The sequence below is a fragment of the Pantoea sp. YR525 genome (assembly GCF_900116775.1).
Lineage (GTDB): Bacteria > Pseudomonadota > Gammaproteobacteria > Enterobacterales > Enterobacteriaceae > Pantoea > Pantoea symbiotica.
On the sequence record NZ_FPBU01000005.1, the window covers coordinates 288,358 to 346,028 of the forward strand.

Sequence of the window (57,671 nt, forward strand, 5' to 3'; positions counted from 1 at the left end):
CCGCTGGTAATTTATACTGGCGGTCGGACAGGTAATATTGCGAGATAAAGCGATGATCAAACAAAGGACATTAAAACGTATTGTTCAGGCGACTGGTGTCGGTTTACATACCGGCAAGAAAGTCACACTGACGTTACGCCCTGCGTCGGCTAACACCGGGGTCATCTATCGTCGCACTGACTTGAATCCACCGGTAGATTTCCCGGCTGATGCAAAATATGTGCGCGACACCATGCTGAGTACTTGCCTGGTGAATGATGAAGGCGTGCGTATTTCAACAGTCGAACATCTGAACGCCGCATTGGCGGGCTTGGGCATTGACAACATTATTGTTGAAGTTGATGCACCGGAAATCCCGATTATGGATGGCAGTGCCGCGCCTTTTGTCTATCTGCTGATGGACGCAGGCATCGAAGAGCTGAACAGCGCGAAGAAATTCGTACGCGTTAAGCAAACGGTGCGTGTGGAAGATGGCGATAAGTGGGCCGAGATCAAACCGTATAACGGTTTTTCACTCGACTTCACCATCGACTTCAAACATCCAGCGATCGACTCAAGCTCGCAGCGTTACCAGCTCAACTTCTCGGCTGAGAATTTTGTTCGCCAAATCAGCCGTGCGCGCACTTTTGGCTTTATGCGTGAAATCGAATATCTGCAGTCTAAAGGCCTGTGCCTGGGCGGTAGTTTAGATTGTGCGATTGGCCTCGATGATTTCCGCGTATTAAACGAAGACGGTCTGCGCTTTGAAGACGAATTTGTTCGTCATAAAATGCTCGATGCGATCGGCGACCTGTTCATGTGCGGCCACAATGTTATCGGCGCGTTTACCGCCTTTAAATCGGGTCATGCGTTGAACAACAAGTTGCTGCAAGCAGTTCTGGCTAAGCAGGAAGCCTGGGAATGGGCGACCTTCGAAGATGAAGCTGAACTGCCGCTGGCATTCAAAGCACCAAATTTAGTTCTGGCGTAAGTCAGACATAAAACGGCAGGTTTCGCTGACACCCTCTCCGGTCAGTTGAACCTGCCGTTTTTTATTGCCTCGCTTTTAATCCTGCCAAGCCGATCTCAATTCGCTGTAGTGACTGGCGAAACCCTGTACAAAAAAACGTGAATTCCGCCGAAGCCCCTTTAATCACTGGTGTCGAAGCCCCACATAAGTGCTATCATCTGGCGCTCATATAAGCTGGGTAACGCTAATTTTGGCGACCGCTTTATCACTTTATTCAATGCATTGTGGACGGATTGTGATCGGGATTTTCTCACGCTGGCGACAATTAGGCAGACGCTATTTCTGGCCACATCTCCTGTTGGGGATGGTGGCGGCCAGTCTAGGTTTGCCTGCCTGCGCGCAAAGTGCTGAGCCCAAAGCAAATGATTCGCCGATCAGCAGCTTGTTTGTCGGCAATGTTGTCCACTTTGATCATCTTATTCGTCTGCAGGAAAGCGCGCGTCGACCGAATTTTAACGTCGATTACTGGCACCAGCATGCGATTCGCACGGTTATTCGCCACCTTTCGTTTAGCATGACGCCGCCCGCTCAGGCGGAGGCCGATCAAGCTATGCCGCTGGCAGCACAGAAGCTGGCGTTGATTGGTTCGCTTCAGGCGCTCCTGACTTCTCCCGCGCAATCGCTGACTGTTTTAGAGCCGCAACAAAACCTGCGTCACAACGAACCGCAAATCCTTTCCTCTGCTGATTGGCAGGCTGCTATTCATGGCATCCGCGCCGGGCCTTTCATTGCTTAACTGCTAACGTTTTTTCCACATCCTGTATCAGATTTTGCAGCCCGTGAGATCACGGCTGAATTGAGAAAAATTTATCATGTTAATCAAATTGTTAACTAAAGTGTTCGGCAGCAGCAATGATCGTACTCTGCGCCGTATGCGTAAAATCGTCGACGTCATCAATAAGATGGAGCCGGATTTCGTTAAGCTCTCTGACGATGAATTGAAAGCTAAAACTGACCTGTTCCGTGAGCGCCTGAAAAAAGGCGAAAGCCTTGAGAGCCTGATTCCTGAAGCCTTTGCCACCGTACGTGAAGCAAGTAAGCGCGTCTTCGGTATGCGTCACTTTGATGTGCAGTTGATTGGCGGCATGGTGCTCAACGAGCGCTGCATCGCAGAGATGCGTACCGGTGAAGGTAAAACCCTGACCGCGACCTTACCCGCTTATCTGAATGCGCTGAGTGGCAAAGGCGTGCACGTTGTTACCGTCAACGACTATCTGGCGCAGCGTGACGCCGAAAATAACCGTGCGCTGTTTGAATTCCTTGGCCTGACCATCGGTATCAACCTGCCAAACATGCCAGCCGTGGCGAAGCGTGCAGCTTATGCCGCTGACATCACCTACGGCACCAATAACGAATACGGCTTCGACTACCTGCGCGACAACATGGCGTTCAGCCCGGAAGAGCGCGTGCAGCGTAAGTTGCATTACGCATTGGTGGATGAAGTCGACTCAATCCTGATCGATGAAGCACGTACGCCACTGATCATCTCTGGTCCGGCGGAAGACAGTTCTGAGCTGTATACCAAAGTTAATAAGATCATCCCGCATCTGGTGCGTCAGGAAAAAGAAGACTCTGAAACCTTCCAGGGCGAAGGTGATTTCTGGGTCGATGAAAAAGCGCGCCAGGCACACATGAGCGAGCGCGGTCTGGTAAAAGTCGAAGAGCTGCTGGTAAGCCAAAACATCATGGTAGAAGGCGAGTCACTCTACTCACCGACCAATATCATGTTGATGCACCACGTTACTGCGGCGCTGCGTGCTCATGCACTCTTCACTCGCGATGTTGATTACATCGTTAAAGATGGCGAAGTGATCATCGTTGATGAGCACACCGGTCGTACCATGCAAGGTCGCCGCTGGTCAGATGGTCTGCATCAGGCGGTTGAAGCGAAAGAAGGCGTGGAAATCCAGAACGAAAACCAGACGCTGGCTTCCATCACTTTCCAGAACTACTTCCGTATCTACGAGAAACTGGCCGGTATGACCGGTACCGCGGATACTGAGGCATTCGAATTCAGCTCCATCTACAAGCTCGACACAATCGTGGTGCCAACTAACCGTCCGATGGTGCGTAAAGATATGGCCGATCTGGTCTACATGACCGAGAAAGAGAAGATCGACGCCATCATTGAAGACATCCGTACCTGTACCGCCAAAGGGCAGCCGGTGTTAGTGGGTACCATTTCGATTGAGAAATCGGAAGTCGTGTCCAACGAACTGACGCGCGCGGGCATCAAGCACAGCGTACTGAACGCCAAATTCCACGCCAGCGAAGCGGATATCGTTGCTCAGGCGGGTCAACCTGCAGCGGTTACCATCGCAACCAACATGGCCGGTCGTGGTACCGATATCGTGCTGGGCGGTAGCTGGCAGGCTGAGCTTGCCGCGATGGACGAGCCAACCGAAGAACAGATTCGGGCGATGAAAGAGGCGTGGAAACTGCGTCACGATGCGGTGCTGGCTGCGGGCGGTCTGCACATCATTGGTACTGAACGTCACGAATCTCGCCGTATCGATAACCAGCTGCGTGGTCGTGCGGGTCGTCAGGGTGATGCTGGTTCTTCACGCTTCTACCTGTCGATGGAAGATGCATTGATGCGTATCTTTGCTTCAGATCGCGTATCGAACATGATGCGTAAACTGGGCATGAAGCCAGGCGAAGCAATTGAACATCCATGGGTGACCAAAGCGATTGCCAACGCTCAGCGTAAAGTGGAAAGCCGCAACTTCGATATTCGTAAACAGCTGCTGGAATACGATGACGTTGCTAACGATCAGCGTCGCGCCATCTACAGCCAGCGTAACGAACTGCTGGATGTGTCTGATGTGTCTGATACCATCAACAGCATTCGAGAAGACGTCTACAAAACCACCATTGATACCTACATTCCGCCGCAGTCACTGGAAGAGATGTGGGATGTTGCCGGTCTGGAAGAGCGTCTGCGTAACGACTTTGATCTGAATCTGCCTATTGCTGAGTGGTTGGATAAAGAGCCTGATCTTCATGAAGAGACGCTGCGCGAACGCATCATGACTCACGCTGCGGAAAACTATGCTGCCAAAGAAGAAGTGGTCGGCGAAGAGATGATGCGCAACTTCGAGAAAGGCGTGATGCTGCAAACGCTGGATTCGTTGTGGAAAGAGCATCTGGCGGCGATGGATTATCTGCGTCAGGGTATTCATCTGCGTGGTTATGCGCAGAAAGATCCGAAGCAGGAATATAAGCGTGAATCCTTCTCTATGTTTGCGGCGATGCTGGAATCACTGAAATACGAAGTGATCAGCACCCTGAGCAAAGTTCAGGTGCGTATGCCAGAAGAAGTGGAAGCGATGGAGCAGCAGCGCCGTGAAGAAGCAGAGCGTTTAGCGCAGCAGCAACAGCTGAGCCACGTTGATGATGCCACCGCAGCAGCCGAAGCGTTAGCCGCACAAGGCGGAGAGCGTAAAGTGGGGCGTAACGATCTTTGCCCATGTGGTTCCGGCAAAAAATACAAACAGTGCCACGGTCGTCTGGCCTGATAAAAAAGGAGCCTTCGGGCTCCTTTTTTTCGCTTACGATTTAGCGTGTTATCGCCATTAGTTTCTCTTCATTTAGGCGTACGCCATGATACGGTAGCGTCACTAGCAGACCATCCGGCAAGCCAGCTCGCTTCAACAGCGCTCGGCTTTGGAACAGTAGCTGATGGTAATTGTTGTCGCTAATGCTCGGATAGCTCTCATTCCATACCGTGGCAATAATCTGACGCTTTGAGGTAATTCGCAGCAGCAGGCAGGAGAAAAATCGTTTTTGCGCTTCATTCAACGAAATAACTTTGTGTTCAGGCCACCATGTTAAGGTGTTCTGAGCGCTGTCTAACGTCAGGATGTCATGAAATACCAGATGGCGTAGGGCATGTAATTGTTCCGGCGTATTTTGCGCCAGAAACGTTGTTTCTTTGAATTCCATAGGTAATCGGGTTTGGCAGAAGAAAGTGGCTGCGAGTATTCCCAACATTCCCAGTTGCGATCATTACGACATGTCTTAATCACTGGCTTTTGTGCGGCGCGGGACGTCACTTTCCTCTCAACGGTTAACATCACTCCATGTCTGATTTACACTCAGCGCTCATTTATTAAAAGCGGAATCCAGCTTATGAAACACCTGCAGGTTGCGGTGGGCATCATTCGCAATACAGAACGTCAAATCTTCCTTGCCCAGCGTGCGGCAAGCTCCTATATGGCGAATAAATGGGAGTTTCCTGGCGGAAAAATTGAACAAGATGAATCTGCCGAGCAGGCGCTCAAGCGTGAGTTGATGGAAGAAACCGGTATTGAAGTCACATCGGCAAGCGCAATTGGTCAGGCCGATCACAGTTATGAAGATCTGCGCGTTACGCTGCATTTCTTTCTGGTTGAAGGCTGGAACGGCGAGCCTTATGGCCGCGAAGGTCAGCCACAGCGTTGGGTCGAACAGCAGGATTTAGTCGCGGAGGAATTTCCGCCTGCGAACCATGAACTGATTAGCAGATTAGTGGCTGGCGAAATTTAAGTGAAGGGGCGGAAAGCCCCTTACTTTTTACTGCTGTTCTTCGCTCCAGTCATCGCTGTCCGTCTGGTCACCGCTGCTGGGAATGCGTTTCTCTTCTGCTGCCCATTCACCTAAATCAATCAGCTGGCAACGTTTACTGCAGAATGGCCGCCACGGGCTCAACTCATCCCAAATCACATCGCGACGACAGTTGGGGCAAGGTACGGTAATAATCTCTTCCGGCATAACTTCCTCTAACAACAAGCTAATTCAAAATTTAGTCGCGCTGGTACTTCTCCGCGTTCGCTGTCTAACGGCAGGAAACGAATCGCATAACGGCTTTTGTGGCCCGAGACTTGCGGATAGAGCGCGTCTTCCAGCGTCAATTGCAGGCGCAGCAAATCAGATCCTTCGGCGTTATCCTGATAAAAGCCGTTGAGGCTGGTTTGATGACGAAAGACGCCAGACTGACGCACTAAATCGAGGATCATGGTCAAACTATTACGCAGCGGATTCAGTGATTCCAGCCAGCCATTGACCTGAACATCTCGCACCGCTTGTTCCTGATGCAGCCAGATATGCAGGCTTGGAAGATCGAAACTGCAGCAGCCGCCGGGAATGCTCAGACGCTGACGCACCAGAGCAACCAGTCGATCTTCTCGTAACTGTTGGCCCATGCGCGGTGCCGCCATCAGTTCGCTTGAGTATTGCTTCAACTGCTGACGCAAATTATTCACGCGCAGTTCGTCAATGCCCGGCACATCCAGCCATGCGCGTAACTTTTGCTGTTGGCGCTCCAGTTCTTTTAGCAATTCAGTGCGCATATCGCCGCGCTCAAAAATATCCAGCAAATCACTGAGGATGCGGAACACGCCAAGTGCTGATACCGAACCGCTAACCGGCACCGTTTCATGCAACTGATCAATCAGATATTCGACGCGCAGCCAGGTACGCATCTTCTCATTCAAAGGGTGTTCAAACAGAACCACTGTGCTCATGATGTTAATCCTTTCCGGCTGCTGCCATGCGCAGATAGCGCTGGTGAAGCTCAGCAACGCGCGGTAGCACCTGCTCTGGTGTACCGCTGTTATCAATGATGTCATCCGCACAGGCTATGCGCTGTTCGCGACTGGCCTGTGCGGCAAGAATATTTTTCGCCTGACTCAGCGAAATGCCATCCCGCTGTTGTGTGCGTTGCAACTGCGTGGCGGTATCCACATCCACAACCAACACGCGATCGGCCTGATGCTGTAAGCCGTTTTCGACCAACAGCGGCACCACCCAAAGCACATAAGGTGAAGTAGCCAGTAACTTTAATTGTTGCGTGCGGGCATTAATGAGTGGATGAAGCAATTGATTGAGCCAGTTTTTCTCTTGCGGCTGCTGGAAAATAATTTCACGAAGCCGTGCACGATAGAGCGTGCCTTCTGCCGTCAGAATGGTGTCTCCATGACGTTGAGCAATCGCCTTTAAGGCCGGCGTTCCTGGCTCAACAACTTCTCTGGCAATGACGTCAGCGTCAATAATATCAACGCCTAGCGCTGCGAAAGCATTGGCAATAGTGGTTTTACCACTGCCAATGCCGCCGGTGAGCGCAACGGTATAAGGCATAGCGTTCTCGCAAAATTTATATCGTGAGTGGCGATTAACCACAGCAAGATGAGAGCATGATCACAATCAATTTTCTCAGCTAAATTTAAGGGATTGTAGCCTAAATAAAGTGAAATTCGCAGTCTTGTCGCGGAACGAATGGCGCGTATGATAACGACACTGGAGCCGTGAGCGCTACCCGAACCGCGGTTCGTCGTCACTAACCAGGATAATCAGCTATGCGCATTGAAGAAGATCTAAAACTGGGCTTTAAAGATGTTTTGATCCGCCCAAAACGTTCCACATTGAAAAGCCGTTCCGAGGTTGAACTGGAACGCACCTTCACCTTTAAACACTCAGGCTTGAACTGGAGTGGCATACCGATTATTGCCGCCAACATGGATACCGTCGGTACTTTCACGATGGCTGAAGCCCTGGCGAGTTTTAACGTATTGACTGCAGTGCATAAACACTACAGCGTGCATGAGTGGCAGGCATTTGTGCAGCGCGTGCCAGCGGCGGTGCTGAGTCATGTGATGGTCTCATCCGGTACCTCAGAATCAGATTTCACCAAGTTATCCGCCATTCTGGCGCTATCACCACAACTTAACTTTATCTGCATCGACGTTGCTAACGGCTACTCTGAGCACTTCGTTCAGTTCCTGCTGCGCGTGCGTGAAAGCTTCCCAGGTAAAACCATCTGCGCAGGCAACGTGGTCACCGGTGAAATGGTGGAAGAGCTGATTTTGTCTGGCGCAGACATTGTCAAAGTGGGCATTGGTCCCGGCTCCGTTTGCACCACACGCGTGAAGACCGGCGTTGGCTATCCTCAGCTTTCGGCCGTTATCGAGTGCGCGGATGCGGCACACGGCTTAGGCGGACAGATCGTCAGCGACGGCGGCTGCTCGGTTCCGGGTGACATTGCCAAAGCTTTTGGTGGTGGCGCAGACTTCACCATGCTCGGCGGCATGCTTGCGGCCCACGACGAGTGCGAAGGAACCGTCGTTGAAGAGCAGGGCGAGAAATTTATGCTGTTCTACGGCATGAGCTCCGAATCGGCAATGAAACGCCACGTTGGCGGTGTTGCGCAATACCGTGCGGCGGAAGGCAAAACCGTACGCTTGCCTGTGCGCGGCCCGGTTGAGGAGACGGTTAAAGATATCCTCGGTGGCTTGCGCTCAGCCTGTACCTACGTCGGTGCCGAACGATTGAAAGAGCTGACGAAACGCACCACCTTTATCCGCGTCGCTGAACAAGAGAACCGCGTGTTCACGCGCTGATCTCAGACAACGGGCGCGCACCGTGCGTGCCCGTTAGCGAATCGCATCGCCAAGACCAAATACCGGCAGATACATCGCAATCACTAAGGTGCCAACAATCCCGCCTATTACCACCATCATCATTGGTTCAAGCGATGCCGCCAGAGCATCAGCGCGCGCTAATGTTTGCGCTTCATGCCATTCCGCCAGACGCGCCAGCATCACATCCAGCGCACCCGCTTCTTCGCCAACCCGGATTAGCTGGGCACAAAGGGGAGTGAACACCAGATGTTGTTGCAGCGCCTGATGCAGCGGCGCACCCGCAGCAATGTGCTGCTGCAACTGAATGATGGCATCGCGCCACAACCGGGAAACCAGCGTCACCTCAACCGCCTGCAGACTTTGCAGCAAGGTTAAACCGGATTGCTGCGTAAGTTGCAGGATGGCGTATATCTGGCTGAGCTGCCCGCCGCGCCACAGCGGTGATAACAGCGGCATGTGCAGTAGCCATTGATGTACGCGTTTTTGCCACGCTACCGAACGACGATAAGTCTGCTGCACAATCCCGATAAATACGGCGCATATCAGCGACAGCGGCAGTGCGGCTTTCTGCAATAGTTCCGATAGCGACATCACTGCGGCAGTAAAAGCGGGCAGCGGCGCATCAAAGCTGGCATAGACGGAGACAAACTCGGGTAAAACAAACAGCAGCATGCCAGCACTGACTGCGAGCGCTACCAGCAATATAAACAGTGGATAACGCAGCGCCTTGACCACTTTCTGCCGTAAGTATTGCTGTTTACTTTGCTGCTGCGCTAATTGGCGACAGCACTCATCGAGCTGTCCAGTTAACTCACCCACTTGCATCAACGCGGGAAATAATGGGGGAAAGATCTGCGGCCACTCCTGCAAGGCTTGCGAGAAGGGTTCACCGGCGATAACGCGGCGCTGCAATCCCTTGAGTAATACCCGCCAACCGGCATGGGGATGGCCTTCTGCCAACAGAATCAAACTTTCCGCCAGCGGCAGACCGGCCTTCAGCAGCGTCGCCAGTTGCCGCACCAGGTCGATTTTCTGCTGCCACTTCCAGTCGCGCGAACGCCAGCATTTTCCACGCTGCCAGCTCACCGGCAGCATGCCGCGATCGGAGAGTTGATTGAGCAACGCATCCTGGCTGGCGTTAAGTGATTCGCCCTCCTGCAGCACGCCCATGGTATCGAGCGCCTGCCAGCGGAAATGATAGAGATTAGCCATCGCCCAATCCCACCACGCGCTGCATTTCTTCAAAGGACGTATCGCCTCGACTTACCGCTTCCAGCCCCGCAGCCAGCAAGGTTTTCATTCCCTGTTCATTAGCCAGCGTGAGCAGATGTTCCAGCGGCATATCAGCCGATATAGCATTTTGCAATTTGCTGGTTACCGGCAAGACTTCAAACAGCGCCAGCCGCCCGTAATAGCCGGAGAAGCAGTGATCGCAGCCGGGCGCTCGCCAGGTTTGCAGCGTGCCCGGCCAGAGTTCGGCCGGCAGATGGGCGATAGCTTGTCCCGGTTGACGACAATGTACGCACAAGCGTCTGACCAGACGCTGCGCCACCACCAACTGCAAAGCGGGACCCAGCAGATAGCCGGGAATATCCATCTGGCGCAGACGTGTCAACGTTTCGGCGGTTGAGTTGGTATGCAGTGTGGAAAGCACCAGATGGCCGGTCTGCGCGGCTTTGACGGTAATGCTGGCCGTCTCGGCGTCACGGATTTCCCCCACCATAATCACATCGGGATCCTGACGCAGCAGGGCGCGCAGTACACGGTTGAAATCGAGTCCGCTGCGCGGCTGGATCTGCGTTTGATTAATGCCATCCAGCGGGATCTCAACCGGATCTTCCACGCTGCATACATTCTTTTCCGGCACGTTCAGCGCGCTTAATCCGCTATAGAGCGTGAAGGTTTTACCGCTGCCGGTCGGGCCGGTGACCAGAATCAAACCCTGCGGTTTCGCCAGCGCACTTTTCAGCAAACGCAGCTGGGCGGCGGGCATGCCGAGTTTATCGAGCGTGATGGCGCTATTTTCACTTTGCAGCAGTCGCACCACGACTTTTTCACCCTGACTTACCGGCAGCGTTGAAAGACGAAACGCCGCCAATTTGTCATCTATTTCTAGCGTAAATTGTCCGTCCTGCGGTAGACGCCGTTCGGCGATGTCCAATCCACCGAGGATTTTAAGGCGTGCCAAAATCGCAGCGGGTTGTGCTTCAGAGGGCTGAGGCAGTTTGTGCAACACGCCATCGATGCGCAGGCGCACCCGCAATCCCTGGCGCTGTGGTTCGAAATGCACATCTGAGGCACGGCGCTGAATGGCCTGACGCAAAATCTGATCGACCGCGTTAATCGCTGACTCCGCGCTGGCATGTTCTCGCGGTGCTGCGGCGGCATCCGGTTCGTGCAGTAACTGCTCAAGGCGTGCTGCAGGCCAGCACTCGACATCCACCTTGCACTGGCTGGCGAACTGTAACGCCTCCAGCAGCAGTGGATCGGGCGTGTCGGCTACTGCAACGCGCAGCAGCGTAGCGTCGTGATGCAGAATCACCGCCTGATAACGTGCGCACAACGCATTCAGCGCACTATTAGGATTGTCCATCAGTTGGCATCCTTATCAGCAAAGCGGAACTGCTCAAGGCAGCTATCGCGTAGGCTGCTGTTATCGCTGGTGCAACTGCGTTGCCAGCTCAACGTGCCATCGGTTGCGCTCCAAATTGGCAGCATTTCAACCGTCAATCCGCTGAGACTTTCCTGGCCGGTCAGGTTGATGGTTCCGTTAATCACGCTGAGCGTTGCCACATAGCGCGAACCTTTGGCCACCGGAATACCGCGTTGTCCTGCCTGACACTGCGCCGGTCCGCCACGTTCAATGGCGCAGAGTTCTACGGCTGTTTTGTACGAAACCATGGTTTGCAGCATGTCGGTGAGTGCTGCGCGTTGCAGGTAGTTTTGGTAGGCCGGTAAACCGATGGCGCTGAGAATGGCGACGATGCCAATCACAATCATCAATTCGATTAGGGTAAAACCGCGTTGTCTGTCCAAAGTGAGGCTCCTTGTTGTGGAGCCGCTACGGTAGAAAAGGGCGAGGGAAAGCGGAAGTCAGGCCTGCGCGAGGTTGGAAAGCATCACGCAGAGAATCGTCAGGATTACAGCGGAGAGAGCAGAGTTTTGGAAGCTATCTCGCATATCTGCCGCGCTAACAGGCGGCAGACTTAGAGCATTAGAGTTCGCGGAAACGCATCGACAGATCCAGCGCATGCACATGTTTGGTCAGCGCGCCGACAGAAACATAATCAACGCCGGTCTGCGCAATTTGCGGCAGCGTGGTTTCGGTTACGTTGCCAGAGACTTCCAGCAGCGCGCGCTTATTCGTTAGCGCAACCGCTTCATGCATCATCTCAAGGCTGAAGTTGTCGAGCATGATGATGTCCGCTCCAGCATCGATGGCATCCTGCAGTTCCGTCAGCGATTCGACTTCAACTTCTACCGGCACATCAGGCGACAGCCACAGCGCTTTTTCTACGGCGTTACGCACCGAGCCGCTGGCGATAATGTGGTTCTCTTTGATAAGAAAAGCATCCGACAGGCCTAAACGATGGTTGTTACCGCCACCGCACAGCACTGCATATTTCAGCGCGGTACGCAGGCCTGGCAAGGTCTTGCGCGTATCAAGCAGCTGAGTTTCGCTGCCCGCCAGCAGGGCGACATAACGGCTGACCTCGGTGGCCACGCCGGACAGCGTTTGCACGAAATTGAGCGCGGTGCGCTCTGCGGTTAACAGCAGGCGCGCCGGACCGGTAAGCTCGAACAGCAGCTGATCGGCAACCATTGTTTGTCCATCTTCAACATGCCAGGTAAGAGTGACTTTATTGCCAAGCTGGATAAAGACTTCTTCCACCCAGCGTTTACCACAAAAAACACCTGTTTCACGGGTGATGACTTTTGCCACCGCCTGTTTTTCTGCCGGCAGCAGCAACGCGGTGATATCGCGATCCGCGTCCACTTCGCCGCCTAAATCCTCCTGAAGCGCCCGGGCAACGGCTTCCGGGATATCCTGTTCAATACGTTTAATCAGTTCCTGACGGCGATGATCGGGATCGTAACGACGCGTTGCCATGGTTTTGCCACTCCACAAGACGAGATTTTGTGCGCTCACCTTAGCCTGATTTATCGGTCATTGCCAGTTGCTCGCGGTGAAATGTTTAGTATCCTGAACTCACCTGCATCGGCGCATTAAGTCGCAAGTCTGCTGGGTGAAACATGTTATTCTCAGCCTGATTTTGCTTAGGATTTAACAGCATGAAACTGGAAGAGGGCTGGATTACCAGCGCGCGTAAAGTACCTTCACCACACTTCAATCAGCGTCCAAATGATGAAGTGCCTTCGCTGTTGGTGATTCATAACATCAGCTTACCGCCCGGTGAGTTTGGCGGGCCGTGGATCGATCGCTTGTTTACCGGCACGTTGCCTGCCGATGCGCATCCCTATTTTGCTGATATCGCCCATTTACGCGTGGCGGCGCACTGTTTAATCCGCCGCGACGGCGAGCTGGTGCAATACGTCTCTTTCGATCAGCGCGCCTGGCATGCCGGCGTGTCGCAGTTTGAAGGGCGTGAAAGCTGCAACGATTTTTCCATGGGCATTGAACTGGAAGGCACCGACACGCTGCCCTATACCGATGCGCAGTACGCGACTTTGCAACAGGTGACTCACCTGCTGTTGCAGCACTATCCGTTGACGCCTGCGCGCATCACCGGCCATAGCGATATCGCACCAGAGCGGAAAACCGATCCCGGTTCCTCTTTTGACTGGTTGCGCTATAAAGAATCCATCAGGCAGGAGAATCCCTGAGACAGCAGGAGCGGGTATGACGTTGTTTAGCTTGTTATTAGTTTTAGGTTGGGAACGCCTTTTTAAGTTGGGTGAGCATTGGCAACTGGACCATCGGCTTGAGCCGCTGTTTCGTGGCCGCCAGCGTTTTTCCCTGCTGCGCACGCTGATGATGACAGTGATAGCGATGCTGATCGTCTGGCTGGTGGTGTGGAGCCTGAAAGGCATTCTGTTTGGCGTGGCGCAACTGTTGTTCTGGATTGTGGTGGGATTGCTGTGTATCGGCGCGGGTTCGGTGCGACTGCACTATCACAGTTATCTCAAAGCCGCGAGTCATGACGATGAAGCGGCGCATCAGGCGATGGCGGCCGAACTGACGCTGATTCACGGTGTGCCGGTCGAGTGCAGCGAGCGCGAGTTCCTGCGTGAACTGCAAAACGCGCTGATTTGGATTAACTTCCGTTTCTATCTTGCTCCGCTGTTCTGGTTTGTGGTCGGCGGACCTTACGGCCCGGTGCTGCTGGTGGGTTATGCGTTTCTGCGCGCCTGGCAGAGTTGGCTGGCCAAACATCATTCGCCGCTGGAGCGCTCGCAGTCTGGCGTTGATCGTCTGCTGCATGTGCTGGACTGGATCCCGGTGCGTTTGGCCGGCGTGGCTTACGCGCTGCTCGGCCACGGCGAACGTGCGCTGCCAGCCTGGTTTGCCGCGTTGGGCGATCTGCATCGCCCGCAATATCAGGTGCTGACCAGCCTGGCGCAGTTCTCGCTGGCACGCGATCCGCACATGGATAAAGTCGAAACGCCACGGGTTGCGGTGGCGTTGGCGAAACGTATTTCTCTGGTGCTGGTGGTGGTGGTCGCGCTGTTGACTATCTACGGCACGCTGGTGTGATCGGCGGGCGGCACGCCGAAATCCGGTGTGCTGTCTTCGCGCCAGTCAAAGTATTTCAAACGCGTATGGCGATTCGGATCCCATAGCGGATCGCCCTCAATTTCGGTGTAATTGCGCGCGTGATACACCAGCACCGCTCTTCCCGCTTCATCCACCGTAAAGCTGTTGTGTCCTGGTCCGTATTGCTGATTATCCCAGCTGGTGGCAAATACCGGCCGCGCGGACTTATGCCAGGCGCTGATGTTGAGCGGATCGGCTAACACATCAATGCTTAATATTCCCAGGCAATAATTTTCATCAGTCGCGCTAGCGGAATAGGTGACAAACAGCTTGTCGCCATGCTGAATTACCGCCGGTCCTTCGTTGACGCTAAATCCCGCGCACTCCCATTCATATTCCGGTCGGCTCAACATCAGCGGGGCGCTTTTCAACGTCCACGGATTGAGTAACTCAGCGAGATACAGGTTGGAGTTTCCGGGAATCGCCGGATCTTTTTGCGCCCACAGATACCAGTGTTTGCCTTGATGCTGGAAATACGTCGCATCGAGAGAGAAGGAGTCGATGGGCGTATGTACGCGGCGGCAGGGCTGCCAGTTACCGCTTAGCGGGTCGGCATCATTACATACCAGCGCATACATGCGGTGCTGGAACAGGCCATCTTTAATTGCACGCGTCGGTGCGGCGGCGAAATAGATCACCCATTGCCCGTTGATGTGATGCAACTCCGGCGCCCAAATCAGCGCGCTGAACGGGCCGGTATCCGGCTTGTGCCACACCGTTACCGCTTCTGCCTCAATCAGGCCAGCCAGCGTCGAGGCATAGCGAATCTCCAGTCGGTCATATTCCGGCACCGAGGCGATAAAGTAGTAGCCATCGGCATGGCGCAGAATAAAGGGATCGGCGCGTTGAGTAATAAAAGGATTGGGCCAGCTCATTTGATCTCTCCAGGTTGCGCAGTCGCAGAGGACGCGATAGGGGATTCGTGGTGTGAATGGGCACGGCGCAGCGCCAGATCGGCCTGAATCGTACGCATTAAGTTGCGATCCACTTTCATTAAACGCACTACGCCGGCGGTGATCAGATATCCAACGCCCGGAATCACCGTGAACAGCAGCATGATGCCGTTTATGGCGTTAGGTGCCTGCTGTTTTGCGCCAGCATCGTAACCGTAAATTGACAGCAGGAAACCGACCATCGCCCCGGCAACCGCCAGCCCCACTTTGAGGAAGAACAGGTTGCCGGAGAAGCTCATACCGGTGATGCGTTTGCCGGTTTTCCATTCGCCGTAATCATCCACGTCGGCCATTAGCGACCAATGCAGCGGCGACGGAATTTGATGCAGGATATTCAGCAGGAAGTAGGCGATCACCACCGCGACGGTGGCGTGTGGATCAATCCAGTAGAAGCCGCAGGAGAACAGTGCCAGCGCGATGTTGGTCCAGAAGAACACCTTGAGCTTGCACCAGCGATCGGTGAGGATTTTCGCCAGCGTGCTGCCAAACATCATGCCGATCACGCCAAGGCTGATAAACAGCGTGGCAAAGTGCGTTGATTGCCCCATCACCCAGGTGACGTAATACATGGTGGCGGCCATGCGGATAAAACCGGGGCAGACGTTGCAGAAGGTCAGCAGCAGAATGCGCACCCACTGATCGTTTTTCCATACGTCGCGCAGGTCTTGTTTCAAATCATCGTTGCTTGGCGTGGCAGGGCGAATGCGCTCACGCACCGTGGCAAAGCAGAACAGGAACATCACCAGACCAATCAGCGCCAGCACGCTCATCGCCAGTTGATAGCCGCGCGCTTTGTTGTCGCCGCCAAACCATTCGGCCATCGGCAGCAGCGAAAGTGAGAGGATCAGCGTGGCAATCCCCACCATTACAAAGCGATAAGACTGACAGGAAACGCGCTCACCCGGATCGTTGGTAATCACGCCGCCCAGAGAGCAGTAAGGAATGTTGATGGCGGTGTAAGTGAGTGACATCAGGAAGTAGGTGACAAATGCCCAGATGACCTTGTTGTCGTAGCTCCACTCCGGCGTGGTAAACATCAACACGCTGAACAGCACGTAAGGCACGGAAACCCACAGCAGCCACGGGCGAAAACGGCCCCAGCGGCTTTGCGTGCGGTCGGCAATCGCGCCCATGATCGGATCGGTAACCGCGTCGAGTACGCGCACTGACAGCAACAGCGTGCCGACCAGCGCCGGGGCTAAACCGAATACATCAGTGTAGAAATAATTGAGGAACAACATGATGGCACCGCCAATCATGTTGCATCCGGCATCGCCCATGCCATATCCCAGTTTCTCCCTGAACGAGAGGGCTGCTCCTTTCATTGATCGTCTCCAGCGATATGATGAGCAGGAATTATCTGTGCTAAATCAGTAATCTGCTGGGGAGCAAATGGTCGGGTAGATGGACAAAACGCGCGGGCGGGGAAAAGTGTGAGCCAGATCAGAAGTGCTGCCCGGCAACGGCGTACCGGGCAGAGAACAACATTACGCTTTCTGTAGTTTGTTCTTGATGGTGTAACCGATAGCCAGAATCACCAGCCAAACCGGAATCAGCCAGACCGAAATCGCCATACCCGGCGTCATCAGCATGATCACCAGCACACCGGCGAGGAACACCAGGCAGATCCAGTTACCCAGCGGATAGAGCACCGCTTTGAAGCGCGTGGTCACACCTTGCTGGTCTTTCTTCTTACGGAATTTCAGGTGCGCGAGGCTGATCATCGCCCAGTTGATCACCAGCGCAGAGACCACCAGCGCCATCAGCAGGCCAAAGGCTTCGCCTGGCATCAGGTAGTTGATCAGTACGCACAGCAGGGTCGCTACGGCTGAGACCAGAATGGTCGCGACCGGCACGCCACGGCTATCAACTTTCAGCAGCGCTTTCGGCGCGTTGCCCTGTTGCGCGAGGCCGAACAGCATGCGGCTGTTGCAATAAACGCAGCTGTTGTAGACCGACAGCGCCGCCGTCAGGATCACCACGTTCAGCGCGTTGGCCACAAAGGCATCGCCCAGCTCATGGAAGATCAGCACGAACGGGCTGGTATCCGCCGTTACGCGCGTCCACGGCAGCAGCGACAGCAGCACCGCCAGTGAACCGATATAGAAAATCAGGATACGCCACAGCACCTGATTGGTGGCTTTTGGAATGCTCTCTTGTGGATTGTCGGCTTCTGCGGCAGTGATACCCACCAGCTCTAAACCACCAAACGAGAACATAATGATCGCCATCATCATCACCAGCCCGGTCATGCCATGTGGCAGGAAGCCGCCCTGATCCCACAGGTTGCTGACGCTTGCTTGTGGGCCACCGTTGCCGCTAAACAGCAACCAGCCACCGAACAGGATCATACCGATGACCGCGACCACTTTGATAATCGCGAACCAGAACTCCATCTCACCAAACACTTTCACGTTGGTCAGGTTGATGGCGTTGATCAGCACAAAGAAGATGGCAGCCGTGGCCCAGGTTGGGAAATCTGGCCACCAGAACTGCACGTATTTGCCTACGGCGGTCAGCTCAGCCATCGCCACCAGCACATACAGCACCCAGTAGTTCCAGCCCGAGGCGAAACCGGCGAAGTTGCCCCAGTATTTGTAGGCGAAGTGGCTGAAGCTGCCGGCAACCGGCTCTTCAACCACCATTTCGCCCAGTTGGCGCATAATCAGAAAGGCAATAAAACCGGCGATCGCGTAACCGAGAATCACGGCAGGACCGGCCGATTTAATCACTGATGCGCTGCCCAGAAACAGGCCAGTACCTACGGCTCCGCCCAGCGCAATCAGCTGAATATGGCGATTCTTTAAGCCGCGATGCAGCGTGTCGCCATGCTGTTGTTCCATACAAACCTCGTGATGTTGTTATTGTGCACCTGCAGTGCGCGCACTGTAAGGCTGTTTACCCTAATGTATTCTTTTCTTTACGGTATCTGGCGTGCTGTGTGCATGCATGAGCTACCACGGCGTTCAGAATAGTGATAAGCGCGTCAGTTTGCACCTGCTTTTGCTTTTTGTGCTGAGAGATGACTGAAAAAGCAGCAGCATCCTCTGCGCGCCCGTCGCATTATTTCTGCCATGAAAAAACCGTGAACACGAATAGCTTTCGCTTATGGTTATGCCGCGTTGACTCCGCTAACTCAGTGTAAGGTTTGGTAAAAACACAATTATTTAACATTTGCTACAGGCCAACATTTTCCTACCTTATTCCGGTAAGTTAGTGCAGCGCCATTGCTATCGCCCCCGGAAGTGTGAAGCCCGCCATATAGACACAAGGTGAATACTTTGTTACTTTACCGGCACCATTTTTCAATTGGTATTACCAATTTACTCCGGACGTTTGGCTGATAAGAAGGGAAGATGGCCTACAGTAAAATTCGCCAACCCAAGCTCTCCGATGCGATTGAGCAGCAGCTGGAATCCCTCATTATGGAAGGGACGCTCCAGCCGGGTGAAAAACTGCTCCCTGAGCGTGAACTGGCGAAACAGTTTGATGTCTCACGTCCATCCCTGCGCGAAGCGATTCAGAGCCTGGAAGCTAAAGGCCTGCTGCTACGTCGTCAGGGTGGTGGCACCTTCGTCCAAAAAAATCTCTGGCAAAGCCTGAGCGACCCGCTGGTCGGTCTGCTTGCCGAACATCCAGAATCTCAGTTTGACCTGCTGGAAACCCGCCACGCGCTGGAAGGCGTTGCTGCCTATTACGCGGCACTGCGGGGAACCGATGAAGATCTGCAGCGCATCCGCGACTGCCATGTTCATATTCAGCAGGCACAGGACAGCGGCGATCTCGACGCCGAAGCCGATGCAGTGATGAAGTATCAGATCGCTGTCACAGAAGCAGCCCATAATGTGGTGCTGCTGCATCTGCTGCGTTCCATGGGCCCTATGCTGGAACAAAACGTCCGTCAGAATTTTGAATTGCTCTACGCTCGTCGGGAAATGCTGGCGAAAGTGAGCGGTCACCGCGCCAGTATCTACGAGGCGATTGTGGCGCGTGAGCCAGAACAAGCACGCGAGGCATCTCATCGTCACCTGGCGTTCATTGAGGAAATCTTGCTGGATAGAAGTCGGGAGCAGAGTCGTCGTGAACGCTCCCTGCGTCGTTTACAGCAACGTAAGGAATAACGCACGGCAACGAACGTGCGGAAAACACGACGGGCCTGTCTTCTTGTGCTGTGAACCAGAAGCAAAGCACAAGCAGACAGGCTCCTGATAATTTCAACGTATTAGACACAGATAAGGAATACACCCCATGTCAGAACGTTTACAGAATGACGTGGATCCGATCGAAACTCGTGATTGGCTACAAGCGATCGAATCGGTCATCCGTGAAGAAGGTGTTGAGCGCGCGCAGTATCTGATTGATCAGGTAATGAGTGCAGCACGCAAAGGTGGCGTGAAAGTTGCCGCAGGTTCCTCTGCAATCAGCAACTACATTAACTCTATTGCAGTTGAAGATGAGCCGGACTATCCGGGCAACACCTCTCTTGAACGTCGTATCCGTTCCGCAATTCGTTGGAACGCCATCATGTCGGTGCTGCGTGCGTCGAAGAAAGATCTGGAGCTGGGCGGCCATATGTCCTCCTTCCAATCTTCCGCGACCATTTATGAAGTGTGCTTTAACCACTTCTTCCGCGCTCGTAGCGACAAAGACGGCGGCGATCTGGTTTTCTTCCAGGGTCACATTTCTCCAGGTATCTACGCGCGCGCCTTCCTTGAAGGTCGTCTGAGCGAAGATCAAATGAACAACTTCCGTCAGGAAGTGCAGGGTAAAGGTCTCTCTTCTTATCCGCACCCGAAACTGATGCCGGACTTCTGGCAGTTCCCAACCGTTTCAATGGGCCTGGGTCCATTGAACGCGATCTATCAGGCGAAATTCCTGAAGTATCTGGAACACCGTGGTCTGAAAGACACATCAGCACAAACCGTTTACGCCTTCCTCGGTGATGGCGAGATGGATGAGCCGGAATCCAAAGGTGCGATCACCATCGCCACCCGTGAGAAGCTGGACAATCTGGTGTTCATCATCAACTGTAACCTGCAGCGTCTGGATGGCCCGGTCACCGGTAACGGTAAGATCATCAACGAGCTGGAAGGCATCTTTGCCGGCGCTGGCTGGAACGTGATCAAAGTGATTTGGGGCGGTCGCTGGGATGAACTGCTGCGTCAGGACACCAGCGGCAAGCTGATTCAGCTGATGAACGAAACCGTTGATGGCGATTACCAGACCTTCAAATCCCGTAACGGCGCGTACGTGCGTGAGCACTTCTTCGGTAAATATCCGGAAACCGCAGCTCTGGTAAAAGACTGGTCAGACGAAGAGATCTTCGCGCTGAACCGCGGCGGCCACGATCCGAAGAAAGTCTATGCTGCACTGAAAAAAGCGCAGGACACCAAAGGTCAGCCAACGCTGATTCTGGCACATACCATCAAAGGTTATGGTATGGGTGACACTGCCGAAGGTAAAAACATCGCGCACCAGGTTAAGAAGATGAACATGGATGGCGTTCGCTACATCCGCGACCGCTTCAATGTGCCGGTTGCCGACGATAAAATCGAAGAGCTGCCATACGTCACCTTCGAGAAAGGGTCTGAAGAGTACAACTATCTGCACGGTCAGCGTGAGAAGTTGGGCGGCTACCTGCCAACGCGTCAGGCGGAGTTCAGCGAGAAGCTGGAAATGCCTACGCTGGAAGAGTTCCGTCCACTGCTGGAAGAGCAGAACAAAGAGATCTCAACCACTATCGCTTTCGTGCGTGCCCTGAACGTGATGCTGAAGAACAAGTCGATCAAAGATCGTCTGGTTCCGATCCTCGCGGACGAAGCGCGTACCTTCGGTATGGAAGGTCTGTTCCGTCAGATTGGTATCTACAGCCCGAACGGTCAGCAGTACACCCCGCAGGACCGCGAGCAGGTTGCTTACTATAAAGAAGACGAGAAAGGCCAGATTCTGCAGGAAGGGATCAACGAGCTGGGCGCAGGTTCATCCTGGCTGGCTGCGGCGACCTCTTACAGCACCAACAACCTGCCGATGATTCCTTTCTACATCTATTACTCGATGTTCGGCTTCCAGCGCATCGGCGATCTGATGTGGCTGGCCGGCGATATGCAGGCACGCGGCTTCCTGGTTGGCGGTACTTCAGGTCGTACTACCCTGAACGGCGAAGGTCTGCAGCACGAAGATGGTCACAGCCACATTCAGTCACTGACTATCCCGAACTGTATCTCTTACGATCCGTCTTACGCTTACGAAATTGCGGTCATCATGCAAGATGGTCTGGTGCGTATGTACGGCGAAGCGCAGGAAAACATCTACTACTACATCACCACGCTGAACGAAAACTACCACATGCCTGCGATGCCGCAGGGTGCGGAAGAGGGTATCCGTAAGGGTATCTATAAGCTGGAAACCGTAGACGGTAGCAAAGGCAAAGTGCAGCTGCTGGGTTCAGGTTCAATTCTGCGTCACGTGCGTGAAGCCGCGCAGATCCTGGCGAAAGATTACGGCATCGGTTCTGACGTCTACAGCGTGACCTCGTTCACCGAGCTGGCGCGTGATGGTCAGGATTGCGAGCGCTGGAACATGCTGCATCCAACAGAAACCCCGCGCGTTCCGTACATCGCTCAGGTGATGAACGAAGCACCGGCCGTCGCTTCAACCGACTACATGAAGCTGTTCGCAGAACAGGTTCGCAGCTACGTACCTTCTAGCGATTATCGCGTGTTGGGTACCGATGGCTTCGGTCGTTCCGATAGCCGTGAAAACCTGCGTCACCACTTCGAAGTGGATGCATCGTATGTGGTTGTGGCTGCGCTGGGTGAGCTGGCTAAACGCGGCGAAATCGATAAGAAAGTGGTGGCAGAAGCAATCACCAAGTTCAATATCGACGCCGATAAAGTTAACCCGCGTCTGGCTTAAGAGGTAAGAGAGTAATGGCTATCGAAATTAACGTACCGGACATCGGGGCAGACGAAGTTGAAGTCACCGAAATCCTGGTCAAGGTGGGCGACAAAGTTGAAGCTGAACAGTCGCTGATCACCGTGGAAGGCGATAAAGCCTCCATGGAAGTGCCTTCGCCGCAGGCGGGCGTGGTTAAAGAGATCAAAATCTCTACCGGCGACAAAGTAGAAACCGGCAAACTGATCATGATCTTTGAAGCTGAAGGTGCCGCAGAAGCGGCGCCAGCGCCAGCCGAAGAGAAGAAAGCGGAAGCCGCTCCTGCTCCAGCAGCCGCTGCTGCTGCGGTCAGCAAAGAGGTCAACGTACCGGACATCGGCGGCGACGAAGTTGAAGTCACTGAGATCCTGGTCAAAGTTGGCGACAAAGTTGCCGCTGAGCAGTCGCTGATCACCGTTGAAGGCGACAAAGCCTCAATGGAAGTCCCGGCACCGTTCGCGGGCGTGGTGAAAGAGATCAAAATCGCCACCGGCGATAAAGTGATCACCGGTTCACTGATCATGGTGTTTGAAGCAGAAGGCGCAGCGCCAGCCGCTGCCGCTCCAGCAGCCAAACAGGAAGCCGCACCAGCTGCAGCTCCTGCGGCTTCTGGCGCGAAAGACGTCAACGTGCCGGACATTGGTGGCGATGAAGTTGAAGTCACCGAGATCCTGGTGAAAGTAGGCGACAAAGTCGCTGCTGAGCAATCCCTGATCGTGGTTGAAGGTGACAAAGCCTCAATGGAAGTGCCTGCACCGTTCGCCGGTACCGTGAAAGAGTTGAAAGTGGCGACTGGCGATAAAGTCAGCACCGGTAAACTGATCATGGTGTTCGAAGTGGAAGGCGCTGCACCGGCTGCGGCGCCTGCTGCTAAGCAGGAAGCGGCTCCAGCGGCAGAAGCAGCGAAACCTGCAGCGGCCCCAGCAGCAGCGAAAGCCGATGCGAAAGGCGAGTTTGCTGAGAACGACGCTTATGTACACGCCACGCCGGTGATTCGTCGCCTGGCGCGCGAGTTCGGTGTGAATCTGGCGAAAGTCAAAGGCACCGGCCGTAAAGGTCGTATCCTGAAAGAAGACGTGCAGACTTACGTTAAAGATGCGGTGAAACGCGCTGAAGCGGCTCCGGCTGCAGCAGCCAGCGGCGGAAGCCTGCCAGGTCTGTTGCCTTGGCCGAAAGTGGACTTCAGCAAGTTCGGCGAAATCGAAGAAGTGGAACTGGGCCGTATCCAGAAAATCTCGGGTGCCAACCTGAGCCGTAACTGGGTGGTTATCCCGCACGTTACGCACTTCGACAAAACCGATATCACCGACCTGGAAGCGTTCCGCAAACAGCAGAATGCCGAAGCTGAGAAACGCAAACTGGATGTGAAATTCACGCCAGTGGTGTTCATCATGAAAGCCGTTGCCGCTGCTCTTGAGCAGATGCCACGCTTCAACAGTTCACTGTCTGAAGATGCACAGAAACTGACGCTGAAGAAATACATCAACATCGGTGTGGCGGTTGATACGCCAAACGGTCTGGTGGTTCCAGTGTTCAAAGATGTGAACAAGAAAGGCATTACTGAACTGTCCCGCGAGCTGATGGCGATTTCCAAGAAAGCGCGTGATGGCAAGCTGACCGCTGGCGATATGCAGGGCGGTTGCTTCACCATCTCCAGCCTTGGCGGCCTGGGCACCACGCACTTCGCGCCAATCGTCAACGCGCCGGAAGTGGCTATCCTCGGTGTTTCCAAGTCAGCGATGGAGCCGGTGTGGAACGGTAAAGAGTTTGAGCCGCGTCTGATGATGCCGATCTCACTCTCCTTCGACCACCGCGTGATCGACGGTGCTGATGGTGCGCGCTTTATCACCATCATCAATAACACACTGTCCGACATTCGCCGTCTGGTGATGTGAAGTTAATCAAGGCCGGCGAAAGCCGGCCTTGTTGTAAGCATTCAATGTTGCCGCGGTTGGCAGTTTGTTAACAATTCTGTAAACTCTCGCGGTGAAATGTCCCGGCGGATATAGGGCATTAGAGCTTGGGAAAAGCTTTCTCCTGACTGCCGGTAATCAAACAAGAGGTCATGATGAGTACAGAGATTAAAACTCAAGTCGTGGTACTTGGGGCAGGTCCTGCAGGTTACTCTGCAGCCTTCCGTTGCGCTGATTTAGGTCTGGAAACCGTAATCGTTGAGCGTTACAGCACCCTCGGCGGTGTTTGTCTGAACGTAGGCTGTATCCCGTCAAAAGCGCTGCTGCACGTCGCCAAAGTGATCGACGAAGCAAAAGCCCTGGAAGAGCACGGTATCGTGTTTGGCCAGCCGCAAACTGACATCGACAAAATTCGTTCGTGGAAAGAGAAAGTTATTAACCAGCTCACTGGCGGCCTTGCGGGTATGGCGAAAGGTCGTAAAGTGAAAGTGGTCACTGGCCTCGGCAAATTCACCGGTGCTAACACGCTGGTGGTTGAAGGTGAAGGTGGCGCAACCACCATTAACTTCGATAACGCGATCATCGCGGCCGGTTCTCGTCCAATCGAACTGCCATTCATTCCGCACAACGATCCGCGCGTGTGGGACTCTACCGATGCGCTGGAACTGAAAGAAGTGCCGAAGCGTCTGCTGGTAATGGGCGGCGGTATCATCGGTCTGGAAATGGCCACCGTTTATAAAGCGTTGGGTTCAGAGATTGACGTGGTTGAGATGTTCGACCAGGTGATCCCGGCTGCCGATAAAGACGTGGTGAAAGTCTTCACCAAGCGTATCAGCAAGAAATTCAACCTGATGCTGGAAACCAAAGTCACCGCTGTTGAAGCGAAAGACGACGGTATCTACGTATCGATGGAAGGCAAAAAAGCACCAGCCGATGCACAGCGTTACGACGCGGTGCTGGTGGCGATTGGTCGCGTACCGAACGGTAAAGGCCTTGATGCTGGTAAAGCAGGCGTGGAAGTGGACGATCGCGGCTTCATCCGCGTCGACAAGCAGATGCGCACCAACGTACCGCACATCTATGCTATCGGTGACATCGTGGGTCAGCCAATGCTGGCGCACAAAGGTGTGCACGAAGGCCACGTCGCGGCGGAAGTGATCTCGGGCCTGAAGCACTACTTCGACCCGAAAGTGATCCCATCCATTGCTTACACCGAGCCAGAAGTTGCCTGGGTTGGTCTGACCGAGAAAGAAGCCAAAGAGAAAGGCATCAGCTACGAAGTGTCCACCTTCCCGTGGGCGGCTTCAGGCCGTGCTATCGCTTCTGATTGTGCAGACGGTATGACCAAACTGATCTTCGACAAAGAAACTCACCGTGTTATCGGTGGTGCGATTGTCGGTACCAACGGCGGCGAGCTGCTGGGTGAAATCGGTCTGGCGATTGAAATGGGCTGTGATGCCGAAGATATCGCTCTGACCATTCACGCGCACCCAACGCTGCATGAGTCTGTCGGCCTGGCTGCCGAAGTGTTCGAAGGTAGCATCACTGACCTGCCGAACCCAAAAGCGAAAAAGAAATAAGTTTGCGCTTTGAATAAATTAACGGCTCCTTTATGGAGCCGTTTTTTATTACGGCTTCTATTTAAATAAACAAGTAAAAAAGGCGCATGAGCTACTTTGTGAGTCATGCCGGAATAGCGGGAGCGAACTCCCGCTAGTGAAGTTTTACTGTTGTGCTTCGTAAGCCATAACAGCCGATTATTCAGCAGTGAATATCCGTAATCGTAATTCACAGAGTGAGCTGCGATTAACCAGACACAATCCTAATAGAATGAGCCCGCTGATAATCAGCTTGCTGAATATTGACTTCATAGTCACGTTCCTCTTGATTTAGCACGAGCAAGCGACTACCCTGACATTTCTGACGTGTAGGGTAGTTCGCTTGCCCGTGCGGTTAATGAAAGTTAACTGCACGGTTTTACGCTCCACAACCCACCTCAATCTTTTCAGCTTGAAGCAAGTTGCCTCAAGCGCCCGCAGGCAGTCTACGCCAAACTTCTTTTATTTCATCTTAATTTTTAAATTATTTATAATTAATGGATTTATATATTATCTAACCATTTAAATAGAACGCGTAATGGATGTTTTTAATTAAAGGTTGATTTCTTTAAGCCAATCAATAAAATGTCTCAATGGCGCAGAAAGATATTTACGACTCGGATAATAGAGCCAGAATCCTTCTTCTACCTGAGTGAAGTTCGCCAGTATTTCCACTAACTCACCGCGAATTAAATCTTCCCGTACCGTACCTTCATGCAGAAAGGCAATGCCTACGCCCGCGCGCGCTGCCTGTAATATCCGCTCATTGTTATCCAGCACCAACGATCCTTTTACCGCCACTTCCTGTTTGCGGCCATCCTGCCAGAATTCCCAGCGATAACGTCGTCCACTGGGAAAGCGTCGCTCAATGCAGGGAAACTGCAGCAGCTCAGCCGGTTGCTGTGGCGCGCCATGCTGCGCAATAAACGCCGGGCTCGCCACCGCCAGCGCCCGCATCGCTGCGCCAAACGGCACCGCCACCATATCCTGCGCCAGCACGTCGCCATAGCGCACGCCGGCATCAAATCCGGCCTCTACGATATCCAGCAGAGAATCGTTGCTGTCGATCTCCAGCGTAATCTCGGGATAGCGCAGTAAGAACGGCAAAATAAGCGTATCGAAGAACAGCGCTTCCGCCGATCGCGGCATGCTAATGCGCAATACGCCGCGTGGATCGCTGCGCCAGTCGTTGAGCTCATCCACCGCTTGCGACAGATCGGCAAGCGCAGGCTGAATGCGCTGTAAAAAGCGTTCACCGGCTTCGGTGAGCGCCACTTTGCGCGTGGTGCGATTGAGCAGCCGCACACCTAAACGCGCTTCGAAATGGCGCATCGCGTGGCTTAGGCTGGAAGGTGTGACATTGCGCTCCTCCGCTGCTTTACGAAAGCTCAGATGCTGCGCGATGGCAGCAAACATCTCCAGTTCCTGCATAGACGCACGGTATTTATTCATTACTGAGTTTTACTCACTAAATCGGCAAAAATGCCTCAATTGTTGCCGCGATTGCTGAGGTTTATAACATTAACACCAACAGCGAAGAGGATTAAACAATGCAACAACGTCAATTAGGCAATCAGGGATTAGAGGTTTCGGCGCTGGGATTAGGCTGCATGGGCATGAGTTTCGCCTATGGGCAGAACGATGAAAAACAGGCGCTGAACACGCTGGCACGGGCGTTTGAGCTGGGCGTGAATTTCCTTGATACCGCAGAAGTATATGGTCCATTCACCAACGAGAGCTTGTTGGCAAAAGCAATAAAAGGGCGCAGCGATATCAAAGTCGCCACCAAGTTTGGTTTTCGCATTACCGATCAGGGAGAAGGTTGGGAACGAATTACTGGGGTGAATAGCGATCCGGCGCATATTCGACGTGCGGTCGAAGGATCTTTGCAACGTCTCGGAGTGGAAACCATCGAACTGCTTTATCAGCATCGTCTCGATCCGGCGGTGCCGATTGAAGAGGTGGTGGGCGTGATGGCCGATCTGGTGCGGGAAGGGAAGGTGAAGTATCTCGGGTTGTCTGAGGTTTCATCCGCCACCTTGCGCCGTGCGCATGCGGTGCATCCGATTTCAGCGCTGCAAAGCGAATATTCGCTGTGGTCACGCGATCCGGAGCAAGATGTCCTCGCTACCTGCCGTGAACTGAACGTCGGCTTTGTTCCGTATAGCCCGCTGGGTCGCGGCTTCCTCACCGGGAAATTCCCGGCCTCCTCAACCTTAGCGGAAGATGATTTCCGTCGTTCACTGCCGCGTTTTCAGCAGGATGCGCAGGCGCATAACCAAAAGTTAGTGAATCAGCTCACTGAGATGGCTGCAGGTTATGACGTAACCGCCGCTCAGCTGGCGTTGGCGTGGGTGCTGGCCAAAGGCGAGTATATTGTGCCGATTCCCGGTGCCAGCAAAATCGCCCATCTGGAACAGAACTGCGGCGCCGCCGATTTAGCATTACGTCATGCGGATGTTGCCACGCTGGATGAGTTGTTTAGTGAGAAAAACATTCTGGGTGAACGCTATAACGACAGCGAGTTTGTGCTGGTGGATCGTTAAAACTCTCCTCCGAAAATGAGAACTAGCAGGCTTTCAAAGCCTGCTTTTTTATGTGATCCCGCTCAATTTGCAGATGAAGCTGCTAAAAAACGCACGGATGTTGCTTTTTTGTAAACAGATTAACAATCAGGCGAAATGCTGCTATGCTGCCCCACGCGGAACCGGGCACCTCACCCTACTGTTCGACAGCATCAAGGGGTGCACCGGAAAGCTATACAATGAGAGCGAGGAGAACGTCGTGCTAGAAGAATACCGTAAGCACGTTGCCGAGCGTGCTGCCCAGGGAATCGTACCTAAGCCGTTAGATGCTTCCCAGATGGCCGCGCTGGTTGAACTGCTAAAAAACCCGCCAGCGGGTGAAGAAGAATTCCTTACCGACCTGTTGGTCAATCGTGTTCCACCAGGTGTTGATGAAGCGGCGTATGTTAAAGCCGGTTTCCTGGCAGCTGTCACTAAGGGCGAAGCCCACTCTCCTCTGGTTACTCGCGAAAAAGCCGTTGAGCTGCTGGGCACCATGCAGGGCGGTTATAACATCCATGCGCTGATTGAAGCGTTAGAAGATGAAGCCTTAGCACCGATCGCTGCCGAAGCCCTGTCTCACACGCTGCTGATGTTCGATAACTTCTACGATGTCGAAGAGAAAGCCAAAGCGGGTAACCCACACGCGAAAAAAATTATCCAGTCCTGGGCCGATGCCGAATGGTTCCTGAAGCGTCCAAAACTGGCTGAAAAAATTACCACCACCGTGTTCAAAGTGACCGGCGAAACCAACACCGACGACCTCTCTCCGGCGCCGGATGCATGGTCACGTCCGGATATTCCACTGCACGCGCTGGCAATGCTGAAAAACGCCCGTGAAGGCATCGAACCCGACGATGCTGGTAACATTGGCCCGATCAAACAGATCGAAGCACTGCAGACCAAAGGCTTCCCGCTGACCTATGTTGGCGACGTGGTCGGTACCGGTTCTTCGCGTAAATCCGCCACCAACTCGGTGCTGTGGTTTATGGGCGACGATATCCCTTACGTGCCGAACAAAAAGGGCGGCGGTCTGTGCCTCGGCGGTAAAATCGCTCCAATCTTCTTCAACACCATGGAAGATGCGGGTGCCTTGCCAATCGAGCTTGACGTTGATCGTCTGAACATGGGCGATGTCATCGACGTTTACCCATACAAAGGTGAAGTGCGCAATCACGAAACTGATGAAGTGCTGGCGACCTTCGAACTGAAAACCGACGTGCTGCTGGACGAAGTCCGTGCTGGCGGTCGTATTCCGCTGATCATCGGTCGTGGCCTGACCACCAAAGCGCGCGAGTCATTGGGCCTGCCGCACAGTGATGTGTTCGTGCAAGCCAAAGATGTTGCCGCCAGCACCCGTGGTTACTCACTGGCGCAGAAAATGGTTGGCCGTGCGTGCGGCGTAGACGGCGTTCGTCCGGGCGCGTACTGCGAACCCAAAATGACCTCAGTCGGTTCTCAGGACACCACCGGTCCAATGACCCGTGATGAACTGAAAGACCTGGCGTGCCTCGGCTTCTCCGCTGACCTGGTAATGCAGTCATTCTGTCACACCGCCGCCTATCCGAAGCCGGTTGACGTGACCACGCACCATACGCTGCCAGACTTCATCATGAACCGTGGCGGCGTGTCGCTGCGTCCGGGCGATGGCGTTATCCACAGCTGGCTGAACCGTATGCTGCTGCCAGATACCGTTGGTACCGGCGGTGACTCGCACACCCGTTTCCCAATCGGTATTTCATTCCCGGCAGGTTCTGGTCTGGTAGCGTTTGCTGCAGCGACCGGCGTAATGCCGCTGGATATGCCGGAATCGGTGCTGGTGCGCTTCAAAGGCGAAATGCAGCCGGGCATCACCCTGCGCGATCTGGTACACGCTATTCCGCTGTACGCGATCAAAGCGGGCCTGCTGACCGTTGAGAAGAAAGGTAAGAAAAACATCTTCTCTGGCCGCGTGCTGGAAATCGAAGGTCTGCCGAAACTGAAAGTTGAGCAGGCATTTGAGCTAACCGATGCCTCGGCTGAGCGTTCTGCAGCTGGCTGTACCATCAAGCTGGATAAAGAGCCGATCATCGAGTACCTGAACTCAAACATCGTGCTGCTGAAGTGGATGATCTCGGAGGGCTACGGCGATCGTCGTACGCTGGAGCGCCGCATTGAAGGCATGCAGAAATGGTTGGCCGATCCGCAACTGCTGGAAGGCGATGCGGATGCGGAATACGCGGCGGTGATCGACATCGATCTGGCTGAGATTAAAGAGCCGATTCTGTGCGCACCGAACGATCCAGACGACGCGCGTTGGTTGTCTGACGTGCAGGGCGAGAAGATCGACGAAGTGTTTATCGGTTCGTGCATGACCAACATTGGTCACTTCCGCGCGGCCGGTAAACTGCTGGATGCCCATAAAGGCCAGCTGCCAACCCGCTTGTGGGTTGCGCCGCCAACCAAAATGGACGCCGCCCAGCTGACTGAAGAGGGCTACTACAGCGTCTTCGGTAAGAGCGGTGCGCGTATCGAGATTCCGGGCTGTTCACTGTGCATGGGTAACCAGGCGCGTGTGGCGGACGGCGCGACGGTGGTTTCCACCTCAACCCGTAACTTCCCGAACCGTCTGGGTACCGGCGCGAACGTCTTCCTGGCGTCAGCTGAACTGGCGGCGGTCGCTTCGCTGCTTGGCAAGCTGCCAACGCCGGACGAGTATCAGCAGTTCATGCTGCAGGTTGATAAGACCGCGGCTGACACTTATCGCTACCTCAACTTTGATCAGCTGGGGCAATACACTGAAAAAGCGGATAGCGTGATCTTCCAGACTGCCGTTTAATCGGCTTTTGGGATGAACAAGGGGACGATGAAGATCGTCCCTTTTTTTATGCCCTTTTTTCCGATGACATCTCCAGGCATAATGCGAGCGCGATCCCACTTTATTCAGCGTGCTGCGCACAAAATGCACTAACACGGTGCCGCACGGCGCGTCATCAGTATGAGGCAAACCCATGGAGTACGAATTTCTGCGTGATTTGACCGGTCAGGTCAAAGTGCGTATGTCGATGGACCACGAAGCGGTGGGGCATTGGTTCAACGAAGAGGTCAAAGACAATCTGCCGTTGCTGGATGAGGTTGAGGCCGCCGCCCAGCAGGTGAAAGGCACCATTAATCAGTGGCAGCGCGTTGGACATGAATACACGCTGTGGCTGGATGAAGAAGAGGTGATGATTCGTGCCAACCAGCTGGCGCTGGAAGATGACGGCATGGAAGAGGGCATGACCTATTACGACGAAGAGAGCCTCTCTTTCTGCGGCGTCGAAGATTTTCTCGCGGTGATTGCAGCTTATCGGCTGTTTATCGCCGGTAAATAACGTTGGGTCGCCATTGATGGCGACCCAACCGATTACCGCGCCGTGCCGCTTGCAACGGAATGTGAATGTGAAACCTGCTCCTCATCGACGATAGGTTCAACTTTACCCATCAGGAACAGATAGTTAAGGATGCCAATCACCACCAGTACCGCCGAGAACACCAGCGCCCAGGTAAAATGACCGGTGGCGCCAACAATCGCGCCGGTAATGATCGGTCCCACCGCGCCGCCCATGTTGGATACGGTATTCTGCAGGCCCGCCACAATTGACACGCTGTTTTGCGGCGCAACATCACCCGGCAAGGCCCACACTTGTGATGCCGCCACAGTTGTACCTGATTTGGCGATACACAGCAGCAGCACGGTCATAAACACTGAATCGGTGAACGGAGCAAAGCCGATGCACAGCGCCATCAGCAGGCCGATGGTGAGGAACAGTTTGCGTGTGGCGGTCAGCGACAGCACTTTGTTATGCACCATGCGATCCGATGCCCAACCCGCCAGCACTTCAATCACCATGCCGCAGATCAGCGGCAGCGCGGCCACCATCCCCATTTTGAGGAAGTCCATGCCTTTATCTTTCACCAGATAGGTCGGCAGCCAGGTGATAAAGAAATAGGAGGTGTAATTGATGGTGAAGAAGCCAATGCACATCGCCCAGATATTGCGGTAGCGCAGCAGCTTGTACCACTTCATTGGACGCACGCTTTTGTCGCCGTGCTTCTGCGCCTGGCCGTCACGGATGAAGCGCACTTCTTCTTTACTGATCGACTTATGATCTTCCGGGTTCTCGGCGTAGATAAAGTACCAGGCAATCACCCAGAACAAGCCGAGCGCACCAATGGCGAGGAAGGTTAAACGCCAGTCGAACAGGGCGATCATAAAGACAATCAGCGGCATGGCCACCGCACCACCAAACTTGGAGGCGCTGTCAAACAGGCCAGAAACCGTGGCGCGTTCACGATCCGGGAACCAGCGCGCGGTGATACCGGCGTTGCTGGGATAGGCGGCGGCTTCACCGACGCCGAGGGCTAAACGCAGCGCCAGCAGCGATTTAAATCCGGTCGCGAGGCCCATCGCCATGGTCGCGATTGACCACCAGCCGACGGCGATGCCGAGGCCTTTTTTCTGACCGAAGCGATCGGCGAACCAGCCCGCCGGGATCTGCAACAGCGCATACGACCAGAAGAACGCCGCCATGATGAAGCCCATCATTTCAGGATTGATATCGAGCTCTTTGATCAGATGCGGTGCCGCTGCCGAGAGCACGGTGCGGTCAATGTAATTAATGGCGATGGCCAGCCACATCAGGCCAGCAATCCACCAACGGATACGACTCGAGCGCGCAGAGTTAGTCATAATAATTATCCACTCGAAAAAGGGTTACAGAGAAAGGCGGCGTGTTATTCCAGCCCGTTCATCACGTTGATTGGGCGTTCGCCCTGTTGGATGCACTGCACAATTTGCGACACGCAACGTTCACCAATCGCGCTGATTGCGCCGTCGGTGTAACCGGCAATGTGCGAAGTAGGAATGAAGTTGCAGAGCGTGAACAATGGATGCTCGGTCAGTGGTTCCTGCACAAACACATCAGCCGCCGCACCGGCAATCACGTTATCCAGCAGCGCCTGATAGAGATCCTGTTCGTTCACCACGCCGCCGCGTGAGGCATTAATCAGGAAGGCAGTTTTCTTCATGCGTTTGAGGCGCGCGGCATCAAACAGATTATGCGTTTTATCGGTAAGCGGCATGTGCAGGGTGATGAAATCGCTGGTTTCGGTCAGTTGATCCAGCGTGACGAATTCGATGCCGTGCTCGGCAGCAAACTGCTCATCGGGATAAAAATCAAACGCGATCACCCGCATGTTGAAGCCTTTGGCGCGCAGCGCAACCTGCTTGCCGATATTGCCCAGCCCGATGATGCCCAGCGTTTTGCCGTAGACATCGGTGGCAAAAATTCGCGGCCAGCTGCCGGCGCGGGTTTCGATGGCGGCTTGAGTGATCTGACGCGCGCTGTTGAGGATCAAAGCAAAAGCGAAATCGGCAACCGCGTGTTTGTTGGCATCCGGCACATTAGTGACGTAAATCCCGCGTGCGCGCGTCGCTTCCAGATTGATGTTGTCGACGCCAACGCCGTGCTTACAGACTATTTTCAGCTGCGGCGTTAATGCCAGCAGTTCTTCATTGATGTCGGTAAAGGCCACAATCATCGCTACGGTGTCAGCCAGATGTGGCTCAAGTGCGCTCAGCGGCGCATCGGCGGGCAGCGAGATTAGCTCAAAACCGTGCTGCTGCAGCGTTGCTATCGGCGTTGCGTCATATTTCGCAAACGACGGTGAGGTGCAGATGACTTTCATGATTCTTCCCGATGTTGAAAATAAATACCATTCTCGCGGAGCGCATGCATCGTAGCGGCGCAATTTATTGCGCGATAAATCGCGCCGCTACGGCATGTGCGGTGATTGAAATCGGCATCACGCCGCTATGGCGATAACTCTAATTACTGCAAATACTGATTCACAATCTGGCGGATCTTCTGCTCTTCTTCGGCAGAGAAACTCACCGCATAGCGGCTGTCGCCAACCTCAAAGCCCAGCAGCGTCACCGCTTTTTTCACTGCGGCGGGAGAGAAGCCCACGCTATACAGATCGGTGCGCAGGCCCGTGACGTTTTCCTGCGCCAGGCGCGAACCTTCGATATCGCCGGCATGAAAGCGTGCCCAAATCGCATTGATCTCTTTAGGCGCCACGTTAGCGAGACCAGAAATACAGGCTGAGCAGCCGTCGACAAAGCCCTGATGAATCAGCGAATCCGGGCCGTTCAGCACATCAAAACTGTCGATTCCTGCAGCCGCTTGCAGGAAGCCGCTCAGGCTTTCATAGCTGCCGGCGCTGTCTTTAATGCCGATGATGTTCGGGTGCGCGGCCAGCGTGCGTACGGTTTCCGGCTGCAGCGTGTTGCCGGTGCGCGCCGGAATGTTGTAGAGGAACAGCGGCACGTCGATGGCATCAGCCACCGCGCGATAGTGGGCAATCAGCTCTTCCTGCTTCAGCGGCACGAAATAGGGCGTGATCACCGAAACCGCATCCACGCCCAGCTTCGCCACTTGTTTCCCAAGACGAATGGTTTCACGCGTGGAGATCTCGCCAATGTGCGCCACCACCGGCGCGCTGCCGTTCACTTCATCGACGCAGGTTTGCGTCACCGCCAGCTTCTCCTGTTCGTTCAGCACGAAGAATTCGCCGTTGGTGCCGCCGCAGAAGATGCCGTTGCCAGCGCTTAATTGACGTTTAACCTGTTCGCGTTGGGCGGCTGGATTGAATGCGCCGTCGCGATCGAAGGTGGTGACGATGGCGGTTAACACGCCCTGGATTTTCTTGCTCATGTTGTCCTCGATAATCCTTAGTGATTCAAAGCCGGAAATAGCGTCAGGTAGACGTTGCGCACGTCATCGGCGCCCACTTTCATCGGTACATTCTTCATCAGGCGCTGCACGTCGAGCGCGGCTTCCACCAGATATGGCAGATGATCCGGGCCGATACCCAGCTCTTCCAGACTGGCGGGCAGCTTCAGGCGTTTCACCAGTGCGGCAAAGTACGCCACCAGCGCGTGGGATTTGGCTTCGTCGTCCAGCGAGGTATCGGCATCCGGCAGCAGATCGTAAGCCTGAGCGAATTTGCTCACCGCCGCCGGACGCACAAAGCGCATGCAAGGTGCGAGCAGAATGGCGTTGGCGACGCCGTGCGGCAGGTGATATTTGCCGCCCAGCGGATAAGACATCGCATGTACCAGATGCGTACCGGCATGCGCAATCGATGCGCCACCGTAATAAGACGCCCACAGCATATTCAGGCGCGCTTCAAGGTTATCCGGCTCCGCGATGGTGGTTTCGAGGCTGGCAAACAGCTTTTTCATGCCGATCAGCGCATAGTTATCGCTCACCGGATTCGACACGGTAGCGGTAAAGCACTCGATCAAATGGCACAGCGCATCGATACCGGTGGAAGAGGCGATGTGCGGTGGCATGCTGGTAGTAAGTTCTGGCACCAGCGCGACATAATCTGGCAGCATCACCGGCGAGATAATGCCGACTTTGGTCTCTTTCTCGGGGATCGCCAGAATCGCATTGGGCGTGGCTTCCGAGCCAGTACCTGCGGTGGTGGGAATCAGCAGCGAAGTGGTGCGCGTTTGCGGCTTTTCACCCGCTAGGAGCGCCTCCAGCGTGGGCGCGCCTTCCACACACAGAATCGACAGCAGCTTGGCGACATCCAGTACGCTGCCACCGCCGACGCCAATCACCAGATCCACATCGGTGCTCGGCAGCGCGGCGACAATGGCCGCCACGTCGTGCTGGCTGGGCTCTGGCGGCACCGTATTGACGATGCTCAGGCTGGCAATCTGCTGCTTCAGCTGGGCAATCAGCGTCTGCACCGCCGGAATGCCTTCAATATTCTTATCGGTCACCAGCAGCGCTTTTTCTTTACCTTGCAGTAAATAGCTGAGGTCATTAAGCGCCTGAAAGCCACTGATCACGGTGCTGTTGATATTCATCTCTTACCCTTACGTTTTTTGTGCTGAATGATTAATTTTGCTCATGCAGCGCGAGGTCTATCACTACAGTGCCTAATTTTATAGGACAAATTGATTTCGATTAATTTGATCTTGCTCACATATAATCAATCATGATTGAATATAATCATTGCAGCACGGCAGCGGCCGGAACAGGAGAGAGCATGACTTTACCGCCATGGAAAACGCCAGTCCTGGTGATTGCCGATGATTTCACCGGCGCCAATGACGCGGGCAGCGGGCTGGCACAAGCCGGAGCGCGTGTGCATGTGCTGTTTGATAGCAGCACGCCGCATGACGCTAATGCCGCCGATGTGCTGGTGATCAGCACCGATAGCCGTGCGCTCAGCGAACAGGAAGCGGCCCGGCGCACGCGGGCGGCGATTGAGCAACATCGGGCCATCGCTAACGACGGTTGGTTGTTCAAGAAGATTGATTCCACGCTGCGCGGCAATCCCGGCGCGGAAATCGAAGCCGCAATGCAGGCCAGCGGCAAAACATTAGCTTTAGTGGTGCCGGCGGTGCCGAAGCTTGGACGCACCACGCGGGCGGGTGAAGTGTGGATCTATCAGCAACGTCTGATCGACAGCGAATTCGCCAGCGATCCTAAAACGCCGGTCACCAGCGGTCATGTGCTGACGCGATTGCAGATGCAGAGCACCTTGCCGGGTGAAACCCTCGATCTCGCCACGCTGCGTGGCGACCAGCTGGCGCAGGTGCTTGGCAGCAAGCAAGGTTTGCTGGTGGTTGATATCGAGCAGGACGGCGACATTGCCTTATTAATGGCCGCGGCAGCCACGCTGGAGACGCGTCCATTGCTGGCCGGTGCGTCCGGGCTCAGCGATGCGCTTGGCGCGTTGCTGGCAGCGCGTCAGCCGCGTCCGGTGCTGGCGGTGGTTGGCTCAATGAGCGCGATTGCGCAGCAGCAGATTACGCGTCTCGCCAGCCAGCGCGACATCCGCGTTATCGATATTGATATCCGCCAGCTGTTTGCCCAACCGGCCTGGCCGCAGGCTGAACAGTGGCAGCAGGCAATGCAGCAGGCGCTGTACGACGGCGCGCATTGCGTGGTGCGCACTACGCAACACGCCGAGCAGCGTCATGAGATTGAGCAGTTGTGCCAACAGCATCAGGTTTCACGTCAGCTATTGGGCGAGCGCATCTGCCAGTTTCTCGCGCAGTTAACCCGCCGCGTGTGCCACGAGGTGCAGCCCGCTGGGCTGTATCTCTCTGGCGGTGATGTGGCGATTGCCGTGGCGCAGGCGTTTGGCGCGAGCGGTTTCCAGATTCAGGGCCTTGTGGCGGGCTGCGTGCCGCACGGGGTTTTGCTTAACAGTGAATTACACCTGCCGGTGATGACCAAAGCAGGTGGCTTTGGTGACGAAAACACCCTGGTAGAAGCCATTCGTTTTATTGAGGAGAAGTCGAGTGAGTAAAATTATTGCGATTACCATGGGCGATCCGGCGGGCATCGGCCCGGAGATCATCATTAAAGCGCTGGCAGAAGGTGAGTTAGCGGGCGTGCCTGCGGTGGTGGTGGGTTGTGCCAACACACTGCGCCGGGTGATGGGACTCAATGTCACGCCGCAGGCTGAACTGCGCGTGCTCGACCAGGTCAAGGATGCGCACTTCGCGCCCGGCATTATCAACGTAATTGATGAGCCGCTGGCGGACGCCGCCGCGCTGCAGCCCGGCGTGGTGCAGAAAGCGGCGGGCGATTTGGCCTGGCGCTGCGTCAAACGCGCCACCGAACTGGCGCTGGCTGGCGAGGTGCAGGCGATTGCCACCGCACCGTTAAATAAAGAGGCGCTGCATTCGGCGGGGCATCTTTATCCCGGCCACACAGAACTGCTGGCGCAACTGACCAACACCAAAAATTACGCCATGGTGCTCTACACCGATAAGCTGAAAGTGATTCACGTCACCACGCATATTGCGCTGCGAAAGTTCCTCGATACCTTAAACGGCGAGCGCATTCAGACGGTGATCGGTATGGCCGACAGCTTCCTGCGCCGCGTCGGTTTCGACAAGCCGCGCATCGCGGTGGCAGGCGTTAATCCGCATGCCGGTGAAAACGGTCTGTTTGGCGATGAAGAGATCACCATCGTCGCGCCTGCTATCAAAGCGATGAAAGCGCAGGGCATTGATGTCAGCGGCCCATGCCCGCCAGATACCGTGTTCCTGCAGTGTCAGGAAGGGCAGTACGATATGGTGGTAGCGATGTACCACGATCAAGGGCACATCCCGCTGAAATTATTAGGTTTTTATGATGGTGTGAATATCACCGCTGGCTTGCCGTTTATCCGCACTTCGGCGGACCACGGCACCGCGTTTGATATCGCCTGGACAGGTAAAGCGAACTCTGCGAGCATGGCGATCTCCATTAAACTCGCGATGCAGCTTGCATAGGGAAATATGAAGGGACAAAGCCGTCTCGACCAGATTATGGACTATCTGAAGAGCCATAATTTGGTCACTGTTGAACAACTGGTGAGCGCTATTTCTGCCTCGCCAGCGACGATCCGCCGCGATCTGATCAAGCTGGATAAAGAAGGCGTTATTAGCCGCAGCCACGGCGGCGTTACGCTGAATCGTTTTATTCCCAATCAGCCGACCACGCTGGAGAAGATGCAGCGTAACCTCGCCGAGAAGCAGGCCATCGCGCAGTTTGCCGCCAGCTACGTGCAATCGGGTGATGCGGTGGTATTGGATGCCGGTACGACTATGCTGGAGCTGGCGCGCCAGCTAACGCACCTCAAGCTGCGGGTGATCACTGCCGATCTGCACATTGCGCTGTTTCTTTCCGAATTTAAGCAAATCGAAACCACCATTATTGGTGGACGCATCGATGATTCCAGCCAGTCGTGTATTGGTGAACATGGACGTCGCTTGCTGCGCAGCATCAATCCCGATATTGCGTTTGTCAGCTGCAACTCTTGGAGCATCGAACGCGGGATTACCACGCCAACCGAAGATAAAGCCGGATTGAAAATGGATCTGCTGGCTAATGCGCGCCGCCGTGTTCTGCTGGCTGACAGCAGCAAGTACGGTTCATGGTCGCTGTATTGCGCCGCGCCGATTGATAGCCTGACTGATGTGGTAACGGATGCGCGTCTGGATGAAGCGGTGTGCCGCGATCTGCGCGAGCGTGGATTGGGTTTGCAGTTAACTTAACATTTTCCTCTCCCACAGGAGAGGAATGGGGTGAGGGCATCAGCCCGCACCCAATCTGATTACTTAACGTAAGCCAGCAAACTCAGCGAATCGCGCGCCAGCGACTTACACTTTTTGTCATTGGTGATGGCGATGCCGCTCAAATCCTTGTAGCTCTCTTCGCCCAGCGACTTCATGTTGTAATTGCTGTAGTTGCTTAAATCCCAACGGTTTTGTTGGGCGAAAAACACCAGCGCTTTACGAATCTGTGCGTCCGGCAAATCCTGATAGCCACAATCGTTCTTGAGATAAACGAACACAGCGGTGAGGTCGGCCAGATCTTCTGCTTCGGATTCGCTCAGGGCAAAACTGGTGGAGGAGAAGCCAAGGAGTCCCGCCAGCAGCAGGATCTTGATGCTTTTCGTCATAATGATTCTCAACAAGGGACAATTTATTGACGTTAGCACAGTTATTGCCGGTATTCCGCTAAATTTGCCCTTTCGGGCCATTCCCACCATTTTTATCAGCGCATTCTGTTTCAGGGCTTGACCCTCCCGCAGGGTAAAGGTTTACGCTGTGCCCTTATTCACGACAAGGATAAGAATATGCAACGTCGTCATTTTCTAAAGTTGACTGCCGCACTCAGCGCCGCCGGTGCGCTGCCGCTGTGGAGCCGCTCACTAATGGCCGCCACGCGCCCATTATTGCCGATTCCCTCTATTTTGCAGCCTGATGCACGCGGGCAATACAACTTAACCGCGATGACCGGCAACAGCCAATGGAATGGCAAAGCGGTGCCAACCTGGGGATACAACGGTGGATTGCTCGGGCCCGCGCTGCGTCTGCAACGCGAAAAAGCGGTTACGGTGAATATCCATAACCAGCTGCCAGAAGCCACCACCTTGCACTGGCATGGTCTGGAAATTCCCGGCGATGTCGATGGCGGCCCGCAAGGGATCATTGCGCCCGGTGCAACGCGTCAGGTGAGTTTCACGCCCGATCAACCCGCCGCGACCTGCTGGTTCCATCCACATCAACACGGTAAAACCGGTTATCAGGTGGCGCAAGGTCTGGCCGGTTTGGTGTTGCTGGAGGATGAATCCTCCGGCAAGCTGCGTCTGCCGATGCAGTGGGGCGAAGATGATGTGCCGCTGATTTTCCAGGATAAGCAGTTGAATAAAGCGGGAACGCAAATCGATTATCAGCTCGATATCATGCGTGCCGCCGTCGGCTGGTTCGGCGACCTGATGCTGACCAACGGCGTGCAATATCCGCAGCATGCGGTGCCGCGCGGCTGGCTGCGCCTGCGTTTACTCAACGGCTGTAACGCGCGTTCGCTGCATATCGCCACCAGCGATCAACGTCCGCTGTATGTGATCGGCAGCGACGGCGGTTTGCTGGCCGAACCGGTGAAAGTGGAGAGCTTGCCGCTGCTGCCAGGTGAGCGTTTTGAAGTGCTGGTGGATACCTCAGATGGCAAAGCCTTCGACGTGGTGACGCTGCCGGTTACGCAAATGGGCATGACGCTGGCGCCGTTCGATCAACCGCTGCCGCTGGTCAATATTCTGCCGCTGCGCGTGCTGGCTAGCGGCACATTGCCAGACAAACTGGTGGATCTGCCGCCGATTCCTGCCACCGAAGGTCTGCAAAGCCGCTGGCTGCAGCTGATGATGGATCCGCAGCTTGATCAGCAAGGCATGCAGGCGTTGATGGATCGCTACGGCGATAAAGCCATGGGCGATATGAAAATGGATCATGGCAATATGGATATGAGTCACAGCGCCAAGCCGATGGATCATGGCGACATGGCGATGGATCACGGCAGTCACGGTAAAACCGCCGCCTATGATTTCCACAACGGCAACAAGATCAACGGCCAGGCGTTCAACATGACCAAGCCAATGTTCAATGTTGAGTTGGGCAAGCTGGAGAAGTGGACGATTTCCGGTGAAGGCGATCAAATGCTGCATCCGTTCCACATTCACGGCACGCAGTTCCGCATCCTGTCAGAAAACGGCAAGCCGCCTGCGCCGCATCGCGCCGGCTGGAAGGACATGGTCAGCGTTAACGGCTGGCGCAGCGAAGTGCTGGTGCGCTTCAACTATGTCGCTAACGCCGACAATGCCTACATGGCGCATTGTCATCTGCTGGAACATGAAGATACCGGCATGATGCTCGGATTTAGCGTCAGTTAACCGAGGCTTCGAGCGCCAGACGCATATCCTCAATTAAGTCGTCAGGATGTTCGATACCAATCGACAAGCGCACGGTCGCATCGGTGATGCCCATACGTTGCCGAACATCCTGCGGCACGCCCGAATGGGTGGTGCTGGCAGGATGGCTAGCGAGCGATTCGGTGCCGCCGAGGCTCACCGCCAGCTTGAACAGTTCCAGCGTGTTGAGAAAACGGAACGCCGCCGCTTGCCCGCCACGAATATCAAACGAGAAGGTTGAACCCGCGCCGCTGCACTGGCGCTGATACGTTTTGCCCGCCGGACTTTCAGCCGTCAGATATGGCAGCCAATGCAGTTTTTCCACCTGCGGATGATCGCGTAAAAACGCCGCCACTTTTTCGGCATTGCTGGTGGCTTTCTCCATGCGCAGCGACAGCGTTTCCAGCGAGCGACCAATCATCCAGCTGGAGTGCGGATCCAGCTGTGTGCCGATGGCGCTGCGCAGCGAACGTACTTTGCCGACCAGCGCTTTGCTCCCCAGCACCGCACCAGCAATCAGATCCGAATGGCCGCCGACATATTTAGTCAGTGAATAGAGCGACAAATCCGCGCCATGCTGCAACGGACGTTGAAACAGCGGGCCGAGCAACGTGTTATCGCAGGCGAGAATCGGTCGCGATCCTTGCTGCTGTGCAATCACATCCGCTACCTGCTGCATCAACTGAATATCCACCAAACTGTTGGTCGGATTGGCAGGTGTCTCAATCAGAATCAGCGCTACGCGTCCGCGCTGCCACGCCAGTTTCGCCGCTTCGTGCACCTTATCTTCGTCGGTGCCATCGCTGAAACCCACCGCTTTGATCTCCAAATCGTGCAGCGTTTTGCTCAGCAACGTTTCGGTGCCGCCGTACAGCGGTTGGGAATGCAGAATCACTTCGCCCGGACGCGCAAACGTCAGCAGCGTGGTGGCAATCGCTGACATACCGGAGGAGAACAGCGCCGCGCTTTCCGCACCTTCGTACACCGCCAGCCGATCCTCCACGATTTCGCTATTGGGATGGTTGAAGCGTGAATAGACCAGCCCACCACTTTTGCCTTCCGGCGGCTGCTTGCGTCCGGCGACGAAATCGAAAAAGTCCTGTCCCTCTTCTGCGCTGTTAAACACAAAGGTGGAGGTGAGAAATACCGGTGGTTTCACCGCGCCTTCCGATAACTGCGGATCGTAACCGTAATTCAGCATCTGCGTTTCCGGATGCAACTCGCGCGTACCAATCTTGGTTTTTTTACTGGATGAAGCGGTCATAGGAACTCCAGAACTCGGCGGTGAAAGGGCGGACAGGTTCCTACAGTTAACGCCAGTGCGATAAATTTCGCCACGGAATCGTTTGCGTTCTGTGCGCGGCGTTAGACGCTGGCTCGACTATGATAGACTTCGTGGCTTTCCAAAAACCGTAACTGGACGCATGCAATGAAACATACCGTCGACGTGATGATCTCCGAGCAAGAGATCGCAACCCGAATTGCCGAACTGGGCAAGCAGATTAACGAGCACTACCGCGACAGCGGCAGCGAAATGGTGCTGGTGGGTTTGCTGCGCGGCTCCTTTATGTTTATGGCCGATCTGTGCCGCGCCATCGACGTGCCGCATGAAGTCGACTTTATGACTGCGTCAAGCTACGGCAGCGGCATGTCGAGCACCCGCGATGTGAAAATCCTTAAAGATCTCGATGAAGATATTCGTGGCAAGGACGTGCTGATCGTGGAAGACATCATCGATTCCGGCAACACGTTGAGCAAAGTGCGCGAGATCCTGCGTCTGCGCGAGCCAAAGTCATTGGCGATTTGTACTTTGCTGGATAAGCCCGAGCGCCGCGAAGTGGACGTTACCGTCGAATACGTGGGCTTCACCATTCCCGATGAGTTCGTGGTGGGCTTTGGTATCGATTACGCCCAGCGCTATCGCCATCTGCCGTATATCGGCAAAGTTATCCCGACAGGTGAATAACCGCACAATCGTCCAAGGCTAATCTCCCCCGCCTGCGATACACTGCGCAGCCCGTGAGTCAACGACTTATGGGCTGGCTTTACTCTCTGCTAAACTCCATTGATTTCTTAATGTTAATGACCGCGACATCGCTCGTGCGCATTTCCATTTTCATAGGCCTTTGATGTCTCTACAACAAGGTATGGATTCGCAATGACATATGCACTGGAAATTTCCGGGCTGACCAAAACTTATCCCGGCGGCGTACAGGCGCTGAAAGGACTCGATCTCAACGTGGAAGCGGGCGACTTTTACGCCTTGCTGGGGCCAAACGGCGCCGGAAAATCCACCACCATCGGTATTATCAGCTCGTTAGTGAATAAAACCGGCGGCAGCGTGCGCGTGTTTGGCTATGACCTGCAAAAAGACGTGGTCAACGCCAAGCGCCAGCTCGGGCTGGTGCCGCAGGAGTTCAACTTCAACCCGTTTGAAACCGTGATGCAGATTGTGGTCAATCAGGCTGGTTACTACGGCGTTGAACGCGCCGAAGCTAACAAGCGCGCGGAAAAATACCTCAATCAACTCGATCTGTGGGGCAAACGCAACGAACGTGCGCGCATGCTCTCGGGCGGTATGAAACGTCGCCTGATGATCGCGCGTGCGCTGATGCATGAGCCGAAGCTACTGATCCTCGACGAACCGACTGCGGGCGTGGATATCGAACTGCGCCGTTCGATGTGGAGCTTCCTGAAAGAGCTGAATATCAAAGGCACCACCATCATCCTCACCACGCACTATCTGGAAGAGGCGGAAATGCTGTGCCGTAATATCGGCATTATTCAAAGCGGCGAGCTGGTGGAGAACACCTCGATGAAAGGGTTGCTCTCTAAGCTGCAATCCGAAACCTTTATTCTCGATCTGGCACCGCGCAGCCCGCTGCCGCAGCTGGAAGGCTTCCAGTATCGTCTGGTCGATACCTCTACGCTGGAAGTGGAAGTGATGCGCGAGCAAGGTCTCAACAGCGTGTTCAGCCAGCTGAGCGCGCAGGGCGTGCAGGTGCTGAGCATGCGCAATAAAGCTAACCGCCTTGAGGAGCTGTTCGTCAGCCTGACACAGGGAAAAACAGGAGTGAAAGCATGACGCACTTGTATTGGGTGGCGCTCAAGAGCATCTGGAGCAAAGAGATCAACCGCTTCGCCCGCATCTGGATTCAGACGCTGGTGCCGCCGGTGATCACCATGACGCTCTATTTCATCATCTTCGGCAACCTGATTGGTTCACGCATCGGCGATATGCACGGTTTCAGCTACATGCAGTTTATCGTGCCGGGCCTGATCATGATGGCGGTGATCACCAACGCTTACGCTAACGTGGCGTCATCGTTCTTCAGCGCCAAGTTCCAGCGCAACATTGAAGAGCTGCTGGTGGCGCCGGTGCCAACGCACATCATCATCGCTGGTTATGTCGGCGGCGGTGTGGCGCGTGGCGTGTGCGTGGGGATTTTGGTGACCGCGATTTCGCTGTTCTTCGTGCCGTTCCACGTGCATTCGTGGTCGATGGTGGCGGTGACGCTGCTGCTGACGGCGATTCTGTTCTCGCTGGCGGGCCTGCTGAATGCGGTATTCGCGCGCACCTTTGACGATATCAGCCTGATTCCGACCTTCGTGCTGACGCCGTTAACCTATCTCGGCGGCGTGTTCTACTCGCTGACGCTGCTGCCACCGTTCTGGCAAGCGGTGTCGAAGCTGAATCCGGTGGTGTATATGATCAGCGGCTTCCGTTACGGTTTCCTTGGTATTAGCGATGTGCCGTTGGTGTTTACCCTGTCGGTGTTGATCGCCTTTATCGTGGTGTTTTATGTGCTGGTGTATTCGCTGATTCAGCGTGGGCGCGGGTTGCGTACTTAGGTTTAAGAGCGATCTTTAAGAAGGTCGCCATGAATGGCGACCCTACAAATAACAAGGGTGGGATTTAATCCCGCCCTTGTTGTATCAGGCGACCTGAACCGGCAGCGCCTTGGCGAGGCGCTTCATTTCGTTATCGCCTTCGAAGTAGGCGACTTTCGGCTGCCAGCTGCGCGCGACCTCATCTTCGACCTGCACGTAAGAGCAGATGATCATGATATCGCCAGCGCAGGCGCAACGCGCGGCGGCACCGTTGACTGAGATGATCTTCGAGCCACGTTCAGCGGCAATCGCGTAGGTAGAAAAACGCTGACCGTTGGTGACGTTGTAGATGTCGATGGCTTCGTATTGCAGAATGCCGGAGGCGTCGAGGAAATCCTGGTCAATGGCGCAGGAACCTTCGTAATGCAAATCTGCCTGAGTGACTTTAACGCGATGCAGTTTGCCTTGAAGTACGGTGCGAATCATAACTGTCTAACCTTGTTAAGCTGCCAATAAACGACGGAAAACTACTCCGTCAGATCCACTTGCTGATTATCTATCAGACGCGCATTGCCGAGCCATGCAGCCATCAGAATCACCGCGCGCTGGCTGTCCACGTTGAGCGCTTGTAAGGTTTCGGCATCGCAAATCGCCAGTCCGTCCGGACGAAAACCCTTCTCACGCAACGCCGCTTCCGCGTGCTCGATAATCTCTTCGACATGCCGCTCGCCGTTGCTCAGACGTTCGGCCATGCTGTTCATCACCTGGCTGAGACCGGCGGCGATGTTACGCTCGTCGGCGGTGAGATAGCCATTGCGCGAACTCAGCGCCAGACCATCTTTCGCGCGCACCGTTGGCACGCCGACAATCTCGATATCGAAGCCCATATCCGCCACCATCTTGCGGATGATCGCCAACTGCTGGAAATCCTTCTCGCCAAAGCAGGCGATGTCAGGCTGCACCAGATTAAACAGTTTGCTGACGATGGTGGAGACGCCACGGAAATGTCCCGGACGGCTGGCACCTTCCAGCAGCGATGATAAACCCGGCACTTCCACGAAGGTTTGGCTATCAAGGCCTTTTGGATAGACATCCGCCGGCGCGGGTGCGAACACCAGATCCACGCTATGACGATTAAGCTTCTCGCAATCGTCCTGTAGCGTGCGCGGATAGCGCGCCAGATCGTCGGGACGATCAAACTGCATCGGGTTAACGAAAATCGAGACCACCACAACGTCAGCGCGCTCACGCGCTTCATCGACCAACGTCAGATGACCGTCGTGCAGGTTGCCCATAGTAGGCACCAGCGCGATACGTTTGCCTGCCTGACGCCAGCGACGAATTTCACGACGCAGCATCGGCAGTGTTTCAATGATCAGCACTGCAAATCTCCTGATTTACTGGAAACTGTGTTCAGCGGCTGGATAGAGGCCCGCTTCAACGTCGGCGATATATTGGCGAATCGCCGCACGAATGTCGCCGGTTTCAGCGAGGAAATTTTTGGTAAATTTAGGAATGTGGCCACCGGTAATGCCAAAGGCGTCGTGCATCACCAGAATCTGGCCGTCAGTGACGTTGCCCGCGCCGATGCCGATCACCGGCACCGACAACGCTTTGGTGACGCGTTCCGCCAGCGCCACCGGCACGCACTCCAGCACCAGCAGCTGCATACCGGCGGCTTCCAGCGCCAGCGCATCGGCCAGCAGACGTTCCGCGGCGGCTTCATCGCGGCCCTGCACTTTATAGCCACCGAAGATGTTCACCGACTGGGGCGTCAGGCCCAGATGGCCGCACACCGGCACGGCGCGCTCGGTCAGCATTCGCACGGTTTCTGCCAGCCACTCGCCACCTTCCAGCTTCACCATATTGGCCCCCGCGCGCATCAGCTGTGCGGCGTTAGTGAATGTCTGTTCCGGCGTGGCGTAACTCATAAACGGCAGATCGGCCATCAGCAGCGCCAGCGGCGCGCCACGGCGCACGGCGGCGGTGTGATAGACGATATCGTCTACGGTGACCGGCAAGGTCGATTCGTGTCCCTGCACGGTCATGCCGAGCGAATCACCAATCAGCATCACCTGAATGCCTTCATCGGCAAACAGGCGGGCAAAACTGAAGTCGTACGCCGTCAGCGTGGCAAATTTGCGGCCGCTGGTTTTGAGTTGGCGTAAATGGGAGAGGGTTGTTGGTTTCATCACACGCTCCAGAGTTTTCTGATGCGCGCAGTGTACTACGGCTTACTCAGACCACAAACGGATAGCGCTGCGATCCAGCGTGGCGAGAATGGCGGACAAGGCTTGCCCGCTCGGCAGCGACAATTGCGGGGCAATCTCCAGCAGCGGCACCAGCATAAAAGCGCGATTGTGCATGTCGTAGTGCGGCACGGTCAGACGCGGCGTGGAAATGGTTTCGTTGCCAAAAAGCATGATATCGAGATCCAGCGTGCGCGGTCCCCAACGTTCAGCTTTGCGCACGCGACCGTGTTCCAGCTCAATGCGCTGGGTGTGATCAAGCAGCGCATCGGCCTCCAGCGTAGTTTCCAGCTCCACCACCGCATTAAGGTAATCGGGCTGATTCGGCGGACCGTACGGCGGTGTGCGGTACAGCGATGACGTGGCGATGCGCGAAGTGTGCGGAATGGCGTCTAGCGCGGCCAACGCTGCATCAACCTGATGCAGCGGATCGGCCAGATTACTGCCTAAAGCGAGATAAACGCGGGTCATTGCGGGCTGTTAGTGCGAGGCCCGGTTGGACGGCGACGCGGACGGCGCGGTTTGCGGCGCGGCGCCGGATCATCGCCAAGCGTGGTCATCATGGTTTTCTGCTGCACCGGTGCCGCCGCCTGGAACTCGCCCCACCAATGCGTCAGCTTTTGCAGCTCAGGATTGTTTTCCACGTCGGCACGCAGCGCCATCAAATCGTAAGCGGCACGGAACTTAGGATGCTCCATCAGCTTCCACGCACGCTTGCCGTGACGACGCGACATGCGCAGCTGCAGCTGCCAGATATCACGAATCAGCGTAGTGATACGCTTTGGAATCGCCAGCGCGCGGCAGGCTTCATCCAGGGTTTCGTTCATCGACAGGGCGAAAGCATCGTAATAGGTCAGTCCGCTTTCCTGCGCAATGCGTTCGGCGGATTCCAGCTGCGGATACCAGAACATCGCGGCAAACAGGAAGGCCGGATTGACGCGCATATCATTCTGAATGCGGGTGTCAGTATTTTTCAGTACCTGCGCCACCATACGTTCCATCAGGCTGTCGCTTTCGGCGGTGAAACCGCGCGTCAGCGTAGGGAACAGCGGCTGGAACAGCTGATATTCACGCATCATCTGATAGGTGCGGTAACCATAACCGGCCTGCAGCAGCTTGAGCGACTCTTCAAACATACGCGCTGGCGGAATGTCATTCAGCAGCGTCGCCAGACGCGGGATCGGCTCGGCAGTTTCTGCCGCGATACGCATCTGCAGCTTAGCGGCGAAGCGCACCACGCGCAGCATACGCACCGGATCTTCGCGATAGCGGGTTTCCGGATCGCCAATCATGCGAATGATGCCTTCGTGCAGATCGTGCAAGCCACCGACGTAATCACGTACGGTGAAATCGGCCACGCTGTAATAGAGGCTGTTGATGGTGAGATCGCGGCGCTGGGCATCGTCTTCAATGCTGCCGAAAATGTTGTCACGCAGCAGCATGCCGTTTTGGCCGCGCTGCGAGCTATTGCGATCTTCTTCGCTCTCTTCATGATGATGACCACGGAAGGTGGCGACTTCGATCACTTCAGGACCGAACATCACATGCGCCAGACGAAAACGACGACCCACCAAACGGCAGTTGCGGAACAGCTTACGCATCTGTTCAGGCGTGGCGTTGGTGGTGATATCAAAGTCTTTCGGCTTGCTGCCGAGTAACAAATCGCGCACGCCGCCGCCCACCAGGTAGGCTTCGAATCCGGCTTTGTTCAGGCGATAGAGCACTTTGAGGGCGTTTTCGCTGATATCTTTGCGTGAGATGTTGTGGCTTTCTCGTGGAATGACAGTCATCTGACCAGGACTTTCAGCTTCCACCTCTTCAGGCGCCTCCTCATCACGCTTGAGGACTCTCCGGCAAAAATTAGCGACTCGGGTAAAAATGGGACACCTCGACAGTGAGAAAAAGGGTGTTAATAAAATCAGCGGCTAATCATAGCCTGTTGAGAACCATTTAGGAATGGTGATGTCGTTTCATCCTCTTTAAGACCGTTCTGCAACGGAATCAGACGGATATTCCACTGCGCCACCGCCTGTTTCAACAGGCTTTCCAGCGATTCATCCTGCCAGCCTGGCGAAACCGGCTGGCCAAGAAAGCGCAACGCTTGCACCAAAAGCGGCCGTGCATCACCACCGGGCAACGCGGGCGCATGATTCTGCTTGGAAAGCTTGTTGCCATCGCGATTAACCGCCAGCGGCAAATGCAGGTAATCCGGCACCGGCCAGGTAAACTGCTGATACAGCGCAATCTGGCGCACCGTTGGCTCAATCAAATCCGCGCCGCGCACGATTTCCGTCACGCCCTGAAAATGGTCATCAACCACCACCGCGAGGTTGTAGGCAAACAGCCCATCACGGCGATGGATAATAAAATCTTCCTGCGCCAGCTGCGGTTCCGCCTGCAAATGGCCGCGCAGGCGATCATTAAAGCCGTTAACCGGCGCATGCTGACGCAGGCGCAGCGCGGCATTGTCAGGCGGCAGCTGCAAATCGCGGCAGTGACCATCATAAAAGCCGCCCAGCTGCTGGATGCGGCTGCGCGTGCAGGTGCAGAAGTAACTTTGACGATGCGTTTGCAACCAGCTCAGCGCGGCGCGATAGGCGTTGTGGCGCTGTGACTGCCACATAACCTCGCCATCCCAATGCAGACCATAATGTTCCAGCTGCTGCAAAATACGCGTTGCGGCACCGGGAACTTCACGTGGGGGATCGATATCTTCAATGCGCACCAGCCAGCGTCCCTGTTGCGCGCGCGCGCTCAGGTAACTGCCTAATGCAGCAATCAGCGAACCAAAATGGAGGTCACCAGAAGGAGAGGGAGCGAAACGCCCAATGCAGAGTGAAGGATTCATAACGAAGTGTACCGCACGTCGGGAAAACAGGGATTTTCCCGGCTGTGCGGTAGCAATTTGCTCACGGCCATTAGCCAGCCATCTGCTTCTCGCGGATTTCTGCCAGCGTTTTGCAGTCAATGCAGAGATCGGCAGTCGGACGCGCCTCAAGGCGGCGAATACCAATTTCTACACCGCAGGAGTCGCAGTAACCGAAATCGTCGTCATCCACTTTCTTGAGCGTTTTCTCAATCTTTTTAATGAGTTTGCGCTCACGATCGCGGTTACGCAATTCCAGGCTGAACTCTTCTTCCTGCGCGGCACGGTCGACCGGATCCGGGAAGTTAGCAGCTTCGTCCTGCATATGTGACACAGTGCGATCTACTTCATCCCGAAGTTGGTTGCGCCAGGCTTCCAGAATTTTACGGAAATGGCCTAGCTGGGCGTCGTTCATATACTCTTCGCCCGGTTTCACCTGATAAGGCTCAACTCCAGCGATGGCGAGGATACTCAGGGACGATGTTTTACGGTTTTGCCCTTCTTGCATGTTGTTTCTCCTGGATAACACGCACTTCCCTAAATACGTCAAGTTGCATGTGCGTTGACTGTGTGCCTACAACCCGAACGATTTAGGGCTTATCGATTCCCATAAAGGGAAAAAAACAGGCCGCTATAAATAGCAGAAGCAATCAAGGTTGGCAATTATTCCTGACCACTACTTGACAAGCCTCTGAACAATCGCGTATTCAGCGCCTCGCCCAGAACATTCCTATCACACCAAATTGCTATAAATATTACAACGCTACGTTAATCGGATGCGTCAGTAATATCTTTAACGGTGAGATTTGAGCTTGATACGCTAAAACTTCCACACCACAACGCTGCGCCTGTTCCAGTAGTTCTGCGTAGTGCACGTCGATATGGCGTGCCGGGGAAACGTCCTCAATCCCCGTATGCAAAACTGCGAACAACAAAACGGCTCGATGACCTTCTGCCACGATAGTGCTCAATTCGCGCAGATGTTTCTGTCCACGAGCCGTCACCGCATCCGGAAAATAGCCTTTACCTGCTTGTAAAAGGGTGACGGACTTGACTTCAATATAGCAGTTCGATCGGCCATCCGCTTGCAGCAGGAAATCAATTCGGCTTTTTTCCGTGCCGTATTTCACTTCAGGCTGGCAGCGGCTGTAAGCGGATAATTCCGGAATGTTATCGAGCGTCAGCGCCTCGCGCACTAGCTGATTGGCGCGCAGCGTATTGACGCAGATCCAGTGGCCTTGTTGGGTCTCGGTGAGTTCCCAGCTGTGCGGATATTTTCGCGTGGCACTGTTGGACGTCGAGTACCACACGGTATCGCCCGGCGTGGCGCAGCCGGTCATCGCGCCGGTATTGGCGCAGTGAATGGTTAGCGTTTCACCTTCTGGCGTAACCACATCAGCTAAAAAGCGTTTGTAACGGGCGATCAAGCGGGCGGGTTTGAGTGGCGGATCGAACTCCATTTACTCTCCTGTGGATGATAGTAGCGGCCAGCGGGCCAGCGTCTGATAACGCGTGCGGCCGCGCGTGACGTTCGAAGCGAACAGCGCAAAATGGTGGATATCGGCGCGCCAGTGAAAGCCGCGCGGCGGCAGCGCGATCTGTGGCGGCGCGTGACGTAACAGCGTGATGTGCGGATGAAACGGCTGCGAGCTCTGCGCGCAGCCATGACGCGCCGCTTGCGCACGCAGCAGGCTGGCGAGCTGCAGTAATCTGCGCGGCGCACGCTGGCAGCCGAGCCACACCACGCCGGGACGCGGCCAGTGACCGGCGTCATCCAAATCAAGGGCAAAACCCGGCTGTTCGATGCGTGAGGCCAGCAGCTGCAGCTTACGTGAGGTCTCATCGCTGACCTCGCCGAGAAACGCCAGCGTCAGGTGCAGGTTGGCCGCCGCCACCGGTTTCCCGGCTTCGGCAGCAAAATTATCCGCGCGCCACTGTACCAGCTGTTGCTGGAGCGGAGCGGGCAGTTCAAGAGCAAAAAACAGACGTTGCGTTGCCAGGTTGGCCTCCGGTAATCCGCGCCTCAGAGTGCTACAATGCGCGCCATCTTAGCACAGGCATTTTGGGAGTTGAGTTTGAGTGAGTTACCGGTAAGCGAGGTGCTGCCTGCGTTGCTGGCCGCGCTGGCGCAGTCGCCGCAGGTGTTGCTGGCGGCACCGACCGGCGCAGGTAAATCGACCTGGCTGCCGTTACAGCTGCTACAACACGCCCAATTGCCCGGCCGCATCATCATGCTGGAGCCGCGTCGGCTGGCGGCGCGCAACGTGGCGCAGCGCCTGGCGGAACTGCTTGGCGAGCAGCCGGGCGGCATCGTTGGCTATCGCATGCGCGGTGAAAACTGCTGCGGTGCCAACACGCGCCTCGAAGTGGTCACCGAAGGCATTTTGACGCGCATGTTGCAGCGCGATCCAATGCTTGAAGGCGTTTCGCTGGTGATCCTCGATGAATTTCACGAACGCAGCCTGCAGGCCGACCTCGCGCTGGCGCTGCTGCTCGATGTGCAGCAAGGATTACGCGACGATCTGAAAATCCTGCTGATGTCGGCAACGCTCGACAATCAGCGTTTGCGTCAGCTGCTGCCGGATGCGCCTTTTGTCGTCTCGGAAGGCCGCAGCTTCCCGGTCACGCGCCGCTATGCTTCGCTCAACAGCCAGCAACGATTTGATGAAGCGGTAGCGCGCGAGGTGGCACAACTGCTGCGCGACGAGTCAGGATCGCTGCTGCTGTTCCTGCCGGGCGTAGCAGAAATTGAGAGAGTGAAGCGTGAGCTGGAAGCGCGGGTCGGTGACGAGGTTGATCTCTCTCCTTTATATGGCGCGCTGTCGCTAGAGGCGCAACGCCGCGCCATCCTGCCGTCTCCGGCGGGTCGACGCAAAGTGGTGCTGGCGACCAACATTGCCGAAACCAGCTTGACCATCGAAGGTATCCGTTTAGTGGTCGATAGCGCGCTGGAGCGCTCGGCGCAGTTTGACGTGCGCAGCGGCGTGACGCGGCTGCAAACGCAGCGTATCAGCCAGGCATCGATGACCCAGCGTGCCGGTCGCGCCGGGCGATTAGAACCGGGCATCTGCCTGCATTTACTGCCGCAAGAGCAGGCGCTGCGCGCGGCAGCGCAGAGCGAACCGGAAATTCTCCATAGCGATTTGACCTCGCTGCAGATCGATATGCTGCAATGGGGATGTCAGGATGCGACGCAGCTTACCTGGCTTGACGTGCCGCCGCCGCGCAACTTGCGAGCGGCGTGCGAGCGGTTAACTCAGCTAGGCGCGCTGGAGAATCACCAGCTCAACGCGCGCGGTCGCAAAATGGCCGCGCTGGGCAGCGATCCGCGCCTGAGCGCGATTCTGGTGGCCGCCGGGCAAAACAACGATGCCATCGCCAGCGCCGCGCTGCTGGTAGCGATTCTGGAAGATCCTCCACGCAGTGGCAGCGTTGATCTGCGTGATGCGCTCAATCATCCGCAGTCGCACTGGCAGCGCCGTGCGCGTCAGTGGCAGAAACGCCTCAACGCCAGCGGCGGCAGCATTAATCCAGACCTGTTCCCGCAGCTATTAGCCGCCGGTTTTGCCGATCGTCTGGCGCAGCGCCGTGGCGACAGCGCGCGTTATCAGCTGGCGAACGGCATTGGCGCGATGCTCAACGAGCAGGATGGTTTGAGCCGCTATGAATGGCTAATCGCGCCGACGCTGCTGCAGGGCGCCAGCGCCGCCGATGCGCGCATGTTGCTGGCGCTGCCGGTGGATATCGACGCGCTACGCCGCGCATTTCCAACCTTAGTTGAGCAGCGCACCGACGTGGAGTGGGACGAGGAGAAAGGCACCTTGCGCGCGTGGAAACGCGAACTCATCGGCGCGCTGGTCCTGAAAGCGCAGCCGCAGGCGCGTCCGGAAGCCGAAATATTGCATCCGGCGATGCTGCGCTGGATCCGCGAAAAAGGATTGTCGGTGCTGGGCTGGAAAGAAGACGCTGAACAGCTACGCTTGCGGGTGCATTGTGCCACGCAGTGGTTGCCGGAAGAGGCGTGGCCGCCGCTGGACGATGAGAGCCTGCTCGAAACGCTCGAAAGCTGGCTGCTGCCGGAGATGAGCACGGTGCGCGATCTGAAAGGATTGCAGAGCATCAATCTTGTCAGCGCATTATTACATTTGCTGACATGGTCACAACGTCAGCGGCTGGATACTGTGCTGCCAACTCATTACACTGTGCCGACCGGAAGCCGCCTGCCGATCCGCTACGATGCAGAGAAGCCACCCGCGCTGGCGGTGCGGATTCAGGAGATGTTTGGCGAAGCACAGAATCCGGCGGTGGCCGATGGCCGCGTACCGCTGGTGTTAGAGCTGCTTTCGCCCGCGCACCGTCCGTTGCAGATTACCCGCGACCTCGCGGCGTTCTGGCGCGGTGCCTATCCCGAAGTGCAGAAAGAGATGAAAGGGCGCTATCCAAAGCATCCGTGGCCGGACGATCCGGCCAACGCCTTACCCACAAGGCGGACCAAGAAATTTTCATCGTGAAACGCTGTGGATCGAATTCAGAGGGTTCTGCCATGCGCAGCACGAGAAAGCAGTTAGAGTAACGGCCGCCGCCGTAGCAATGCCTGGAGAATAAAAGCATGTCTGGGAACGATCGCGAACCTATTGGGCGCAAAGGAAAAGCGCCAAAGCCGCCGCGCAGCACTGCGCGTCGGGGTCGCCGCAGGGAACTTGATGATGATATCGATCAGGACGATTTTGATGAAGAAGATGAGGAGAGTGGACCGGTGCCACCAAAAAGTAAAAAACGTCCGCCACGCGGCAAACGTCGCTGGTTAGGCTGGTTGATTAAACTCTTCCTGGTCTTTGTGGTTGTGATGGCTGCCTGGGGCGTCTATCTCGACTCGGAAATCCGTAGCCGCATCGACGGTAAAGTGTGGCAACTGCCGGCCGCCGTTTATGGCCGCATGGTAAGCCTTGAACCGGGCATGCCTTACGACAAAAAAGAGATGATTGCGCTGCTGGAAGGCACGCAGTATCGCGAAGTGTCGCGCATCACCCGTCCAGGCGAATTTAGCGTCAAAGGCAACACCATTGACCTGCTGCGTCGTCCGTTTGATTTCCCGGACAGCAAAGAAGGGCAGATCAACGCGCGCCTGACGTTTAGCAACGATGAGCTGAGCGAGATTAAAAACCTTGATACCGGCCGCGATTTTGGCTTCTTCCGCCTCGATCCGCGTCTGATCACCATGTTGCAGTCGCCGAACGGTGAACAGCGTCTGTTCGTGCCGCGCGCCGGTTTCCCGGATCTGCTGGTCAGCACCTTGATCGCCACCGAAGACCGCCATTTCTACGAGCACGACGGCATTAGCCCTTACTCGATTGGTCGTGCGTTCCTCGCCAACATCACCGCCGGTAAAGCGGTGCAGGGCGGCAGTACGCTGACGCAGCAGCTGGTGAAAAACCTGTTCCTCACCAACGAGCGTTCGCTGTGGCGTAAAGCGCGTGAAGCCTATATGGCGGTGATCATGGATGCGCGCTACAGCAAAGATCGCATCCTCGAGCTGTATCTCAACGAGGTGTATCTCGGCCAGACCGGTAACGATCAGATCCGCGGCTTCCCGCTGGCGAGTCTGTACTACTTTGGTCGTCCGGTGGATGAGCTGAGCCTCGATCAGCAGGCGATGCTGGTTGGCATGGTGAAAGGCGCATCGCTGTACAATCCGTGGCGTAACCCGAAACTGGCGCTGGAGCGACGTAATCTGGTGCTGCGTTTGTTGCAGCAGCAGAACGTCATCGATCAGGAACTGTATGACATGCTGTCGGCGCGTCCGCTGGGCGTGCAGCCAAAAGGCGGCGTAATCACGCCACAGCCGGCGTTTATGCAGATGGTGCGTAACGAGCTGCAGGCTAAGCTCGGCGACAAAATGAAAGATCTCTCCGGCGTGAAGATTTTCACCACACTGGATGCGATCTCGCAGGACGCTGCAGAGAAAGCGGTGGTGGAAGGCATTCCGACGCTGAAAAAACAGCGTGGCCTGAAAGATCTGGAAACCGCGATGGTGGTGGTTGACCGCTTCAGCGGTGAAGTGCGCGCCATGGTTGGCGGTGCCGATCCGCAGTTTGCCGGTTACAACCGCGCATTGCAGGCGCGTCGTTCGATTGGCTCGCTGGCAAAACCGGCGACCTATCTCACCGCGCTGAGCCAGCCAAACAGCTATCGCCTCAACAGCTGGATCGCCGATGAGCCGATTGCGCTGAAACAGCCGAACGGCACCATCTGGAAACCGATGAATGACGATCGTCGTTTCAGCGGCAAAGTGATGCTGGTGGATGCGCTGACCAACTCAATGAACGTGCCAACCGTCAACCTCGGTATGACGCTGGGACTGGATGCGGTAGTTGATACCTGGAACAAACTCGGCGTGCCGAAAGATCAGCTGCATCCGGTGCCATCCATGCTGCTGGGCGCACTGAACCTGACGCCGATTGAAGTGGCGCAGGCGTTCCAGTCGATTGCCAGCGGCGGTAACCGCGCTGAGCTGTCGGCGGTGCGTTCGGTGATTGCGGAAGATGGCACGGTGCTGTATCAGAGCTATCCGCAGGCGCAGCGCGTTGAACCGGCGCAGGCGGCATATCTCACGCTCTACACCATGCAGCAGGTCGCCGATCACGGTACCGCGCGTGCGCTCGGTGCGCGTTATCCTAAAGCGCATCTGGCGGGCAAAACCGGTACCACCAATGACCTGATCGACAGCTGGTTCGCCGGTGTCGATGGCAAAGAAGTGGCGATTACCTGGGTTGGCCGCGATAACAACCAAACCTCGAAACTGTACGGTGCCAGCGGAGCGATGCAGCTTTATCGTCGCTATCTCGACAACCAGGCGCCGATGCCGCTGGTGTTGACGCCGCCGGAAGATATCACGCAGATGAACGTCGATTCTGCCGGCAACTTCGTTTGCGGTAGCGGCAGCAGCACATGGCGTTCGCTGCCGGTGTGGTCGCTGGATCCGAATGCGCTGTGTCAGCAGCAGCAACAGCAGGTTCAGCAACAACAGCAGCAGTTGCAGCAGCAACAAGAGCAGCAACAGCAGCAACAGCAACAGCAGCAGCCACAGAATGAGCAGAAAGATTCTGACGGTGTTGCGGGTTGGATTAAGGATATGTTCGGCAGCAAGTAAGTTGCTGGAAATACAAAGGGCGCTACGGCGCCCTTTTTCATTGGGATAAGTGGTCAGCTGGGCTGGTTCTTGCAGTTACTTTTGCGAATATCAATAACCATACCAGTACTCTGCGTCACGAGAACTTCCAGGCTTTTTACTGCAA

Annotated in this window: 51 protein-coding genes (1 of these 51 running past the window's edge); 23 read left to right on the forward strand and 28 right to left on the reverse strand. The window is 55.4% G+C overall.

Going from position 1 to position 57,671, the window contains the following annotated elements; all coding sequences use genetic code 11:
- The first annotated feature begins 52 nt into the window (after nucleotides 1–52).
- The 3 genes from lpxC to secA all read left to right on the forward strand — a co-directional run bounded on the left by lpxC (nucleotide 53) and on the right by secA (nucleotide 4,527).
- Complete coding sequence (lpxC, locus tag BM323_RS12515) at nucleotides 53–970, forward strand: UDP-3-O-acyl-N-acetylglucosamine deacetylase (protein ID WP_007888639.1); 918 nt, start codon at nucleotides 53–55, stop codon at nucleotides 968–970.
- A 274-nt stretch (nucleotides 971–1,244) separates the two neighbouring features.
- Nucleotides 1,245–1,745 (forward strand): secA translation cis-regulator SecM, encoded by a 501-nt coding sequence (secM, locus tag BM323_RS12520; RefSeq protein ID WP_008108600.1) that lies wholly within the window; start codon nucleotides 1,245–1,247, stop codon nucleotides 1,743–1,745.
- 76 nt (nucleotides 1,746–1,821) lie between these two features.
- Nucleotides 1,822–4,527 carry a preprotein translocase subunit SecA gene (gene secA, locus BM323_RS12525; RefSeq protein WP_008108597.1) on the forward strand — a complete coding sequence of 902 codons (2,706 nt, stop codon included), beginning with the start codon at nucleotides 1,822–1,824 and terminating at the stop codon, nucleotides 4,525–4,527.
- A gap of 40 nt (nucleotides 4,528–4,567) precedes the next feature.
- On the opposite strand, the gene BM323_RS12530 is transcribed toward secA, so the two are convergent.
- Nucleotides 4,568–4,954: a winged helix-turn-helix domain-containing protein gene (locus tag BM323_RS12530; protein ID WP_008108595.1), complete on the reverse strand. Its 387-nt coding sequence runs from the start codon at nucleotides 4,952–4,954 to the stop codon at nucleotides 4,568–4,570.
- Between the two features lie 186 nt (nucleotides 4,955–5,140).
- Here BM323_RS12530 and mutT point away from each other — a divergent pair, with 186 nt between their 5' ends.
- On the forward strand, nucleotides 5,141–5,536 hold the full coding sequence (gene mutT, locus BM323_RS12535) for an 8-oxo-dGTP diphosphatase MutT (protein WP_008108592.1): 396 nt from the start codon (nucleotides 5,141–5,143) through the stop codon (nucleotides 5,534–5,536).
- A gap of 27 nt (nucleotides 5,537–5,563) precedes the next feature.
- Here mutT and yacG read toward each other — a convergent pair whose 3' ends face one another.
- From yacG to coaE, 3 genes are read right to left on the reverse strand one after another with little or no spacing between them, the layout of a single operon-like run.
- Nucleotides 5,564–5,761 carry a DNA gyrase inhibitor YacG gene (gene yacG / locus BM323_RS12540; RefSeq protein ID WP_008108590.1) on the reverse strand — a complete coding sequence of 66 codons (198 nt, stop codon included), beginning with the start codon at nucleotides 5,759–5,761 and terminating at the stop codon, nucleotides 5,564–5,566.
- An 8-nt stretch (nucleotides 5,762–5,769) separates the two neighbouring features.
- Nucleotides 5,770–6,513, reverse strand: coding sequence for a cell division protein ZapD (gene zapD, locus BM323_RS12545; RefSeq protein WP_008108589.1), 744 nt, complete (start codon nucleotides 6,511–6,513; stop codon nucleotides 5,770–5,772).
- A gap of 4 nt (nucleotides 6,514–6,517) precedes the next feature.
- Nucleotides 6,518–7,126 (reverse strand): dephospho-CoA kinase, encoded by a 609-nt coding sequence (coaE, locus tag BM323_RS12550; protein WP_008108588.1) that lies wholly within the window; start codon nucleotides 7,124–7,126, stop codon nucleotides 6,518–6,520.
- 218 nt (nucleotides 7,127–7,344) lie between these two features.
- Between coaE and BM323_RS12555 the strand changes: the two genes are divergently transcribed.
- Complete coding sequence (locus tag BM323_RS12555; protein ID WP_008108586.1) at nucleotides 7,345–8,385, forward strand: GMP reductase; 1,041 nt, start codon at nucleotides 7,345–7,347, stop codon at nucleotides 8,383–8,385.
- A 33-nt stretch (nucleotides 8,386–8,418) separates the two neighbouring features.
- Here the strand turns inward: BM323_RS12555 and hofC are convergent, their stop codons facing one another.
- The 4 genes from hofC to nadC all read right to left on the reverse strand — a co-directional run bounded on the left by hofC (nucleotide 8,419) and on the right by nadC (nucleotide 12,517).
- On the reverse strand, nucleotides 8,419–9,618 hold the full coding sequence (gene hofC / locus BM323_RS12560; protein ID WP_008108584.1) for a protein transport protein HofC: 1,200 nt from the start codon (nucleotides 9,616–9,618) through the stop codon (nucleotides 8,419–8,421).
- Nucleotides 9,611–10,999 carry a type II secretion system protein GspE gene (gene gspE, locus BM323_RS12565; protein WP_008108582.1) on the reverse strand — a complete coding sequence of 463 codons (1,389 nt, stop codon included), beginning with the start codon at nucleotides 10,997–10,999 and terminating at the stop codon, nucleotides 9,611–9,613. The genes hofC and gspE overlap by 8 nt, the downstream gene beginning before the upstream one ends.
- Nucleotides 10,999–11,442: a prepilin peptidase-dependent pilin gene (gene ppdD / locus BM323_RS12570; protein ID WP_008108579.1), complete on the reverse strand. Its 444-nt coding sequence runs from the start codon at nucleotides 11,440–11,442 to the stop codon at nucleotides 10,999–11,001. Before ppdD ends, gspE begins: the two co-directional genes overlap by 1 nt.
- Nucleotides 11,443–11,620: 178 nt before the next feature.
- A complete protein-coding gene (gene nadC, locus BM323_RS12575) occupies nucleotides 11,621–12,517 on the reverse strand; it encodes a carboxylating nicotinate-nucleotide diphosphorylase (RefSeq protein ID WP_008108577.1) in 897 nt (298 codons plus the stop codon).
- A 182-nt stretch (nucleotides 12,518–12,699) separates the two neighbouring features.
- Between nadC and ampD the strand changes: the two genes are divergently transcribed.
- Complete coding sequence (ampD, locus tag BM323_RS12580; RefSeq protein WP_008108575.1) at nucleotides 12,700–13,251, forward strand: 1,6-anhydro-N-acetylmuramyl-L-alanine amidase AmpD; 552 nt, start codon at nucleotides 12,700–12,702, stop codon at nucleotides 13,249–13,251.
- Between the two features lie 16 nt (nucleotides 13,252–13,267).
- Nucleotides 13,268–14,122 carry a beta-lactamase regulator AmpE gene (ampE, locus tag BM323_RS12585; RefSeq protein WP_008108573.1) on the forward strand — a complete coding sequence of 285 codons (855 nt, stop codon included), beginning with the start codon at nucleotides 13,268–13,270 and terminating at the stop codon, nucleotides 14,120–14,122.
- Here the strand turns inward: ampE and BM323_RS12590 are convergent.
- The 3 genes from BM323_RS12590 to aroP all read right to left on the reverse strand — a co-directional run bounded on the left by BM323_RS12590 (nucleotide 14,104) and on the right by aroP (nucleotide 17,978).
- Complete coding sequence (locus tag BM323_RS12590) at nucleotides 14,104–15,057, reverse strand: glycoside hydrolase family 43 protein (protein WP_008108571.1); 954 nt, start codon at nucleotides 15,055–15,057, stop codon at nucleotides 14,104–14,106. The genes ampE and BM323_RS12590 overlap by 19 nt on opposite strands.
- Nucleotides 15,054–16,460, reverse strand: coding sequence for a glycoside-pentoside-hexuronide (GPH):cation symporter (locus BM323_RS12595; protein WP_008108570.1), 1,407 nt, complete (start codon nucleotides 16,458–16,460; stop codon nucleotides 15,054–15,056). Before BM323_RS12595 ends, BM323_RS12590 begins: the two co-directional genes overlap by 4 nt.
- Before the next feature lie 162 nt (nucleotides 16,461–16,622).
- Entirely contained in the window at nucleotides 16,623–17,978 is a 1,356-nt protein-coding gene (gene aroP, locus BM323_RS12600) for an aromatic amino acid transporter AroP (RefSeq protein WP_008108568.1), read from the reverse strand.
- 513 nt (nucleotides 17,979–18,491) lie between these two features.
- Here aroP and pdhR point away from each other — a divergent pair.
- From pdhR to lpdA, 4 genes are all read left to right on the forward strand, one after another.
- Entirely contained in the window at nucleotides 18,492–19,256 is a 765-nt protein-coding gene (pdhR, locus tag BM323_RS12605; protein ID WP_008108566.1) for a pyruvate dehydrogenase complex transcriptional repressor PdhR, read from the forward strand.
- A gap of 127 nt (nucleotides 19,257–19,383) precedes the next feature.
- Complete coding sequence (aceE, locus tag BM323_RS12610) at nucleotides 19,384–22,050, forward strand: pyruvate dehydrogenase (acetyl-transferring), homodimeric type (protein WP_008108564.1); 2,667 nt, start codon at nucleotides 19,384–19,386, stop codon at nucleotides 22,048–22,050.
- Nucleotides 22,051–22,064: 14 nt separating this feature from the next.
- The gene (gene aceF, locus BM323_RS12615) at nucleotides 22,065–23,963 is read left to right on the forward strand and encodes a pyruvate dehydrogenase complex dihydrolipoyllysine-residue acetyltransferase (protein ID WP_008108562.1); all 1,899 of its coding nucleotides are present in this window, start codon (nucleotides 22,065–22,067) and stop codon (nucleotides 23,961–23,963) included.
- 173 nt (nucleotides 23,964–24,136) lie between these two features.
- The gene (lpdA, locus tag BM323_RS12620) at nucleotides 24,137–25,561 is read left to right on the forward strand and encodes a dihydrolipoyl dehydrogenase (RefSeq protein ID WP_008108560.1); all 1,425 of its coding nucleotides are present in this window, start codon (nucleotides 24,137–24,139) and stop codon (nucleotides 25,559–25,561) included.
- Between the two features lie 570 nt (nucleotides 25,562–26,131).
- On the opposite strand, the gene BM323_RS12625 is transcribed toward lpdA, so the two are convergent.
- Nucleotides 26,132–27,031 (reverse strand): LysR family transcriptional regulator, encoded by a 900-nt coding sequence (locus BM323_RS12625; protein WP_008108558.1) that lies wholly within the window; start codon nucleotides 27,029–27,031, stop codon nucleotides 26,132–26,134.
- Between the two features lie 98 nt (nucleotides 27,032–27,129).
- Here BM323_RS12625 and BM323_RS12630 point away from each other — a divergent pair, with 98 nt between their 5' ends.
- From BM323_RS12630 to yacL, 3 genes are all read left to right on the forward strand, one after another.
- Nucleotides 27,130–28,125 (forward strand): aldo/keto reductase, encoded by a 996-nt coding sequence (locus BM323_RS12630; protein ID WP_008108555.1) that lies wholly within the window; start codon nucleotides 27,130–27,132, stop codon nucleotides 28,123–28,125.
- Between the two features lie 238 nt (nucleotides 28,126–28,363).
- Nucleotides 28,364–30,961, forward strand: a complete 2,598-nt coding sequence (gene acnB / locus BM323_RS12635; protein WP_085982361.1) for a bifunctional aconitate hydratase 2/2-methylisocitrate dehydratase — start codon at nucleotides 28,364–28,366, stop codon at nucleotides 30,959–30,961.
- Between the two features lie 172 nt (nucleotides 30,962–31,133).
- Nucleotides 31,134–31,496 carry a protein YacL gene (yacL, locus tag BM323_RS12640; protein WP_008108552.1) on the forward strand — a complete coding sequence of 121 codons (363 nt, stop codon included), beginning with the start codon at nucleotides 31,134–31,136 and terminating at the stop codon, nucleotides 31,494–31,496.
- Between the two features lie 32 nt (nucleotides 31,497–31,528).
- Here yacL and BM323_RS12645 read toward each other — a convergent pair whose 3' ends face one another.
- From BM323_RS12645 to BM323_RS12660, 4 genes are all read right to left on the reverse strand, one after another.
- Nucleotides 31,529–32,854 carry an MFS transporter gene (locus BM323_RS12645; protein WP_008108550.1) on the reverse strand — a complete coding sequence of 442 codons (1,326 nt, stop codon included), beginning with the start codon at nucleotides 32,852–32,854 and terminating at the stop codon, nucleotides 31,529–31,531.
- A gap of 44 nt (nucleotides 32,855–32,898) precedes the next feature.
- Nucleotides 32,899–33,852, reverse strand: a complete 954-nt coding sequence (locus BM323_RS12650; protein ID WP_008108548.1) for a phosphoglycerate dehydrogenase — start codon at nucleotides 33,850–33,852, stop codon at nucleotides 32,899–32,901.
- A gap of 143 nt (nucleotides 33,853–33,995) precedes the next feature.
- Nucleotides 33,996–34,880 (reverse strand): dihydrodipicolinate synthase family protein, encoded by an 885-nt coding sequence (locus tag BM323_RS12655; RefSeq protein ID WP_008108544.1) that lies wholly within the window; start codon nucleotides 34,878–34,880, stop codon nucleotides 33,996–33,998.
- Nucleotides 34,881–34,897: 17 nt separating this feature from the next.
- Nucleotides 34,898–36,046 carry an iron-containing alcohol dehydrogenase gene (locus BM323_RS12660; RefSeq protein WP_008108542.1) on the reverse strand — a complete coding sequence of 383 codons (1,149 nt, stop codon included), beginning with the start codon at nucleotides 36,044–36,046 and terminating at the stop codon, nucleotides 34,898–34,900.
- Nucleotides 36,047–36,228: 182 nt separating this feature from the next.
- Here BM323_RS12660 and BM323_RS12665 point away from each other — a divergent pair, with 182 nt between their 5' ends.
- Genes BM323_RS12665 through BM323_RS12675 form a run of 3 tightly spaced genes read left to right on the forward strand, consistent with a single transcriptional unit; the run spans nucleotide 36,229 to nucleotide 39,238 of the window.
- Nucleotides 36,229–37,500 carry a D-threonate kinase gene (locus BM323_RS12665; RefSeq protein WP_008108539.1) on the forward strand — a complete coding sequence of 424 codons (1,272 nt, stop codon included), beginning with the start codon at nucleotides 36,229–36,231 and terminating at the stop codon, nucleotides 37,498–37,500.
- Nucleotides 37,493–38,473 (forward strand): D-threonate 4-phosphate dehydrogenase, encoded by a 981-nt coding sequence (locus BM323_RS12670; RefSeq protein ID WP_008108537.1) that lies wholly within the window; start codon nucleotides 37,493–37,495, stop codon nucleotides 38,471–38,473. The genes BM323_RS12665 and BM323_RS12670 overlap by 8 nt, the downstream gene beginning before the upstream one ends.
- 6 nt (nucleotides 38,474–38,479) lie before the next feature.
- Nucleotides 38,480–39,238 (forward strand): DeoR/GlpR family DNA-binding transcription regulator, encoded by a 759-nt coding sequence (locus BM323_RS12675; protein WP_008108534.1) that lies wholly within the window; start codon nucleotides 38,480–38,482, stop codon nucleotides 39,236–39,238.
- 59 nt (nucleotides 39,239–39,297) lie between these two features.
- Here the strand turns inward: BM323_RS12675 and BM323_RS12680 are convergent, their stop codons facing one another.
- On the reverse strand, nucleotides 39,298–39,645 hold the full coding sequence (locus BM323_RS12680) for a YacC family pilotin-like protein (protein WP_007888732.1): 348 nt from the start codon (nucleotides 39,643–39,645) through the stop codon (nucleotides 39,298–39,300).
- 177 nt (nucleotides 39,646–39,822) lie between these two features.
- Between BM323_RS12680 and cueO the strand changes: the two genes are divergently transcribed.
- On the forward strand, nucleotides 39,823–41,412 hold the full coding sequence (gene cueO, locus BM323_RS12685) for a multicopper oxidase CueO (RefSeq protein ID WP_008108532.1): 1,590 nt from the start codon (nucleotides 39,823–39,825) through the stop codon (nucleotides 41,410–41,412).
- On the opposite strand, the gene BM323_RS12690 is transcribed toward cueO, so the two are convergent.
- On the reverse strand, nucleotides 41,405–42,694 hold the full coding sequence (locus BM323_RS12690; protein ID WP_008108530.1) for a cystathionine gamma-synthase family protein: 1,290 nt from the start codon (nucleotides 42,692–42,694) through the stop codon (nucleotides 41,405–41,407). The genes cueO and BM323_RS12690 overlap by 8 nt on opposite strands.
- A gap of 165 nt (nucleotides 42,695–42,859) precedes the next feature.
- Between BM323_RS12690 and hpt the strand changes: the two genes are divergently transcribed.
- From hpt to BM323_RS12705, 3 genes are all read left to right on the forward strand, one after another.
- Nucleotides 42,860–43,396 (forward strand): hypoxanthine phosphoribosyltransferase, encoded by a 537-nt coding sequence (hpt, locus tag BM323_RS12695; protein ID WP_008108528.1) that lies wholly within the window; start codon nucleotides 42,860–42,862, stop codon nucleotides 43,394–43,396.
- Nucleotides 43,397–43,588: 192 nt separating this feature from the next.
- Nucleotides 43,589–44,515, forward strand: coding sequence for an ABC transporter ATP-binding protein (locus tag BM323_RS12700; RefSeq protein WP_008108526.1), 927 nt, complete (start codon nucleotides 43,589–43,591; stop codon nucleotides 44,513–44,515).
- Nucleotides 44,512–45,282, forward strand: coding sequence for an ABC transporter permease (locus BM323_RS12705; RefSeq protein WP_008108523.1), 771 nt, complete (start codon nucleotides 44,512–44,514; stop codon nucleotides 45,280–45,282). The genes BM323_RS12700 and BM323_RS12705 overlap by 4 nt, the downstream gene beginning before the upstream one ends.
- Before the next feature lie 84 nt (nucleotides 45,283–45,366).
- On the opposite strand, the gene panD is transcribed toward BM323_RS12705, so the two are convergent.
- From panD to thpR, 9 genes are all read right to left on the reverse strand, one after another.
- Nucleotides 45,367–45,747 (reverse strand): aspartate 1-decarboxylase, encoded by a 381-nt coding sequence (gene panD / locus BM323_RS12710; RefSeq protein WP_007888760.1) that lies wholly within the window; start codon nucleotides 45,745–45,747, stop codon nucleotides 45,367–45,369.
- Between the two features lie 41 nt (nucleotides 45,748–45,788).
- Nucleotides 45,789–46,643, reverse strand: coding sequence for a pantoate--beta-alanine ligase (gene panC / locus BM323_RS12715; RefSeq protein WP_008108522.1), 855 nt, complete (start codon nucleotides 46,641–46,643; stop codon nucleotides 45,789–45,791).
- A 15-nt stretch (nucleotides 46,644–46,658) separates the two neighbouring features.
- Nucleotides 46,659–47,453: a 3-methyl-2-oxobutanoate hydroxymethyltransferase gene (gene panB, locus BM323_RS12720; RefSeq protein ID WP_008108519.1), complete on the reverse strand. Its 795-nt coding sequence runs from the start codon at nucleotides 47,451–47,453 to the stop codon at nucleotides 46,659–46,661.
- Nucleotides 47,454–47,495: 42 nt separating this feature from the next.
- Complete coding sequence (gene folK, locus BM323_RS12725; protein ID WP_008108517.1) at nucleotides 47,496–47,981, reverse strand: 2-amino-4-hydroxy-6-hydroxymethyldihydropteridine diphosphokinase; 486 nt, start codon at nucleotides 47,979–47,981, stop codon at nucleotides 47,496–47,498.
- Entirely contained in the window at nucleotides 47,978–49,390 is a 1,413-nt protein-coding gene (gene pcnB / locus BM323_RS12730; protein ID WP_217646662.1) for a polynucleotide adenylyltransferase PcnB, read from the reverse strand. The genes folK and pcnB overlap by 4 nt, the downstream gene beginning before the upstream one ends.
- 38 nt (nucleotides 49,391–49,428) lie before the next feature.
- Nucleotides 49,429–50,358, reverse strand: a complete 930-nt coding sequence (gene gluQRS, locus BM323_RS12735; RefSeq protein ID WP_008108515.1) for a tRNA glutamyl-Q(34) synthetase GluQRS — start codon at nucleotides 50,356–50,358, stop codon at nucleotides 49,429–49,431.
- Between the two features lie 70 nt (nucleotides 50,359–50,428).
- Nucleotides 50,429–50,884 carry an RNA polymerase-binding protein DksA gene (dksA, locus tag BM323_RS12740; RefSeq protein WP_007888770.1) on the reverse strand — a complete coding sequence of 152 codons (456 nt, stop codon included), beginning with the start codon at nucleotides 50,882–50,884 and terminating at the stop codon, nucleotides 50,429–50,431.
- Nucleotides 50,885–51,131: 247 nt separating this feature from the next.
- Nucleotides 51,132–51,836: a DNA/RNA nuclease SfsA gene (sfsA, locus tag BM323_RS12745; protein WP_008108513.1), complete on the reverse strand. Its 705-nt coding sequence runs from the start codon at nucleotides 51,834–51,836 to the stop codon at nucleotides 51,132–51,134.
- Nucleotides 51,837–52,376 carry an RNA 2',3'-cyclic phosphodiesterase gene (thpR, locus tag BM323_RS12750; RefSeq protein ID WP_036649555.1) on the reverse strand — a complete coding sequence of 180 codons (540 nt, stop codon included), beginning with the start codon at nucleotides 52,374–52,376 and terminating at the stop codon, nucleotides 51,837–51,839.
- Between the two features lie 36 nt (nucleotides 52,377–52,412).
- Here thpR and hrpB point away from each other — a divergent pair, with 36 nt between their 5' ends.
- Nucleotides 52,413–54,887: an ATP-dependent helicase HrpB gene (gene hrpB / locus BM323_RS12755; RefSeq protein WP_008108509.1), complete on the forward strand. Its 2,475-nt coding sequence runs from the start codon at nucleotides 52,413–52,415 to the stop codon at nucleotides 54,885–54,887.
- A gap of 98 nt (nucleotides 54,888–54,985) precedes the next feature.
- Nucleotides 54,986–57,526: a bifunctional glycosyl transferase/transpeptidase gene (gene mrcB, locus BM323_RS12760; RefSeq protein WP_008108508.1), complete on the forward strand. Its 2,541-nt coding sequence runs from the start codon at nucleotides 54,986–54,988 to the stop codon at nucleotides 57,524–57,526.
- Nucleotides 57,527–57,579: 53 nt separating this feature from the next.
- Here mrcB and BM323_RS12765 read toward each other — a convergent pair whose 3' ends face one another.
- Nucleotides 57,580–57,671 carry the 3' portion of a bifunctional cytidylyltransferase/SDR family oxidoreductase gene (locus BM323_RS12765; RefSeq protein ID WP_008108507.1) on the reverse strand. Its footprint extends 1,294 nt past the window's final position, so the window shows 92 of its 1,386 coding nt (coding positions 1,295–1,386); the start codon falls outside the window, past its right edge; the stop codon is at nucleotides 57,580–57,582.

Bases quoted from the DNA above. Each gene is read 5' to 3' on its own strand.
- lpxC (WP_007888639.1), top strand. From the start codon at position 53: ATGATCAAACAAAGGACATTAAAACGTATTGTTCAGGCGACTGGTGTC.
- secA (WP_008108597.1), top strand. From the start codon at position 1,822: ATGTTAATCAAATTGTTAACTAAAGTGTTCGGCAGCAGCAATGATCGT.
- BM323_RS12530 (WP_008108595.1), bottom strand. From the start codon at position 4,954: ATGGAATTCAAAGAAACAACGTTTCTGGCGCAAAATACGCCGGAACAA.
- mutT (WP_008108592.1), top strand. From the start codon at position 5,141: ATGAAACACCTGCAGGTTGCGGTGGGCATCATTCGCAATACAGAACGT.
- yacG (WP_008108590.1), bottom strand. From the start codon at position 5,761: ATGCCGGAAGAGATTATTACCGTACCTTGCCCCAACTGTCGTCGCGAT.
- zapD (WP_008108589.1), bottom strand. From the start codon at position 6,513: ATGAGCACAGTGGTTCTGTTTGAACACCCTTTGAATGAGAAGATGCGT.
- coaE (WP_008108588.1), bottom strand. From the start codon at position 7,126: ATGCCTTATACCGTTGCGCTCACCGGCGGCATTGGCAGTGGTAAAACC.
- BM323_RS12555 (WP_008108586.1), top strand. From the start codon at position 7,345: ATGCGCATTGAAGAAGATCTAAAACTGGGCTTTAAAGATGTTTTGATC.
- hofC (WP_008108584.1), bottom strand. From the start codon at position 9,618: ATGGCTAATCTCTATCATTTCCGCTGGCAGGCGCTCGATACCATGGGC.
- gspE (WP_008108582.1), bottom strand. From the start codon at position 10,999: ATGGACAATCCTAATAGTGCGCTGAATGCGTTGTGCGCACGTTATCAG.
- nadC (WP_008108577.1), bottom strand. From the start codon at position 12,517: ATGGCAACGCGTCGTTACGATCCCGATCATCGCCGTCAGGAACTGATT.
- ampD (WP_008108575.1), top strand. From the start codon at position 12,700: ATGAAACTGGAAGAGGGCTGGATTACCAGCGCGCGTAAAGTACCTTCA.
- ampE (WP_008108573.1), top strand. From the start codon at position 13,268: ATGACGTTGTTTAGCTTGTTATTAGTTTTAGGTTGGGAACGCCTTTTT.
- BM323_RS12590 (WP_008108571.1), bottom strand. From the start codon at position 15,057: ATGAGCTGGCCCAATCCTTTTATTACTCAACGCGCCGATCCCTTTATT.
- BM323_RS12595 (WP_008108570.1), bottom strand. From the start codon at position 16,460: ATGAAAGGAGCAGCCCTCTCGTTCAGGGAGAAACTGGGATATGGCATG.
- aroP (WP_008108568.1), bottom strand. From the start codon at position 17,978: ATGGAACAACAGCATGGCGACACGCTGCATCGCGGCTTAAAGAATCGC.
- pdhR (WP_008108566.1), top strand. From the start codon at position 18,492: ATGGCCTACAGTAAAATTCGCCAACCCAAGCTCTCCGATGCGATTGAG.
- aceE (WP_008108564.1), top strand. From the start codon at position 19,384: ATGTCAGAACGTTTACAGAATGACGTGGATCCGATCGAAACTCGTGAT.
- aceF (WP_008108562.1), top strand. From the start codon at position 22,065: ATGGCTATCGAAATTAACGTACCGGACATCGGGGCAGACGAAGTTGAA.
- lpdA (WP_008108560.1), top strand. From the start codon at position 24,137: ATGAGTACAGAGATTAAAACTCAAGTCGTGGTACTTGGGGCAGGTCCT.
- BM323_RS12625 (WP_008108558.1), bottom strand. From the start codon at position 27,031: ATGAATAAATACCGTGCGTCTATGCAGGAACTGGAGATGTTTGCTGCC.
- BM323_RS12630 (WP_008108555.1), top strand. From the start codon at position 27,130: ATGCAACAACGTCAATTAGGCAATCAGGGATTAGAGGTTTCGGCGCTG.
- yacL (WP_008108552.1), top strand. From the start codon at position 31,134: ATGGAGTACGAATTTCTGCGTGATTTGACCGGTCAGGTCAAAGTGCGT.
- BM323_RS12645 (WP_008108550.1), bottom strand. From the start codon at position 32,854: ATGACTAACTCTGCGCGCTCGAGTCGTATCCGTTGGTGGATTGCTGGC.
- BM323_RS12650 (WP_008108548.1), bottom strand. From the start codon at position 33,852: ATGAAAGTCATCTGCACCTCACCGTCGTTTGCGAAATATGACGCAACG.
- BM323_RS12655 (WP_008108544.1), bottom strand. From the start codon at position 34,880: ATGAGCAAGAAAATCCAGGGCGTGTTAACCGCCATCGTCACCACCTTC.
- BM323_RS12660 (WP_008108542.1), bottom strand. From the start codon at position 36,046: ATGAATATCAACAGCACCGTGATCAGTGGCTTTCAGGCGCTTAATGAC.
- BM323_RS12665 (WP_008108539.1), top strand. From the start codon at position 36,229: ATGACTTTACCGCCATGGAAAACGCCAGTCCTGGTGATTGCCGATGAT.
- BM323_RS12675 (WP_008108534.1), top strand. From the start codon at position 38,480: ATGAAGGGACAAAGCCGTCTCGACCAGATTATGGACTATCTGAAGAGC.
- BM323_RS12680 (WP_007888732.1), bottom strand. From the start codon at position 39,645: ATGACGAAAAGCATCAAGATCCTGCTGCTGGCGGGACTCCTTGGCTTC.
- cueO (WP_008108532.1), top strand. From the start codon at position 39,823: ATGCAACGTCGTCATTTTCTAAAGTTGACTGCCGCACTCAGCGCCGCC.
- BM323_RS12690 (WP_008108530.1), bottom strand. From the start codon at position 42,694: ATGACCGCTTCATCCAGTAAAAAAACCAAGATTGGTACGCGCGAGTTG.
- hpt (WP_008108528.1), top strand. From the start codon at position 42,860: ATGAAACATACCGTCGACGTGATGATCTCCGAGCAAGAGATCGCAACC.
- BM323_RS12700 (WP_008108526.1), top strand. From the start codon at position 43,589: ATGACATATGCACTGGAAATTTCCGGGCTGACCAAAACTTATCCCGGC.
- BM323_RS12705 (WP_008108523.1), top strand. From the start codon at position 44,512: ATGACGCACTTGTATTGGGTGGCGCTCAAGAGCATCTGGAGCAAAGAG.
- panD (WP_007888760.1), bottom strand. From the start codon at position 45,747: ATGATTCGCACCGTACTTCAAGGCAAACTGCATCGCGTTAAAGTCACT.
- panB (WP_008108519.1), bottom strand. From the start codon at position 47,453: ATGAAACCAACAACCCTCTCCCATTTACGCCAACTCAAAACCAGCGGC.
- folK (WP_008108517.1), bottom strand. From the start codon at position 47,981: ATGACCCGCGTTTATCTCGCTTTAGGCAGTAATCTGGCCGATCCGCTG.
- gluQRS (WP_008108515.1), bottom strand. From the start codon at position 50,358: ATGAATCCTTCACTCTGCATTGGGCGTTTCGCTCCCTCTCCTTCTGGT.
- dksA (WP_007888770.1), bottom strand. From the start codon at position 50,884: ATGCAAGAAGGGCAAAACCGTAAAACATCGTCCCTGAGTATCCTCGCC.
- sfsA (WP_008108513.1), bottom strand. From the start codon at position 51,836: ATGGAGTTCGATCCGCCACTCAAACCCGCCCGCTTGATCGCCCGTTAC.
- hrpB (WP_008108509.1), top strand. From the start codon at position 52,413: ATGCGCGCCATCTTAGCACAGGCATTTTGGGAGTTGAGTTTGAGTGAG.
- mrcB (WP_008108508.1), top strand. From the start codon at position 54,986: ATGTCTGGGAACGATCGCGAACCTATTGGGCGCAAAGGAAAAGCGCCA.